Annotated in this window: 51 protein-coding genes and 3 pseudogenes (1 of these 54 only partly in view); 25 read left to right on the plus strand and 29 right to left on the minus strand. The window is 57.5% G+C overall.

The window, feature by feature from the left end:
• Nucleotides 1-360 (minus strand): RNA recognition motif domain-containing protein (locus V7Q41_RS10100; RefSeq protein WP_333845711.1); only part of this gene is annotated, 360 nt, incomplete at its 3' end.
• Between the two features lie 193 nt (nt 361-553).
• A complete protein-coding gene (locus V7Q41_RS10105) occupies nt 554-1,756 on the minus strand; it encodes an ammonium transporter (RefSeq protein WP_333845713.1) in 1,203 nt (400 codons plus the stop codon).
• A 175-nt stretch (nt 1,757-1,931) separates the two neighbouring features.
• Here V7Q41_RS10105 and V7Q41_RS10110 point away from each other — a divergent pair, with 175 nt between their 5' ends.
• Entirely contained in the window at nt 1,932-2,555 is a 624-nt protein-coding gene (locus V7Q41_RS10110) for a TMEM165/GDT1 family protein (RefSeq protein ID WP_333845714.1), read from the plus strand.
• 1 nt (nt 2,556) lies between these two features.
• Here the strand turns inward: V7Q41_RS10110 and gap (V7Q41_RS10115) are convergent, their stop codons facing one another.
• The 3 genes from gap (V7Q41_RS10115) to tkt form a co-directional block, all read right to left on the minus strand.
• A complete protein-coding gene (gene gap / locus V7Q41_RS10115; RefSeq protein ID WP_333845715.1) occupies nt 2,557-3,555 on the minus strand; it encodes a type I glyceraldehyde-3-phosphate dehydrogenase in 999 nt (332 codons plus the stop codon).
• 140 nt (nt 3,556-3,695) lie between these two features.
• Nucleotides 3,696-4,703, minus strand: a complete 1,008-nt coding sequence (gap, locus tag V7Q41_RS10120) for a type I glyceraldehyde-3-phosphate dehydrogenase (protein WP_333845716.1) — start codon at nt 4,701-4,703, stop codon at nt 3,696-3,698.
• A 39-nt stretch (nt 4,704-4,742) separates the two neighbouring features.
• Nucleotides 4,743-6,824, minus strand: coding sequence for a transketolase (gene tkt, locus V7Q41_RS10125; RefSeq protein WP_333845717.1), 2,082 nt, complete (start codon nt 6,822-6,824; stop codon nt 4,743-4,745).
• A 127-nt stretch (nt 6,825-6,951) separates the two neighbouring features.
• Between tkt and V7Q41_RS10130 the strand changes: the two genes are divergently transcribed.
• From V7Q41_RS10130 to V7Q41_RS10145, 4 genes and pseudogenes are all read left to right on the plus strand, one after another.
• On the plus strand, nt 6,952-7,800 hold the full coding sequence (locus tag V7Q41_RS10130; RefSeq protein ID WP_333845719.1) for a nucleotidyltransferase family protein: 849 nt from the start codon (nt 6,952-6,954) through the stop codon (nt 7,798-7,800).
• 1 nt (nt 7,801) lies between these two features.
• Nucleotides 7,802-9,202, plus strand: coding sequence for an aminopeptidase P N-terminal domain-containing protein (locus tag V7Q41_RS10135; protein WP_333845720.1), 1,401 nt, complete (start codon nt 7,802-7,804; stop codon nt 9,200-9,202).
• Nucleotides 9,203-9,372: 170 nt separating this feature from the next.
• Nucleotides 9,373-11,682: an NADP-dependent malic enzyme gene (locus V7Q41_RS10140; protein ID WP_333845722.1), complete on the plus strand. Its 2,310-nt coding sequence runs from the start codon at nt 9,373-9,375 to the stop codon at nt 11,680-11,682.
• Nucleotides 11,683-11,854: 172 nt separating this feature from the next.
• Nucleotides 11,855-12,250, plus strand: a pseudogene (locus V7Q41_RS10145) (barstar family protein); the annotation flags it as partial.
• 276 nt (nt 12,251-12,526) lie between these two features.
• Here the strand turns inward: V7Q41_RS10145 and rsmA are convergent.
• Genes rsmA through V7Q41_RS10160 form a run of 3 tightly spaced genes read right to left on the minus strand, consistent with a single transcriptional unit; the run spans nt 12,527 to nt 17,094 of the window.
• Nucleotides 12,527-13,285 carry a 16S rRNA (adenine(1518)-N(6)/adenine(1519)-N(6))-dimethyltransferase RsmA gene (gene rsmA, locus V7Q41_RS10150; protein ID WP_333845725.1) on the minus strand — a complete coding sequence of 253 codons (759 nt, stop codon included), beginning with the start codon at nt 13,283-13,285 and terminating at the stop codon, nt 12,527-12,529.
• A 12-nt stretch (nt 13,286-13,297) separates the two neighbouring features.
• The gene (locus V7Q41_RS10155) at nt 13,298-14,617 is read right to left on the minus strand and encodes a peptidylprolyl isomerase (protein WP_333845727.1); all 1,320 of its coding nucleotides are present in this window, start codon (nt 14,615-14,617) and stop codon (nt 13,298-13,300) included.
• Nucleotides 14,618-14,619: 2 nt separating this feature from the next.
• Nucleotides 14,620-17,094: an LPS-assembly protein LptD gene (locus tag V7Q41_RS10160; RefSeq protein WP_333845729.1), complete on the minus strand. Its 2,475-nt coding sequence runs from the start codon at nt 17,092-17,094 to the stop codon at nt 14,620-14,622.
• A gap of 98 nt (nt 17,095-17,192) precedes the next feature.
• Here V7Q41_RS10160 and V7Q41_RS10165 point away from each other — a divergent pair, with 98 nt between their 5' ends.
• Together V7Q41_RS10165 and V7Q41_RS10170 are read left to right on the plus strand one after the other, a co-directional pair.
• A complete protein-coding gene (locus V7Q41_RS10165) occupies nt 17,193-18,329 on the plus strand; it encodes an aminoglycoside phosphotransferase family protein (protein ID WP_333845730.1) in 1,137 nt (378 codons plus the stop codon).
• Between the two features lie 2 nt (nt 18,330-18,331).
• On the plus strand, nt 18,332-19,063 hold the full coding sequence (locus V7Q41_RS10170; protein ID WP_333845731.1) for a 16S rRNA (uracil(1498)-N(3))-methyltransferase: 732 nt from the start codon (nt 18,332-18,334) through the stop codon (nt 19,061-19,063).
• 26 nt (nt 19,064-19,089) lie between these two features.
• Here the strand turns inward: V7Q41_RS10170 and metW are convergent, their stop codons facing one another.
• From metW to V7Q41_RS10185, 3 genes are read right to left on the minus strand one after another with little or no spacing between them, the layout of a single operon-like run.
• The gene (gene metW, locus V7Q41_RS10175; protein WP_333845732.1) at nt 19,090-19,671 is read right to left on the minus strand and encodes a methionine biosynthesis protein MetW; all 582 of its coding nucleotides are present in this window, start codon (nt 19,669-19,671) and stop codon (nt 19,090-19,092) included.
• Complete coding sequence (metX, locus tag V7Q41_RS10180; RefSeq protein WP_333845733.1) at nt 19,668-20,900, minus strand: homoserine O-succinyltransferase MetX; 1,233 nt, start codon at nt 20,898-20,900, stop codon at nt 19,668-19,670. The genes metW and metX overlap by 4 nt, the downstream gene beginning before the upstream one ends.
• 14 nt (nt 20,901-20,914) lie before the next feature.
• The gene (locus tag V7Q41_RS10185; RefSeq protein ID WP_333845734.1) at nt 20,915-23,893 is read right to left on the minus strand and encodes a DNA topoisomerase III; all 2,979 of its coding nucleotides are present in this window, start codon (nt 23,891-23,893) and stop codon (nt 20,915-20,917) included.
• Between the two features lie 110 nt (nt 23,894-24,003).
• On the opposite strand from V7Q41_RS10185, the gene V7Q41_RS10190 reads away from it, so the two are divergent.
• Genes V7Q41_RS10190 through V7Q41_RS10200 form a run of 3 tightly spaced genes read left to right on the plus strand, consistent with a single transcriptional unit; the run spans nt 24,004 to nt 25,627 of the window.
• Nucleotides 24,004-24,564: an SET domain-containing protein gene (locus V7Q41_RS10190; RefSeq protein ID WP_333845736.1), complete on the plus strand. Its 561-nt coding sequence runs from the start codon at nt 24,004-24,006 to the stop codon at nt 24,562-24,564.
• Between the two features lie 5 nt (nt 24,565-24,569).
• Complete coding sequence (locus V7Q41_RS10195; RefSeq protein ID WP_333845738.1) at nt 24,570-25,436, plus strand: biotin--[acetyl-CoA-carboxylase] ligase; 867 nt, start codon at nt 24,570-24,572, stop codon at nt 25,434-25,436.
• Nucleotides 25,433-25,627, plus strand: coding sequence for a hypothetical protein (locus V7Q41_RS10200; protein ID WP_333845740.1), 195 nt, complete (start codon nt 25,433-25,435; stop codon nt 25,625-25,627). The genes V7Q41_RS10195 and V7Q41_RS10200 overlap by 4 nt, the downstream gene beginning before the upstream one ends.
• A gap of 40 nt (nt 25,628-25,667) precedes the next feature.
• Here V7Q41_RS10200 and katG read toward each other — a convergent pair whose 3' ends face one another.
• Complete coding sequence (gene katG / locus V7Q41_RS10205) at nt 25,668-27,887, minus strand: catalase/peroxidase HPI (protein ID WP_333845741.1); 2,220 nt, start codon at nt 27,885-27,887, stop codon at nt 25,668-25,670.
• Nucleotides 27,888-28,193: 306 nt separating this feature from the next.
• Here katG and V7Q41_RS10210 point away from each other — a divergent pair, with 306 nt between their 5' ends.
• Nucleotides 28,194-28,481: a hypothetical protein gene (locus V7Q41_RS10210; protein WP_333845742.1), complete on the plus strand. Its 288-nt coding sequence runs from the start codon at nt 28,194-28,196 to the stop codon at nt 28,479-28,481.
• Nucleotides 28,482-28,625: 144 nt separating this feature from the next.
• Nucleotides 28,626-28,700 (plus strand): annotated as a pseudogene (locus V7Q41_RS10215) (rubrerythrin); the annotation flags it as partial.
• Between the two features lie 107 nt (nt 28,701-28,807).
• Here the strand turns inward: V7Q41_RS10215 and ahpF are convergent.
• From ahpF to V7Q41_RS10235, 4 genes are all read right to left on the minus strand, one after another.
• The gene (gene ahpF, locus V7Q41_RS10220; RefSeq protein ID WP_333845744.1) at nt 28,808-30,385 is read right to left on the minus strand and encodes an alkyl hydroperoxide reductase subunit F; all 1,578 of its coding nucleotides are present in this window, start codon (nt 30,383-30,385) and stop codon (nt 28,808-28,810) included.
• A gap of 154 nt (nt 30,386-30,539) precedes the next feature.
• A complete protein-coding gene (ahpC, locus tag V7Q41_RS10225; RefSeq protein ID WP_333845745.1) occupies nt 30,540-31,103 on the minus strand; it encodes an alkyl hydroperoxide reductase subunit C in 564 nt (187 codons plus the stop codon).
• A gap of 195 nt (nt 31,104-31,298) precedes the next feature.
• On the minus strand, nt 31,299-32,354 hold the full coding sequence (locus tag V7Q41_RS10230) for an extracellular solute-binding protein (protein WP_333845746.1): 1,056 nt from the start codon (nt 32,352-32,354) through the stop codon (nt 31,299-31,301).
• A gap of 110 nt (nt 32,355-32,464) precedes the next feature.
• A complete protein-coding gene (locus V7Q41_RS10235) occupies nt 32,465-34,084 on the minus strand; it encodes an ABC transporter permease (protein ID WP_333845747.1) in 1,620 nt (539 codons plus the stop codon).
• A gap of 59 nt (nt 34,085-34,143) precedes the next feature.
• Here V7Q41_RS10235 and V7Q41_RS10240 point away from each other — a divergent pair, with 59 nt between their 5' ends.
• A complete protein-coding gene (locus tag V7Q41_RS10240; protein ID WP_333845748.1) occupies nt 34,144-35,334 on the plus strand; it encodes an ABC transporter ATP-binding protein in 1,191 nt (396 codons plus the stop codon).
• Nucleotides 35,335-35,376: 42 nt separating this feature from the next.
• Here V7Q41_RS10240 and V7Q41_RS10245 read toward each other — a convergent pair whose 3' ends face one another.
• From V7Q41_RS10245 to V7Q41_RS10255, 3 genes are read right to left on the minus strand one after another with little or no spacing between them, the layout of a single operon-like run.
• Nucleotides 35,377-36,819: a sensor histidine kinase gene (locus V7Q41_RS10245; RefSeq protein WP_333845750.1), complete on the minus strand. Its 1,443-nt coding sequence runs from the start codon at nt 36,817-36,819 to the stop codon at nt 35,377-35,379.
• A 15-nt stretch (nt 36,820-36,834) separates the two neighbouring features.
• Nucleotides 36,835-37,509, minus strand: coding sequence for a response regulator transcription factor (locus V7Q41_RS10250; protein WP_333845751.1), 675 nt, complete (start codon nt 37,507-37,509; stop codon nt 36,835-36,837).
• Between the two features lie 27 nt (nt 37,510-37,536).
• Entirely contained in the window at nt 37,537-38,055 is a 519-nt protein-coding gene (locus V7Q41_RS10255) for a MarR family winged helix-turn-helix transcriptional regulator (protein WP_333845753.1), read from the minus strand.
• Between the two features lie 140 nt (nt 38,056-38,195).
• Here V7Q41_RS10255 and recA point away from each other — a divergent pair, with 140 nt between their 5' ends.
• Nucleotides 38,196-39,335: a recombinase RecA gene (recA, locus tag V7Q41_RS10260; protein WP_333845754.1), complete on the plus strand. Its 1,140-nt coding sequence runs from the start codon at nt 38,196-38,198 to the stop codon at nt 39,333-39,335.
• A 47-nt stretch (nt 39,336-39,382) separates the two neighbouring features.
• Nucleotides 39,383-39,877, plus strand: a complete 495-nt coding sequence (gene recX / locus V7Q41_RS10265; RefSeq protein ID WP_442918849.1) for a recombination regulator RecX — start codon at nt 39,383-39,385, stop codon at nt 39,875-39,877.
• On the opposite strand, the gene V7Q41_RS10270 is transcribed toward recX, so the two are convergent.
• Nucleotides 39,869-40,171, minus strand: coding sequence for a PQ-loop domain-containing transporter (locus tag V7Q41_RS10270; protein WP_333845756.1), 303 nt, complete (start codon nt 40,169-40,171; stop codon nt 39,869-39,871). The genes recX and V7Q41_RS10270 overlap by 9 nt on opposite strands.
• Nucleotides 40,172-40,177: 6 nt before the next feature.
• Nucleotides 40,178-40,417 (minus strand): annotated as a pseudogene (locus tag V7Q41_RS10275) (aldehyde dehydrogenase family protein); the annotation flags it as partial.
• Nucleotides 40,418-40,422: 5 nt separating this feature from the next.
• On the opposite strand from V7Q41_RS10275, the gene V7Q41_RS10280 reads away from it, so the two are divergent.
• Entirely contained in the window at nt 40,423-41,673 is a 1,251-nt protein-coding gene (locus tag V7Q41_RS10280) for an aldehyde dehydrogenase family protein (protein WP_333845757.1), read from the plus strand.
• Between the two features lie 46 nt (nt 41,674-41,719).
• Here the strand turns inward: V7Q41_RS10280 and V7Q41_RS10285 are convergent, their stop codons facing one another.
• Both V7Q41_RS10285 and argC read right to left on the minus strand, forming a co-directional pair.
• Entirely contained in the window at nt 41,720-42,613 is an 894-nt protein-coding gene (locus V7Q41_RS10285) for a LysR substrate-binding domain-containing protein (RefSeq protein WP_333845758.1), read from the minus strand.
• Nucleotides 42,614-42,638: 25 nt separating this feature from the next.
• Nucleotides 42,639-43,559 carry an N-acetyl-gamma-glutamyl-phosphate reductase gene (argC, locus tag V7Q41_RS10290; protein ID WP_333845760.1) on the minus strand — a complete coding sequence of 307 codons (921 nt, stop codon included), beginning with the start codon at nt 43,557-43,559 and terminating at the stop codon, nt 42,639-42,641.
• A 170-nt stretch (nt 43,560-43,729) separates the two neighbouring features.
• Here argC and sucC point away from each other — a divergent pair, with 170 nt between their 5' ends.
• The 6 genes from sucC (at nt 43,730) to V7Q41_RS10320 (ending at nt 49,389) form a co-directional block, all read left to right on the plus strand.
• Nucleotides 43,730-44,890 carry an ADP-forming succinate--CoA ligase subunit beta gene (sucC, locus tag V7Q41_RS10295; RefSeq protein ID WP_333845761.1) on the plus strand — a complete coding sequence of 387 codons (1,161 nt, stop codon included), beginning with the start codon at nt 43,730-43,732 and terminating at the stop codon, nt 44,888-44,890.
• 9 nt (nt 44,891-44,899) lie between these two features.
• A complete protein-coding gene (sucD, locus tag V7Q41_RS10300) occupies nt 44,900-45,796 on the plus strand; it encodes a succinate--CoA ligase subunit alpha (RefSeq protein ID WP_333845762.1) in 897 nt (298 codons plus the stop codon).
• A 129-nt stretch (nt 45,797-45,925) separates the two neighbouring features.
• Entirely contained in the window at nt 45,926-46,441 is a 516-nt protein-coding gene (locus V7Q41_RS10305; RefSeq protein WP_333845763.1) for a pilin, read from the plus strand.
• A gap of 77 nt (nt 46,442-46,518) precedes the next feature.
• Nucleotides 46,519-48,231, plus strand: a complete 1,713-nt coding sequence (locus V7Q41_RS10310; RefSeq protein ID WP_333845764.1) for a PglL family O-oligosaccharyltransferase — start codon at nt 46,519-46,521, stop codon at nt 48,229-48,231.
• A 13-nt stretch (nt 48,232-48,244) separates the two neighbouring features.
• Complete coding sequence (locus V7Q41_RS10315; protein ID WP_333845765.1) at nt 48,245-49,039, plus strand: glycosyltransferase family 2 protein; 795 nt, start codon at nt 48,245-48,247, stop codon at nt 49,037-49,039.
• Nucleotides 49,040-49,257: 218 nt separating this feature from the next.
• Nucleotides 49,258-49,389 carry a hypothetical protein gene (locus V7Q41_RS10320; protein ID WP_333845767.1) on the plus strand — a complete coding sequence of 44 codons (132 nt, stop codon included), beginning with the start codon at nt 49,258-49,260 and terminating at the stop codon, nt 49,387-49,389.
• 9 nt (nt 49,390-49,398) lie between these two features.
• Here the strand turns inward: V7Q41_RS10320 and moaC are convergent, their stop codons facing one another.
• Entirely contained in the window at nt 49,399-49,875 is a 477-nt protein-coding gene (gene moaC, locus V7Q41_RS10325; protein WP_333845769.1) for a cyclic pyranopterin monophosphate synthase MoaC, read from the minus strand.
• 55 nt (nt 49,876-49,930) lie between these two features.
• Between moaC and V7Q41_RS10330 the strand changes: the two genes are divergently transcribed.
• Complete coding sequence (locus tag V7Q41_RS10330) at nt 49,931-51,526, plus strand: M48 family metalloprotease (protein ID WP_333845770.1); 1,596 nt, start codon at nt 49,931-49,933, stop codon at nt 51,524-51,526.
• Here V7Q41_RS10330 and V7Q41_RS10335 read toward each other — a convergent pair.
• Nucleotides 51,479-51,838, minus strand: a complete 360-nt coding sequence (locus tag V7Q41_RS10335; protein WP_333845771.1) for a phage holin family protein — start codon at nt 51,836-51,838, stop codon at nt 51,479-51,481. The two genes, V7Q41_RS10330 and V7Q41_RS10335, sit on opposite strands and share 48 nt — an antisense overlap.
• Before the next feature lie 79 nt (nt 51,839-51,917).
• Here V7Q41_RS10335 and V7Q41_RS10340 point away from each other — a divergent pair, with 79 nt between their 5' ends.
• Complete coding sequence (locus tag V7Q41_RS10340) at nt 51,918-52,325, plus strand: DUF3717 domain-containing protein (protein WP_333845772.1); 408 nt, start codon at nt 51,918-51,920, stop codon at nt 52,323-52,325.
• Between the two features lie 17 nt (nt 52,326-52,342).
• Here V7Q41_RS10340 and V7Q41_RS10345 read toward each other — a convergent pair whose 3' ends face one another.
• Nucleotides 52,343-52,903 (minus strand): YaeQ family protein, encoded by a 561-nt coding sequence (locus V7Q41_RS10345; protein WP_333845773.1) that lies wholly within the window; start codon nt 52,901-52,903, stop codon nt 52,343-52,345.
• Between the two features lie 4 nt (nt 52,904-52,907).
• Entirely contained in the window at nt 52,908-54,347 is a 1,440-nt protein-coding gene (purB, locus tag V7Q41_RS10350) for an adenylosuccinate lyase (RefSeq protein WP_333845774.1), read from the minus strand.
• Nucleotides 54,348-54,430: 83 nt separating this feature from the next.
• Between purB and V7Q41_RS10355 the strand changes: the two genes are divergently transcribed.
• Nucleotides 54,431-55,045, plus strand: a complete 615-nt coding sequence (locus V7Q41_RS10355; protein WP_333845775.1) for a glutathione S-transferase family protein — start codon at nt 54,431-54,433, stop codon at nt 55,043-55,045.
• Here V7Q41_RS10355 and V7Q41_RS10360 read toward each other — a convergent pair.
• Together V7Q41_RS10360 and V7Q41_RS10365 are read right to left on the minus strand one after the other, a co-directional pair.
• Nucleotides 55,042-55,491, minus strand: a complete 450-nt coding sequence (locus V7Q41_RS10360) for a nuclear transport factor 2 family protein (protein WP_333845776.1) — start codon at nt 55,489-55,491, stop codon at nt 55,042-55,044. The genes V7Q41_RS10355 and V7Q41_RS10360 overlap by 4 nt on opposite strands.
• Nucleotides 55,491-55,527, minus strand: the final stretch of a protein-coding gene (locus V7Q41_RS10365; RefSeq protein ID WP_333845777.1) for an SDR family NAD(P)-dependent oxidoreductase. The gene runs 746 nt beyond the window's last position; 37 of the gene's 783 nt are visible here — the last part of the coding sequence; its start codon lies off the right edge, out of view; its stop codon occupies nt 55,491-55,493. Before V7Q41_RS10365 ends, V7Q41_RS10360 begins: the two co-directional genes overlap by 1 nt.

The raw sequence follows: 55,527 nt of genomic DNA on the forward strand, positions 1-55,527 counted from the left end.
GCCTTCACGACCGCCGCCACCGTAGCCGCCGCCGCCGCCTTCACGACCGCCACCGCCGTAGCCGCCACCACCACCACCACCGCCAAAACCGCCAGAGCGGGGGGGGCGAGGTTCCATGGGGCGAGCCTCGTTCACCACAAGGCTGCGGCCACCCAAAGGTGCACCGTTCATGCCTTCAACGGCGGCAAGCGCTTCGGCATCGCTGCCCATCTCGACAAAGCCAAAACCTTTAGAGCGGCCCGTGTCACGCTCCATCATGACTTTCGCGCTGGTCACCGTGCCGAACTGTCCAAATGACTGCTCAAGATCGCTGTCGCGCACTGAATATGGCAAATTGCCGACGTACAGTTTGTTGCCCATGAAAGGGACTCCTTAAAACACAAAAACAAAGCGATGGAGTCCCGAACCGAAACTGACCGATCACCCAACACAACCTTTTAAATGGCTCGCATTTTTAAAGTCGCAATCATTATGGAGCACAAGAAAGGCAAACATCCAAGCGTTTACCTGTAGATGGCGTGACTTATCGCCGAAAAACCACACTTGACGAGGCTTACCAGCTTGCTTCGCGATCAGGGGATGCGGTGATTTTGTGAATGGTCAGATCGGCGCCTTCAAACTCCTCTTCTTGGCTCATGCGCAATCCCGTGGTGATCTTCAACACACCATAGACCACAAAGCCACCGACCAAAGCCCACACCACGCCCAAGGCAGTTCCAGCCAATTGCGCGCTCAGATTAATGCCGCCCAAGCCCCCAAAGGCTTGTGTGCCAAAAATACCCGCAGCAATTCCGCCCCACGTGCCGCACAGGCCATGCAAAGGCCACACGCCCAACACATCGTCAATGCGCCATTTGTTTTGGGTGAGCGTGAACATCACCACAAAAATGCCACCCGCCACAGCGCCCACCACCAAGGCGCCCATGGGATGCATCAAATCGGACCCCGCACACACGGCCACCAAGCCGGCCAAGGGGCCGTTGTGCACAAAGCCCGGATCGTTTTTGCCAGCAATCAACGCCACCAAGGTACCGCCCACCATCGCCATCAACGAGTTGACGGCCACGAGGCCCGAAATTTTGTCGAGGGTTTGCGCGCTCATCACGTTGAAGCCAAACCAGCCCACGATCAACATCCACGCGCCCAAGGCGAGGAAAGGAATGCTGGAGGGCGGGTGTGCAGAAATGGCGCCGTCTTTGCGGTAGCGGTTGCTTCGCGCACCTAGCAGCAGCACGGCAGGCAAAGCAATCCAGCCGCCCACCGCATGGACCACCACAGAGCCCGCAAAGTCATGAAACTCATCACCCGTCGCCTCTTTGAGCCAAGCCTGAAATCCGAAATGTTGGTTCCAGGCGATGCCCTCAAAGAAGGGGTACACAAAGCCAACCACCACCGCCGTGGCGATCAGCTGGGGCCAAAACTTGGCGCGCTCAGCAATGCCACCCGAAATAATGGCGGGAATGGCCGCAGCAAAGGTGAGTAAGAAAAAGAACTTCACCAGGTCATACCCGTTTTTGTCGGCCAATGACTGCGCGCCGATCATGAAGCTTGCACCATAAGCCACGCCATAACCGATCACAAAATAGGCCAGCGTCGACATACAAAAATCCACCAAAATTTTGACCAGCGCATTGACTTGGTTCTTTCGGCGAACGGTACCCAGCTCTAAAAATGCGAAGCCCGCATGCATGGCAAGCACCATGATGGCCCCTAGCAGAATGAACAAAGCATCCGCGCCCTGTTTGTGTGCATCCATTGTTTGAATCCTTGAAAATTGAACTTTTTTGGTGCGCTTTGGCGCGCTTTATGTGTGTCGCACCAGATAGAAGCAAAAAATGCACCAAACTCAACAATGCGTCATCCAGAGGTCGTCATCAAGAAAAAAGAATGGATTTTGCGGATCAGCCAGTGCTGCGCGATAAACTGAAAAAATGGAAGCTTTTCTGATCTCTACGGGTATTGTGGCCCTTGCCGAAATGGGCGACAAAACCCAGCTGTTGTCTTTGTTGCTCGCCGCGCGGTTTCGCAAGCCTTGGCCCATCGTGTGGGGTATTTTGGTGGCAACTTTGGCCAACCACGCCTTGGCGGGTGCGTTTGGCGCATGGCTCACCAGTTTCATGGGCCCAGCCGCGATGCGTTGGGTGCTGGGTATTTCGTTCTTGGCAATGGCCGCTTGGATGCTGGTGCCCGATCAGTTGGACGCCACCGATGCTGATGTGGCGCCAAAGTTGGGCGTTTTTGGTACCACGGTGCTGGCCTTCTTCTTGGCCGAGATGGGCGACAAAACACAAATCGCCACAGTGATGTTGGCGGCTGAATACACCTCGTGGATTTGGGTGGTGGCCGGCACCACGCTGGGCATGATGTTGGCCAATGCGCCGGTGGTGTGGTTTGGCGAACGCATCACGCGGCTTGTGCCGCTCACCTGGGTACACCGCATCAGCGCGGCAGTGTTTGTGGTGCTGGGTTTGTTGGTGCTGTTAGGCGGCAGTCAAACACCCACGCCGAGCGAGTCCGTGCGTGTCGAACCCGCCGCGCCAGCTGCATCGCCATGAGTTATTTGGCGATGACGCGCACCATCTCCAAGCATTTGTTGGAGTAGCCCCATTCGTTGTCATACCAACTGACGATTTTGACGAAGGTGCTGTCTAGCGCCAAGCCCGCACCTGCGTCAAATACCGAGGTACACGGCTCACCGCGAAAGTCAGTGGACACCACTTTGTCTTCGGTGTAACCCAGCACACCCTTCATTGCGCCCAGGCTTTGTGCTTTCATCTCAGCGCAAATCTCTTTGTATGTGGCTTCGCTGTTGAGCTCTACCGTCAGGTCCACCACGGAGACGTCAGACGTGGGCACGCGAAACGCCATGCCCGTGAGCTTGCCTTGGATGTCTGGAATCACCAGCCCCACCGCCTTGGCTGCGCCCGTGCTGGACGGGATGATGTTTTCTAAAATACCGCGTCCGCCGCGCCAGTCTTTGTTGCTCGGGCTGTCCACCGTTTTTTGCGTGGCGGTGGTGGCGTGCACAGTGGTCATCAGGCCGCGTTTGATGCCCCATTTGTCGTTCAAAACTTTGGCAATGGGGGCCAAGCAGTTGGTGGTGCACGACGCGTTCGACACAATGCTTTGACCCGCGTAAGTGCCATGGTTCACGCCGAACACAAACATGGGCGTGTCGTCTTTTGAGGGTGCAGACATCAGCACTTTTTTGGCGCCTGCGCTCAGGTGTTTTTCGGCCGTGGTTTTGTCAAGGAACAAGCCTGTGGCTTCCAACACCACGTCGGCGCCAATCTCGTGCCATTTCAAAGCCGCAGGGTCGCGCTCTTGGCTGAGGCGAATTTTTTTGCCGTTCACCACCAAGTGGCCGTTGTCGACAGACACCTCGCCTTGGAAGCGGCCGTGCACGCTGTCGAACTTGAGCATGTAGGCCAAGTAATCCGGCTCTAACAGGTCGTTGATGCCAACCACTTCGATGTCGTGAAAGTGTTGAATGGCGGCGCGAAACACCATGCGCCCGATGCGGCCAAAGCCGTTGATACCCAATTGGATGGTCATGACAGTCTCCTAAAGTGGCTCAATTCTATGAAACTTTGTTACATGATTTCAACAAAAAATATGTATTTTATTTACCGTTACTTGAGGCATGGCAATAAAAAAAGCGCCCAAGGGCGCTTTGTCTGAGGATATAAAGAAGATTACTTTTTCTTGGCCACCACACGAACCATCTCTAAGCACTGCTTGGCGTAGCCCCATTCGTTGTCATACCAAGCGATGATCTTGACAAAGTTTTTGTCCAAAGCGATGCCCGCTGTGGCATCAAACACGCTGGCACACGGCTCGCCGCGGAAGTCAGTGGACACCACTTTTTCGTCGGTGTAGCCCAACACGCCTTTGAGCGCACCCTCGCTTTGCGCTTTCATCTCTGCGCAAATGTCGGCGTAGCTGGCCTCATGGTTAAGCTCCACGGTCAGGTCAATCACAGACACGTCCGAGGTCGGCACGCGAAAAGCCATGCCAGTGATCTTGCCCTTGATTTCAGGAATCACCACGCCCACCGCTTTGGCCGCGCCCGTGCTGGACGGGATGATGTTTTCCAAAATACCGCGACCGCCGCGCCAGTCTTTGCGTGACGAACCGTCTACGGTCATTTGGCTGGCCGTGGCAGCATGAACCGTGGTCATCAAACCGCGCTTGATGCCCCATTTGTCGTTGAGCACTTTGACCACGGGGGCCAAACAGTTGGTGGTGCAAGATGCGTTGGACACGATGGCCTCGCCCGCGTATTTTTTGTGATTCACGCCGAACACAAACATCGGAATGGTGTCTTTTGACGGGGCAGAAATCACCACCTTTTTGGCGCCAGCGGCCAGGTGCATTTGGCTGGTGGGCTCGGTCAGGTAGTGGCCCGTGCACTCCAGCACGATGTCTACGCCCATGGCGCCCCATTGCAAGTTGTGCGCATCGCGTTCGTGGGAGAGTTTGATCTTTTTACCGTTCACGATCAGCGTATCTTCGGTGTGGTCAACCGTGCCATCAAATCGCCCGTGCACGCTGTCGTACTTGAGCATGTAGGCCAAGTAATCGGAAGGCTTGGGGTCATTGATGCCGACGATTTGGATATCGGTAAAGCCGTGCTTGAGCGCCGCGCGCAAAGCCAAACGACCGATACGGCCAAAACCGTTGATACCTAATTTGATGGTCATGGGAGAAGTCTCAGGAGGAAGTTAAAAAACCTGTGTGGTTCAAGCTTGCTTTTGCAGCACAGCTTCAACCGTGTCAGCCACGTTTTCAGGCGTGAAGCCGAAGTGCTGGAACAAAACAGCTGCCGGGGCTGATTCGCCGTAGGTGTCAATGCCAACCACAGCCGCCACGCCGTATTTCCACCAGCCGTCGGTCGCGCCCATTTCCACCGCAATGCGAGGCAGGCCTTGCGGCAGCACGGCGGCTTGGTAGGCCGCGCTTTGGCGGTCAAAGGTGGTGGTGCTGGGCACAGACACCACACGCACGGCAATCTGGCGCTCGGCTAGGAGCGCTTGGGCTTTCATGGCCAGCTGCACTTCGGAGCCGGTGGCCAAAATGACGGCTTGCGCCTTTTTCTTGAGGCCCACCTCGCTTGGCTCGGCCAACACGTAAGCGCCTTTGTTGATGGCGTCCAAGCCCGAGATGTCGCCAGCGGGCAAGGCGGCCTTGCTTTGCACGGCGTCACCTTTGGGCAAATAGGGCAGGTTTTGTCGGCTCAACAACAAGGCGGTGGGCTTGTGTTTGTTTTGCAAAGCCACCGCCCAAGCCACCGCAGTTTCGGCGGTGTCAGCAGGGCGCCAGACATCGAGGTTGGGAATCAAACGCAGCGAAGCGGCGTGTTCGATGGACTGGTGCGTGGGGCCGTCTTCGCCCAAGCCAATCGAGTCGTGGGTGAACACATGGATGATGCGTTGCTTCATCAGCGCGGCCATGCGAATGGCGTTGCGTGAGTAGTCGCTGAAGGTGAGGAATGTGCCGCCGTAGGGAATAAATCCACCGTGCAAAGCCACGCCGTTCATGATGGCGGCCATGCCGAATTCACGCACGCCGTAATTGATGTGACGACCGCCTTGGCCCACTTCGTTTTTCACCACCTGGCCCGCAGCGTCAAAGCGCAGGTTGGGTGTGGATTTTGTGTTGGTCAGGTTGGAGCCCGTCAAGTCCGCGCTACCCCCCAAAAGTTCGGGCATGGCAGCAGTGAACGCTTCTAGGGCGAGTTGGCTGGCCTTGCGGCTGGCCACCGTGTGGGCTTTGGTGTGCGCATCGATGACGGTGTCCACCACAGTCTGTGCAAAGTTTTTGGGCAACTCGCCCGCCATGCGGCGCAGCAGTTCTTTGGCCAAAGCGGGATGCGCGGCTTTGTAGGCTGCGAAAGCGGTTTTCCATTCGGTTTCTTGGGCTTTGCCTCGTGACACAGCGCTCCAATCTGCGTACACCTCTTTGGGTATGTCGAAGGGCGCGTGGTTCCAGCCAATGGCTGCGCGTGTCAATGCAATTTCTTCAGCACCCAAAGGCTCGCCGTGGGCTTTGGCGGTGTCAGCGCGGTTGGGGCTGCCTTTGCCGATGCTGGTTTTGCAAACAATCAGCGTGGGCTGGGTCAAGCTGAGCTTGGCAGATGCGATGGCTTGGCTCACCAAAGCAGCGTCGTGGCCGTTGATGGGGCCAATCACGTTCCAGCCGTAAGCTTTGAAGCGCTCTGGCGTGTTGTCGGCAAACCAAGGGGCCACTTGGCCGTCAATCGAGATGCCGTTGTCGTCATACAAGGCGATGAGTTTGTTCAACTTCCAAGCCCCTGCGAGCGAGCAAGCTTCGTGGCTGATGCCCTCCATCAAACAGCCGTCACCCATGAAGGCGAAGGTGTGGTGGTCGATGATGGGGTGGCCTTCACGGTTGAACTCGCAGGCCAACAACTTCTCAGCCAGCGCCATGCCCACCGCGTTGGTGATGCCTTGGCCCAAGGGGCCGGTGGTGGTCTCGATGCCAGGCGTCACACCCACCTCGGGGTGGCCCGCAGTTTTGCTGTGCAGCACGCGGAAATTTTTCAACTCGTCCATCGGCAAGTCATAGCCCGTGAGGTGCAACAGTGCGTAAATCAACATCGAGCCGTGGCCGTTGGACAGCACAAAGCGGTCGCGGTTCAACCAATGGGGGTTCTTGGGGTTGTGGCGCAAGTGGTCGCCCCACAAAGCCACCGCCATGTCGGCCATGCCCATGGGCGCGCCGGGGTGTCCAGAGTTGGCTTGTTGTACAGCGTCCATCGCCAAGGCGCGAATTGCGCTGGCCATTTGTTGGGTGTTTGCCATGTCAGGCGGCTCCGGTGGGTCATGAGGGAAAACCACGATTTTAACGAGCCCGCCCGCCCCTCGGTGCGTTCTTATGACAGATGTTTGACAAATAGCCATTCAGGCCGTCTCGCTACACTGACAAGCCATGACAAAGCGCACCACTTCAGCCCCTTTGGCACAGCCGTCGGCCTTGGCCACCGCCCTGGTTTTGGCTGCGGGACGCGGCGAGCGGATGCGCCCCTTGACCGACGTCACCCCCAAACCCTTGCTCGCCGTGCGCGGCCAAGCCCTCATGCAATGGGCCATGCAGGGCTTGCAGCGGGGCGGCGTCACGCAGGTGGTCATCAACACCGCGTGGCTGGGCGAACAAATTGCGCAGCACTTTGGCAACACTTTCCAAACCGCAGGCCAAGCCCCCATGCGCTTGCATTACTCGCAAGAGGGGGTGGACTTTGGCGGCGCACTAGAAACCGCAGGCGGCATCGTGCGCGCGTTGCCCCAGCTGCAGGATGTGTTTTGGGTGGTGGCGGGGGATGTGTTTGCGCCAGACTTTGTGTTCGCGCTCGAGGCGTTTGCGCGATTCAAAACCAGCCCCCAACTCGCCCATATTTGGCTGGTGCCCAACCCTGAGCACAACCTCGGCGGCGACTTTGGTTTGTCTGCAGATGGTTTGGCTTTGAACTTGCCCAAATTGGCCGTTGCCACCTCAGCCAGCGCTGGCGCTCTCAAGGTTGCCATTGCTAGTCAGGGCGCAGAGCTGCCGCGCTACACCTTCAGCACCATCGCGCTTTACAAACGCGCTTTCTTTGAAGCCGCCTGGTGCCCTATTCCAGCGGGCAACCCCGCTGGCGTGAAAGCCCCATTGGCAGCCATGTTGAGGGCCGCCATGGACAATGGCATGGTGAGTGCGTCGCTCTACTCAGGCGCGTGGACCGATGTCGGTACGCCAAATCGGTTGGCGCAACTCAACGCCACCTCAACACACAAGGTTTGACATGACACCAGCCATCGCACACCCCCCAATCTACGCGGCCAGGCGCGCCCGCTTGGCCGCCCTGCTGGGCGAGGGCGGCGTGGTCCTGATTCCTACTGCGCCCGAGCGTGCACGCAACCGCGACAGTGACTTTGCCTACCGCCACGACAGCTACTTTTATTACTTGACTGGGTTCACCGAACCCAACGCTTGGTTGGTCCTCGATGCCTCAGGCCGCAGCACGCTGTTTTGTCAGCCCAAAGACTTGGAGCGCGAGACGTGGGATGGCTATCGTTTGGGGCCAGAGGCCGCCGTGTCTGCCCTGGGCGTGAGCGCCGCCGTGTCGGTGACTGAGTTGGACAAGCAGCTGCCTCAATTGTTGGAGAACCAGCACACCGTTTGGTACCCGTTCGCCATGCACAAAGGTTTAGAAACTCGGGTGGATGGCTGGCTCAATGCCGTGCGCGCACGCGTGCGGTTTGGCGCGCAGTGCCCTACTCAGCAGCGCGATGCCTGCGGCCCACTCGATGAAATGCGACTGATCAAAGACGCACACGAACAAGGCCTCATGCGCCGCGCCGCGCAAATCAGCGCGCAAGCCCACATCCGCGCCATGCAAACCAGTGCGCGCATGTTGCGTGCGGGCCAAGACGTGCGTGAGTACCACTTAGACGCCGAGTTGCTGCACGAGTTCCGTCTGCACGGCTCGCAGTTTCCTGCTTACACCTCCATCGTGGCGGCGGGCGCCAATGCCTGCGTGCTGCACTACCGCGCGGATGCCGCGCCTGTGCGCGATGGGGAGCTGGTATTGATTGATGCGGGCTGCGAGTTGGATGGTTATGCCAGCGACATCACCCGCACCTTCCCCGCCAACGGCAAGTTCACAGGCCCGCAGCGCGACCTCTACAACTTGGTGGTCGCCAGCCAAGACGCCGCCGTGGCTGCCACCAAAGCGGGTGCGCGTTTTGTGGACCCGCATGACGCCGCCGTCAAAGTTTTGGCGCAAGGTTTGTTAGACCTCGGTTTGTTGAGCGAAGCCAAACACGGTAACGCACAAGACGTGATTGAAAAGCGTGCGTACTTTGCGTTTTATATGCACCGGACCAGCCATTGGCTGGGCATGGATGTGCACGACTGCGGCAGCTATGTGGAGCCCACCGAGCTGGGTCAAACCAGCTCGCGCAAAGACCCGTTGTCGGGCGAAACCATCGTCAACCGACCCAGCCGCATCTTGCACGAGGGCATGGTGCTGACCATCGAGCCTGGCTTGTATGTGCGCCCAGCTGACGATGTGCCAAAAGCGTTTTGGAACATCGGCATTCGCATTGAGGACGATGCCATCGTCACCTCGGGTGGTTGCGAATTGATGTCTCGTGGTGTGCCGGTTGTTGCTGACGAAATTGAAGCGTTGATGCGCTCATGATTGCACGTTGACGTGGCAGCGAGGTGTGGGTTGGGTGAGACCGCCCGACGCAAACGAGCGGCAGCAAGGCAAAAAATGGAATGCAAACCAGAGGCCTAAAATGAATCACCAAGCTGAGGTCGTGTGCTTTCGTGAAGCATGACGACCTTTTGCATAACTAGGAGATTTGAATGAGTTCCAACGCCAGCCACAACAGCCCTGAAGCGCGTGCCGAATTGCGCCGCGCCGCCCTGGAGTACCACGAGTTCCCTACCCCTGGCAAAGTGTCGATTCAAGCCACCAAGCAGCTCGTGAACCAACATGATTTGGCGCTGGCTTACTCGCCTGGTGTGGCGGCCCCTTGTGAAGAAATTGTCAAAGACCCCAACAACGCGTTCAAGTACACCAGCCGTGGCAACTTGGTCGCCGTCATCACCAACGGCACAGCCGTGCTGGGCTTGGGCGACATTGGCCCCTTGGCCTCTAAGCCCGTGATGGAGGGCAAAGGCGTTTTGTTCAAGAAGTTTGCTGGCATTGATGTGTTTGACTTGGAAATTGACGAGAAGAATCTTGACAAGTTGGTCGACATCATTGCTTCGCTTGAGCCCACGTTTGGCGGCATCAACCTCGAAGACATCAAGGCGCCCGACTGCTTCTACGTGGAGCGCAAACTGCGTGAGCGCATGAAGATTCCCGTCTTCCACGATGACCAACACGGCACGGCGATCACGGTTGGCGCTGCGATCATCAACGGACTCAAAGTGGCGGGCAAAGACATCAAAACCGTCAAGCTCGTCACCTCAGGCGCGGGCGCGGCGGCGTTGGCCTGCTTGGGCCTGTTGCTCAAAATGGGCATGCCCCGCAGCCATATTTTTGTCACCGACTTGGCGGGCGTCGTGTATGAGGGCCGCACGGAGCTGATGGACGAAGACAAGATCCAATTTGCTCAAAAAACCGATGCGCGTACGTTGAGCGACGTCATCGCAGGCGCGGATGTGTTCTTGGGCTTGTCCGCTGGTGGCGTGCTCAAGCCAGAGATGGTCACAAAAATGGCGGCAAACCCCATCATCATGGCGTTGGCCAACCCCAATCCTGAAATCACGCCCGAAGAAGTCAAGGCCGTGCGCGACGACGCCATCATTGCCACGGGTCGCAGCGACTATCCCAACCAAGTCAACAACGTCCTGTGCTTTCCCTACATCTTTCGCGGCGCCTTGGATGCGGGCGCGTCCACCATCACCGACGAAATGGAAATTGCTGCGGTGTATGCCATTGCCGAGTTGGCGCAAGCGGAACAAAGTGAAGTGGTGGCCGCTGCGTATTCGGGCGAGAGCTTGGCTTTTGGCCCTGAGTACCTCATCCCCAAGCCGTTTGACCCGCGCTTGATGATGAAGATCGCCCCTGCTGTGGCCAAGGCCGCGGCTGACAGTGGCGTGGCGACGCGACCGATTCAAGACATGGGCGCCTACATCGAAAAATTACAAAGCTTTGTGTATGCCTCTGGGTCCATCATGAAACCCATCTACGCGGCAGCCAAGCAGGCCAGCAAAAAACGCGTGTGCTTTGCAGAGGGCGAAGAAGAGCGCGTGCTGCGTGCCGTGCAAATCGTGGTGGACGAAGGTTTGGCCCAGCCCACCTTGATTGGCAGACCTGCGGTGATTGTTCAACGCATTGAAAAATTTGGCTTACGCTTGAAAGAAGGCATCGATTACCAAGTGGTCAACGTGGAGCAAGACCACCGTTACCGTGACTTCTGGCAAACCTATTTCAAGATGACCGCACGCCATGGCGTGACCGAGCAGTTGGCCAAAATCGACATGCGTCGCCGCTTGTCGCTCATCGGCACGATGATGCTGCACAAAGGCGAGGTGGACGGCCTGATTTGTGGCACCTGGAGCACGCCGCTCACCCATTTGAAATATGTGGATGAGGTCATTGGTCACCGCAAAGGCGTTAGCACGTATGCGGCCATGAATGGTCTGATATTGCCGGATCGCCAAGTGTTTTTGGTCGACACGCACATCAACTACGACCCGACAGCGGCGCAATTGGCCGAAATCACAGTCATGGCTGCCGAAGAAATGCGTCGTTTTGGCATCCAACCCAAAGCCGCCTTGCTCTCGCACTCCAACTTTGGCAGCAGCGACATGCCTTCGGCGATCAAGATGCGCGAAACCTTGGCCTTGGTGAAGCAAAAAGCACCTTGGTTGGAGGTTGACGGCGAAATGCACGGCGATGTGGCACTCGATGGCCATGCCCGTGAATCGCAAATGCCAGACACGACCTTGATTGGCGATGCGAATTTGCTGGTGTTGCCGAATCTGGACTCAGCCAACATTGCCTACAACCTGCTCAAAACGGCAGCAGGCGGCAACATTGCCATTGGCCCGGTCTTGCTGGGCGCTGCCAAACCGGTGCATATTTTGACCGCGAGCACCACGGTGCGCCGCATCGTCAACATGACCGCATTGACTGTCGCAGATGCCAGTGCTGTGCGTTAAATAGGCACTTTTTACAGAAAATTAGCCAATTTCGCCGACATAACCCTTCAAGGCGCCCCAAAAAAAGGGGCGGCCCCTTGCTTTTTTGTTTCATTTCGAAGACACTTGTTCTTCCAAATTTTCGGGTTAACCCGAAGATTCATTGATTCATTAGAAGCTTTAAGAACGGCTTATGTCCATGCCTTTGCGTACCATCAAAACCAATATCGTTCAGTCTATCCGCGCCTTTCGCGTGCCAGATTTGCAAGAGGCTGCCCAAAGCCTTGGCCACCACTTTTTGTATGTCAACTTGGCCCAAGCCCAAAGCAAGCAAGACATCTTGGACATCATCTCCAAGGAATTCAACCTGGCGGGCACAGCCAGCAAGAACTTTGACTCCTTGTATGACGGCATGACCGACCCCTTGCACAAGTCGGGCCCTCAGCCTGGTTTTATTTTGGTGTTGGAGCACATTCCTGCTCACGCCAAGTTTGACAAAGAAGCACGTGAGCAGTTGTTGGACATTTTCCGCGAAGCGGCTGATTACTGGTCTGACCGCAAAGTGGCTTTCCGCTGCTTCTACTCATTCTCGGTCGCCCGCGCGCCTTCGGTTGAAAAAGCAGGCTTGGGCGCTGAAAGCATTGAGTTGTTAGAAGAAGGCGAAAAAATGCCGACCGACAAATTGGTGGATGTGTCGCCCATGGCATTGCGAATGAGCAGCCCTTTCAACGCCGGCTACTGGCAAACCGCAGCTTAATTGGGTGCAGCGCTGCGTCAGCGCAGCGCCCCAAAGCAAAATCCCGTCGCAGGCAACTGTTGACGGGTTTTTTGTTTGCCAAATGACGACAAATGACGCTAAATGACACTAAAGGCTTTGCACCAGCGCCACGTATTCGGACACGGGCACCTCTTCGGCACGGCGCTGTACATTGAACGTGCCAGCAAAGCCGCGGTCCTCCAGCCATTTGCCTAGGGTGTGGCGCAGCAATTTGCGGCGTTGGCTGAAGGCCACCTTGACCATCTCTTCCATGAGCTTGACATGGATTTGCGGGGGTTCGCCAAGCGGCACCATGCGCACCACCGCGCTGTCCACCCGGGGTGGCGGATCAAATGACGCTGGTGGCACAAACAACACGTCTTGCATGTCGTAACGCCATTGCAGCATCACGCTCAAGCGGCCGTAGTCGCTGGTGCTGGGCTTGGCCACCATGCGGTCAATCACTTCTTTTTGTAGCATGAAGTGCTGGTCTTGCACCACAGCAACGTGCGCGAGCAAATGAAAGAGGATGGGCGAGGAGATGTTGTAGGGCAGATTGCCCACCACGCGCAGCTTAGGCACGTTCAAGTCGGCGGCCAATTGGGTGAAGTCCACGCGCAACACGTCGGACTCGATCACGTTCAAGTGTGGATGCTCGCGCAAGCGCTGGGCCAAGTCGCGGTCGAGTTCGATGACGTTGAGTTTGCCCAGCCGCTCCACCAAGGGCTGTGTGAGGGCGGCCAAGCCCGGACCGATCTCGACCATGGGGTCATGGGGTTGCGGGTCGATGGCATCCACAATGCTTTCAATGATGGCGCCGTCGGTCAAGAAGTGCTGGCCGAAGCGCTTTCTGGCAATGTGTTTCAAAGTCGGCTTTGCTTATTGCGGCGGGTCACGGTATTCCACATAGGCGCGACCGCGCACTTCTTGGGCCCACAGTTGGTAGGTCTCGTCAAACTTTTTGTCGCGCAAGCCGCTGCGCGCCAGATCGCGCAACTCACGCTCGCTGATGGGCGCTTCGCGACGCTCCAAGACCTGAATCAGATGCACACCAAAGCGCGACACCAAAGGATCTGCCATTTCGCCAATTTGTAGCTTGTTCATGACCTCTTCAAACTCGGGTACAAACATGCCGCTGGAGACCCAGCCCAAATCGCCGCCATCGGCACCGCTGGCGTCTTGCGAGTGCTCGCGTGCGAGCTTGGCAAAGTCTGACCTGCCCGACTCGATTTGGCGTTTGTATTGCGCCAGTTGCGCGCGCGCAGCGGTTTGGCTCAATTGGCCACCTGGGCGCAACAAAATGTGGCGAGGGCGGGTTTGCGTCATGGTCAACACGCTGCTGGCGCGTTTGGTGATGAGCTTGAGCACATGAAATCCTGCGCCAGAACGAACCAAGGTCGTGTCACCCTCGCTGAGGCTTTTGGTGGCGTCTACAAACAAGCTGGGGTATCGGCTGGCAGGACGCAAGCCCATCAGACCGCCTGTGTCGCGCTCGGCTGCGTTGGAGAATTCTTTGGCCACACGGGCCAAATCGTCGCCGCGTTTGAGTTGGGCCAAAGCAGTTTGCGCTTTGATTTGCAGGGCTGCAACTTCCGATGGGCTGGCTTTTTCAGGAACGGCCACCAAGATGTGGCCCAGTTCCATGTCGGGGTTGGTGTCGATGCTGGCGTTTTGCCGCTGGCGCACGGCTTGGTCAATCTCGACTTCGCTGATCCTGATGCGTCCCGGCACGTTGCGCTCGGTCAGCCGTTGCAAGACCAATTGTTCACGTAGGTTTTGGCGCAAGCGCTCGGGGCTTGTGCCTTGCGCTTTCAGTCGCTTGTGCAGCTCAGCCAGGCTGATTTGGCTTTGAGCTGCCAAGCGCTGCTCGGCTTGGTCGATGGCATCCTCTTCCACCACAATGCCGTTTTCTTTGGCATGTTGCAGCAGTGCTTTTTCAACAATCAAGCGCTCCAGCGCGGCTTTAAGCAAGGACTCCCCCTGCGGCACAAGGCGGCCCTGCTGCTTGAGTTGTTCTTGCAACTGCGGTGCACGTGACATCACCTCATGGTTGGTGATGGGCACAGCGTCGACCACCGCGACGATGAAATCGCGGCTGCCCGTTTTGTTGTTGCTTGAGGTTTGCGCGGCTGCGTCCAGCGTGAACCCCATGAGGGCCCACACAACGAAAAACCAAGGTTTGAAAAATACCATGTTCATCTTCAATCGTAATTGCCAAAACGGCTAGGCGTGGTTGTCGGCTGGCGCAGAGGTTGATAGCGCGGAACGTTGTTGCGCAACGAACCCATGGCATTGGTACCTAGGCGTGACAGTCCTACAAACTCGAGTTGAAACAAAATGCGTTGACGTGCCAAACCGTCAGCAATTTGCTGACGTTCGATCACTGTTCGACTCAACCAGCAGCCTGCATCGTATTCGAAGCCAATGATCGACTCGACGGGCTTCTTGGTCATCATGTCGACGTTCATGCGGGCCACGCTGTACCAACGCCCCTCGCCTAAGCCGCGCCCGAGTTCGTCACGGCCGTCAACACCGCCCCATAGGTCATGCAGCGGCCATTGCCATCCGAGGTCCAATTGTTTGGACACGGCGTTGCCAGTGGCATCGTTTTGAGAGCGCCAAGCAGCATTGATCACGCGGTAAGAGCCCGGGCTGTAGCGGCCCCCCACCACGCGTCGGCGAAAATTGTCGTTTTTTGGATCGAATTGAATCGTGGAGTCCACCGCCCAAGAACGCGACAAATGCAGGGTTGCGCCTGTCAAGATATCGCTCAACCCTGACTGCGCCATTGGGTCGTCAGGCAATGCCACGCGCTGATCTTTCATGCGCAGACGTTGCGCAACGCCGAAACGGGCGCTTTCTGCACCGGTCTCGGGGTCAAGGAAGCGCGAGGTGGCGCCCAACGTGAGCAATTTGCTGTCCGAAATGCGGTCGTGACCGCCAAAGGCATTTTCTGTGAAGATGCTGGCGAAGTTGAAGGAGTTGCCACCAGAGTCGTAGTTGGGCAGGTAGCTTTGATCGCGGAAAGGGGTGTTGACGTAAAACAGCCGGGGTTCAAGGGTTTGGGTCCAAGTCCGATCAAACAAGCGACTGCTTCGCTCAAAAGCCATGCCCGCATCCAAGCTGAAGGTGGGCACGGAGACGCCCGCGCTGGTTTGACCCTGACGGCCGTTGTAGAAAAGCGTGTTGGGCAAGCCGCCCTCAAATTGGTAGCTGCGCGCATGCAATTGCATTTTGGGTGTCACGTAGCCATAGGGCGTGATGAACGGGCGGCTCAATTGCGCCCAGGTCACCGCACGGTCGGCGTTGGGTGCGCAGTTATAAAACAGTTTGCTGGTGTTGTTCGTGGTGGCATTTGCACAGTCCACATCGCGGGCGGAACTGAACCGCGTGAAGTCCCCATCGAGGCTGAAGTCTAAGCCGCCAGCCAGGTTGAAGCGTTGGATGCGCGCGGTGATTTGCGGCAGTCGGTCAAAGGGGGGTGTGATGCGGTTGTTGACATTGGCCAAGTCTTGCAAGGTTTGCCATTTCTGAACACGCATGGCTGTGGTGATAAGCCCATCAGTCCAAGACACGCCGACATCGCTGGACAACAGCCGTTGAATGCCTGTGAGGCTGCCCAGCGAAAAGTCTTTCCAATAGTTGTCATCACTGGCGCGGTTGACGTTCACCGTCAAGCCAAACCCACCACCTGCATAACTTGGGTTGAGCAGGCCGCTGTGGGTGTAGTTCACGCCCCACCGCGCTCGGTCTTCACGCAGTTTGTCGTTTTGCATGTAATCAAAGCGCATCAAACCTTGAAAGGCAGGCTGAGGCGCCAAGCCTTCTAAATAACGAAATTCCGTATTGAGCTTGATGCCGCGCTGACTCCAGTACGTGGGCGTGAAGGTGATGTCGCGGTTGGGCGCCAAGTTCCAGTAGTAAGGCTGGGAGTATTCCAAGCCGCCAATGTTGTCAACGCCAAAACTAGGGGGCAGCAAGCCGGATTTACGCTCATCGTCGAGCGGAAAATCAATCGCCGGAATGGGCAACACGGGCAGGCCCTTGAAGCGCACCGACCCCCCCTCAACCAAGCCAATGTGGCGGTCAGAATCGGTGGAGATTTTGTCAGCACTGAAGAACCAATCCGGCATCCAGCTGGGCCCCGGCTTGCGTTGGCAGGTGGTGAAGCTCGCGTTGTGCATCACCGAGCGCGAAGGGCTGACAAAATCGATGCGCGAGGCGTCGCCGTAGGCATTGTTTTTCAACAGGCGGTAGCTGGGTTGCGTGAAAAACCCCTCGAACGCGTCCATTTGCAAATCAAGCGCGGGCCCTTGGTAGACATTGCCTGCTCGGTTGATATACACATTGCCTCGGGCCTTGGCCATGTCATTGACCGCATCGTATTCGAGCTGGTCTGCCTTGAGAAAAATTTCGCCACGGCGCAGCACCACTTGACCTTGCAGCGTGGTGACTTGGTTGGCGTTTTCAATCAGCGAGTTGCTTTCTAGGAACGTAGGCAGTTGTTTGCGTGCGTCGGGAGAGATGACCTCTTGCAGCAAACTGCTGGAGCGCAAAATCAAAGACGGGCTGCTCTCGCTTGGCGCTTGAATTTGCGCATGAGCCAGGGCATGGACGCCCAGCATGCCCATCACCAGCCATAACAGGGCGCGAGTTTGGCGGTGAAAATGGGGCATCAGCATGAAAACGGGAAGACCTTGCATTGACCAGCCCCATCAAGCGAAGGCCCGAAAAGTCGGGGCGCTGGAGGCTGTTTGTAGAATTTAGATTATCCATGAGCACACCCTTCATTTCCCAGCCTTTGGGCGCCTTGCCCCAAGCGTCCACCTATGCCCCACTTGAGTGGGGGCAAGCCGAGCGTCAATCCGCATTTCATCAGTGGCTAGACGCGCAAGCTGGCGCACACGGCGTGCAGCCAGCCACGGTGCGCATGGCCTCGGCGGATGCCAGCTTTAGGCGCTACTTCCGTGTTGACAGCGCACAAGGCGCGTGCATCATCATGGATGCACCACCCGACAAAGAAAACTGCGAGCCCTTTGTTCGCATCGCTCGGCTGATGGTGGACGCGGGCCTCTATGCGCCGCGCATTTTGGCGTGGGATGAGCCGCAGGGCTTCATGTTGCTCGAAGACATTGGCTCCCAAACCATGATGGAGGTGATGGACCGTGACAACCCACAGGCCAACCACGGCCTGTACATGCGTGCGCTAGACGCCTTGCTGGCGCTTCAGCAAAGCAGCCGCCCAGGTGTGCTGCCCGCCTACGACGGGCCGCTGCTTGCGCGCGAACTGTCGCTGTTTCCTGATTGGTACCTCACCCAACACCGCCAGCTGCACATCGACACCACCCAGCGCGCGATGCTGGACAAAACGTTTCAAACCATCGTGCAGCGCAACTTGGCTGCGCCGGGTGTGTTTGTGCACCGAGACTTCATGCCGCGCAACTTGATGATGCCGCATGACCTCGCTGAAAAGCGCTTAGGCGTGTTGGACTTCCAAGACGCCGTCTATGGCCCCATCACCTACGACATCGCCAGCCTCATGCGCGACGCGTTTTTGACCTGGGAGGAAGACTTTGTGCTTGACGTCACCATCCGCTACTGGGAGCGTGCCCGCAAACTCGGCCTGATGGATTTTGAAGACTGGCACAGCGATTTTGGTGCGTTTTATCGCGCTGTGGAGTGGATGGGCTTGCAACGCCACCTCAAAGTGGCGGGCATCTTTGCAAGGCTGACCCTGCGCGACGGCAAGCCCAAGTACTTGGCAGATGCGCCACGCTTCATCCAATACATCCGCACCACGGCCAGCCGCTACAGCGAATTCACGCCCTTGCTGCGATTGATCGACAAAGTTGAAGGCACCGAGCCGGCCATCAGCCTTGCCTTTCCTCGGCTGACCCCAGGCGCACGATAAGCATGGCGCGCTTTTACTGCCCCCTGCCCTTGCTGCCAGGCCAAGTGCTTGACTTGCCACCCACTGCGGCCCGACATGTGCAAGTGCTGCGCATGCAGCCGGGCCACACACTCACCTTGTTCAACGGCCAAGGCGGCCAGTTCAGTGCCCAAGTGCAGCACATGGGCCGCAGTGAGGTGCGCGTGGTGGTGGGTGAGCACAGCGACGTGGAATGCGAAGCGGCTGTGCAGGTTCACCTCGCCGTGGGCATGCCCGCCAATGAGCGCATGGACTGGCTGGTGGAAAAAGCCACCGAGCTGGGCGTGCACCGCATCACCCCCTTGATGACCGAGCGCAGCGTGATTCGCTTGACGGGTGATCGCGCCGACAAGAAGCAAGCGCATTGGCAAGCTGTGGCGGCCAGTGCGAGTGAGCAATGCGGCCGCAACCGCGTGCCGCTGATGGATGCGCCCGAGCGCTTAGACGCATGGCTGGCGCGTCAAGCAGTGCAAGCCGATGTGGTGCATGGCGTGCTGTCGCTGCATGCCAGCACGCAGCCTTTGACGGCCTTGCGTGAGGGTGCAGCCGCTTTGTCTAAATCGTGGGTGCTGCTGAGCGGCCCAGAGGGCGGCTTGACGGATGCAGAAGACGCAGCGGCGCGGACCAAAGGTTTTGTGGCCTTGCGTTTGGGTGAGCGCGTGTTGCGTTCTGAGACAGCAGCGCTAGCCGCTTTGAGCTTGCTTTCCTTGGCATAAGCGCCAAGCTGGGCCAGGACTTTGAGTCAGGTCCGCTCAAACTTAAACACCGCTGTGCCCGCCATCAGGTTGGGCCACACATCCACACGCTGACCGTCTTGCACACCAAAAGCTTCGGTCACTTGCAGGCGGTTCTTCTCGGCAAGCACCTCAAAGTCTTTGAAGGTGCCCACGCGAATGTTGGGCGTGTCATACCACTGGTAAGGCAAGCGTTTGGTCACGGGCATGCGCCCTTGCAAAATACTCAAGCGGTTGGGCCAGTGGCCAAAGTTAGGGAAGGCCACGATGCCAGTTTTGCCCACACGTGCGGTTTCGCGCAGCATGGTCTCAGCGTTGCGCAAGTGTTGCAAGGTGTCGATTTGTAGCACCACGTCAAATGATTGGTCGGCAAACACGCTGAGCCCCAAATCGAGGTTGAGTTGCAGCACATTCACACCGCGTTGGACGCAGGCGTGCACATTGGTGTCGTCGAGCTCGACGCCGTAACCGGTGCAGGCTTTGTGTTGTTGCAGGTGGGCCAGCAGTGCGCCATCGCCGCAGCCAAGGTCCAGCACGCGGCTGCCTTGGGGCACGAGGGCGGCAAAGGCCAGCAAGTTGTCAGGTGTCATGCGCCACCTCCCGTGTGTGTCGCGAGTTCGTCGTGAATGCGCGTGAAGTAAGAGCGCATGACATTCACATAGCGCGCATCGTCCAACAAGAAGGCATCGTGGCCATGTGGGGCGTCGATTTCGGCATAGCTCACATCGCGTTGGTTGTCGAGCAAGGCTTGCACCATCTCACGGCTACGAGCGGGCGAGAAGCGCCAATCGGTGGTGAAGCTGACCAGCAAAAACTTCGCTGCTGTGCGCGCAAACGCCGCCGACAAATCGCCGCCATAGGTGCGGGCAGGGTCAAAGTAGTCGAGCGCGCGGGTGATCAGCAAGTAGGTGTTGGCATCAAAGTACTCGCTGAACTTGTCGCCTTGGTAGCGCAGGTAGCTTTCGATTTGAAACTCCACGTCTTGCGTGGTGTACAAATAGTCGCGTGTCTCGCCGTCGGTTGCAGCCATATCAAGCACTTTGCCAGCGCCATCGGCCACAGCGGTGGGGCGCAATTTTCGACCAAACTTCTCGTTCATCACATCGTCGCTCAGATAGGTGATGTGGCCCACCATGCGCGCGATGCGCAATCCGCGCTGAGGCACAACGCCGTGTTCGTAAAAGTGCCCGTCATGAAAGTCGGGGTCGGTCACGATCGCGCGACGCGCCACTTCGTTGAAGGCAATGTTCTCGGCGGTGAGGTTGGGTGCACTGGCCACCACCACGGCATGGCGCACGCGCTCAGGGTATTGCAGCGTCCAGCTCAATGCTTGCATGCCGCCCAAGCTGCCGCCCAAAACGGCTGCAAGCTGTTCTATCCCTAAGCGGTCGAGTAACAAGGCTTGGGCGTTCACCCAATCTTCTACTGTGACCACGGGGAAGTCCGCGCCATATACCTTGCCCGTGTCGGGGTGGGTGTGCATGGGACCCGTGGAGCCAAAGCAAGAGCCGAGGTTGTTCACGCCAATCACAAAGAAGCGCTGGGTGTCCACAGGCTTGCCGGGGCCGATCATGGTGTCCCACCAACCCTCGCTTTTGTTTTGGCCTGCATACACGCCCGCCACGTGATGCGAGGCATTGAGGGCGTGGCACACCAGTACCGCGTTGGAGCGCTCGGCGTTCAAAGTGCCATAGGTCTCAAAGGCGAGGGTGTAGTCGCGCAGGCTGGCACCACTTTGCAAGGCGAGGGGCTCTGCAAAGTGCATGGCCTGCGGCGTGGCGATCATCGGCGCGTGCTTGGGGGCTGCATTCAAAGACATGAGATTGCTCTTATTTATTCACCGGCTGACTCGCCAATCGGGCGCAGGTGTTTGCCTGCAATGCCTGCCAGCTCAAACATCGTCACTTGGTCTTTGCCAAACACGGGCTTGAGCTTGGCGTCCGCATTGATGGCGCGTTTGTTGGTGGCGTCTTGCAAGCCATTGGCCTTGATGTAGTCCCACAGCTTCTTGATGACTTCGGTGCGGGCCACGGCTTCAGCGCCAATCACGTTGGCCAAATCAGCGCTGGGCAAATAGCCTGCGCTGACTTTGCGTGGCGCTTTGGGCTTGGCTATTTTTTCGGCCTTGGCCTGGGTGGCTTTCGTGGCCTTGCTTGTTTTGGCGGGCACTTTTTTGCCAGCCGCTTTGATGAGCGCGTTGGTGGTGGGCGTCTTGCCGCCTTTGGGTGGGTATTTGCTCACGCGGGGCTCAAACGCAAAGTTCACCTTGCCTGCCTCGGCATCCCACTGCAAAAAGGCTTTGAACGCGCGACGTGTGCGCATGGACACAAACTTGTCGAGCAAATCGGTTTTGCCTTCGCTGAGCAGCTTGGTCATTTGTTCGCGTTCGACAGGCTGTTGCAAGATGATTTTGCCGCTTTTGAAGTCGCAGCTAGGCGTCGCTTGCGCATGTGTGGGCACGGCTTTGCTGCACAAATAATTGCTGCCGTGGTCAAACACCGGGCTGCCGCACTTGGGGCAGTTCCCCAAAGCGGGGGCGTCGCCGAACTCAACAATCTCACCAGAGTCCGCGCCGTCGTCGCCAAAGTCGAATTCGAGCTTCCAGTTTTGGTCTTCTTCGCTGTACTTGAGCGCAATTTCGGCGGTGAACGGCCAACCCGCTTTAGAGCGAAAACCGTCGAGTGGGCCAATCTTTTTGTGGGTCAGGAACTGCTCTACCTCGGCCGCTTCAAACGTGCGTCCGCCTGGAATTTTGCTGATCGAGAAGCCACAACCTGCGCCGTTTTCGCCCGAGTCAGATGCCGTGGCGTCTTTGCCTACGCAGGCGTAGCGGCGGTAGTTTTCTTTCACCACGCCGCCGCACTTGGGGCAGGGGGTCTGGAGTGTGGCGTAGTCGCCGGGAATGGTGTCACGGTCAAACTCTTTGGCTTTTTTGACGATGTGCTCGGTCATCTCGGCGATTTCGCGCATGAACTCGGCGCGACTCAACTCGCCTTGTTCCATCAAGGCGAGCTTGTGCTCCCAGCCGCCGGTGAGTTCAGGTTTGGACAGCTCTTCCACGCCCAAGCCGCGCAACAGGGTGAACAGTTGAAAGGCTTTGGCGGTAGGCACCAATTCGCGCAGGTCACGAATCATGTATTTTTCGTTGAGCAAGCCTTCGATGGTGGCCGCGCGCGTGGCGGGTGTGCCCAAGCCTTTTTCTTGCATGGCTTCGCGAAACTCGTCGTCTTCCACCAGCTTGCCCGCGCCTTCCATCGCGCCCAGCAGCGTGGCTTCGCTGTAGCGTGCGGGTGGGCGGGTTTTCAGGCCTTTGGCGTCGACGGACTCGTTGTGGGCGGCTTCGCCCGCTGTCAAGGCGACGAGCGTCTTGCCGTCTTCTTCGTTGTCCGATGCTTCTTGGGCCGCGTCTTTGCCGTACACGGCCATCCATCCGGCGTTGACCAACACTTTGCCTTCGGTGCGAAAGTGGTGGTCTTTGCCTGCGGCTTTGACCGTGCTGATGCGCGTGGTCACCATGTATTCGGCGCTGGGAAAGAACACGGCCATGAAGCGGCGCACCACCATGTCGTACAGCTTTTGTTCAGCCTCAGACAAGCCGCTGGGCGCTTGTAAGGTGGGGATGATCGCAAAGTGATCGCTGACCTTTTTGTTGTCAAACACGCGTGGCAGTTTTCGCACGTAGTGGTTGTTCAGCGCCACGGTCGCGTGTTGCTCTAAGTGCTTCATGCCACTGTCGGCCAGCATCTCAAAGGTTTGCTTGACCACTGGCACGTAGTCCTCTGGCAAGTGGCGTGAATCGGTACGTGGGTAGGTCAATGCCTTGTGGCGTTCGTACAAACTTTGTGCCAAAGCCAGGGTGGTTTTGGCCGAGAAGCCAAAGCGGCCGTTGGCTTCGCGCTGCAGCGAGGTCAGGTCAAACAAACCAGGGCTGGCCTTGGTGGTGGGCTTGCTTTCTTCGGTCACATGCGCTGCTTGGTTTCGCACAGCATTGGCAATGGTCAGGGCCTCGGCTTCGCTCCAGACGCGGTCATGTTTTTTCTCCCCGTCTTGCGCGTCTTTTTTGTGTTCTGGGTTGAACCACTTGGCGGGGTAGGCGCCTGCTTGCACCTTGAAGGATGCGTGAATTTCCCAATAGTCGCGGCTGATGAACTTGCGGATTTGCTCTTCACGTTCCACCACCACCGACAAGGTGGGTGTTTGCACACGGCCCACGGTGGTCAAGAAAAAGCCGCCTTCGCGGGAGTTGAAGGCGGTCAAGGCGCGGGTGCCGTTGATGCCCACCAGCCAGTCGGCCTCAGAGCGGCTGCGCGCTGCATCGGCCAGGCCTTGCATTTGTTTTTCGCTGCGCAACGAATCGAAGCCATCGCGAATCGCTTGCGGCGTCATGGACTGCAACCACAGGCGCTTGACGGGTTTGTCGAGCGGCTTTTTGCCACCTGCGTATTGCTCGATCAAGCGAAAGATCAGTTCGCCTTCGCGGCCCGCGTCACAGGCGTTGATGAGGGCGGTCACGTCTTTGCGCTTGGCCAGCTTCACCACGGCGTTCAATCGCGTTTTGGTTTTTTCTACCGGCTTCAAGTCGAAGAAGGGGGGAATCACGGGCAAGTTGGCAAAGCTCCACTTGCCGCGCTTGACGTCAAATTCTTCGGGCGCTTGGATTTCCACCAAATGACCGACGGCGCTGGAGACCACATAGGTGTCGCTCTCAAAGTGATCGTCGTGTTTTTCGAACTTCCCCGCCACAGGCGTGAGTGCGCGCACGATGTCTTGCGCGACCGAAGGTTTTTCGGCAATCACGAGGGTTTTGCTCATTTCAAAGTTCCTTAAAAACTGACCACTACAATTCGTTGTCTCGCGTGCGCACGCGCGCCCACGTGCGCGCACGCACATGCGTACGTAACAAAGTTAACAGAAAAAACACCTTGCCCAAAAAATCCACCGCCCCAACCTCCGCCCCCATCAAAGGACGTCGCATTCAAACCCGTCGCTCAGGCGTGCATGGCAAGGGCGTTTTTGCGTTGACGGATTTTGCCAAGGGCGAAACCATCATTGAGTACGTGGGCGAGCGCATCAGCTGGAAAGAGGCGCTGCGTCGCCACCCGCACGACCCGAGCGACCCCAACCACACGTTTTACTTTCACATCGATGACAAGCATGTGATTGACGCCAAGTACGGCGGCAACTCCTCACGCTGGATCAACCACTCGTGCAAGCCCAGCTGCCAGCCCGATGAGGAAGATGGCCGCGTGTTCATCAAAGCCATTCGCGACATCAAGGCTGGCGAAGAGCTGAACTACGACTACGGCCTGGTCATTGATGCGCCGATGACCAAAGAGCTCAAGCTCGAATATCCGTGCTGGTGTGGTGCAAAGAAGTGCCGAGGCACCTTGTTGTCTTCCACCTCTGAATTCCCCAAAGGCAAAGACGCCAAAGCCAATCAATCATCTAAAAAACCTAAAAAGGTCAAGGCCAAAAAAGGCTGAGCCGCATGATCTGGCCCGCTGAAGATCTCTGGCTTGCGTTGGTGGCCCAGCAGCCAGGCTTGACGGTCGAGGTGCTGCCAGAAATTGACTCCACCAACACCGAGCTCATGCGCCGCGCCCGTGCGGGCCAAACCGAGCCCACACTCTTGGTGGCTGAATCCCAAACCGCTGGCCGCGGTCGCCTAGGACGCCCCTGGCACGGCGAAGCGGGCCAAGCGCTCACCTTCTCACTGGGGCTCATGCTCAAGCCTGCCGATTGGTCTGGCCTGTCATTGGCGGTGGGCTTGTCGCTGGCGCGTAGCTTGGATTCGCAAGGCGAACTGGGTGTGCGTTTGAAGTGGCCCAATGATTTGTGGGTGAAGCGTCCGCCTATGGCCACAAGCGAGCCCACCTGCTGGGGTAAATTGGCTGGCATCTTGATTGAGACAGCCTTGCCCACGGGCATCAGCCACAGCGGTGACGATGGCCCAAGCCATGGCCGAGAACAAGGCAGATATTGCGTGGTGGGTGTGGGCATCAACATCGCTCAACCAGTTGCCGAGGGGCTGTCCACAGCGCCCTTGGGCCTGCAAGACCTGCAAAGCGGCATCACCGCACCCCAAGCCTTGATGCATGTGGCCGAGCCCTTGCTGGCGACGTTGTTGGCGTTCGAGCGCACTGGCTTTGCGCCACTGCAAAATGCGTTCAACGCCCGCGATGCTTTGTACAACCTCAAGGTCACGCTCAGCGATGGTCGCCACGGCTTAGCCAAGGGCGTCGACGCCACAGGCGCCATGCGGGTAGAGACAGATCAAGGCATACAGGTCATCAGCAGCGCAGAGCTCAGCGTGCGGCCGGTTGAGCCCATTCAACAGACGAAGGTGGATTTATGAACTCGAAATTGATATTGCGCAACGTGGTCTATATCTTGGCGGCGACCAACCTGGTGTATTGGTTGTGGAACGACGGGGGCTTGCGCTTTTTGGGCCTAGGCCCCAAGCCCGTGCAAGAACCACAGCGCATAGAAAACCAAGTGGACCCAGCGCTGCTGACAGTTCGGCCAGCAGCGTCTGAGTCCAAATAAAAGCACGCCCTTCGTTTTGCGTCACGAAGGGGTGGGGTGCTTACTGCAAGTCGAAGCGGTCGAGGTTCATCACCTTGGTCCATGCCGCGACGAAGTCGTGCACGAACTTGCCCGCGTTGTCATCTTGGGCATACAACTCGGAGATGGCGCGCAGCTGTGAATTCGAGCCAAACACCAAGTCCACGCGTGTGCCTGTCCACTTCACAGCGCCGGTTTTGCGGTCATGCCCCGCAAAAGCTTCTTCGCTGGCATCGGTGGGATGCCAAGCAACGCCCATGTCGGTCAGGTTGACAAAGAAGTCATTGGTCAGCTGGCCCACGCGATCGGTGAACACGCCGTGCTTGCTGCCCCCGGTGTTGGCACCCAACACACGCAAACCACCGACGAGCACCGTCATTTCGGGCGCGCTCAAGTTCAGCAACTGCGCCTTGTCGACCAACATCTCTTCGGCGTGCATGCGGTAGGCTTTCTTTTGGTAGTTGCGAAAGCCATCGGCGACGGGTTCCAACACAGCAAAAGACTCGGCATCTGTGTGCTCAGCCGTTGCGTCTGTGCGACCTGGGGCAAAAGGCACTACCACGCTGTGGCCTGCTGCTTTTGCCGCTGCCTCAACCGCCGCGCTGCCACCCAACACAATCAGATCAGCCAAGGAGACTTGCTTGCCGCCTGAGGCGCTGGCGTTGAAGTCTTTCTGGATTTTCTCCAGCGCAGACAAGACCTTGGCCAGATGTGCTGGGTCGTTGGCTTCCCAGTCTTTTTGTGGGGCCAAGCGCACGCGTGCGCCGTTGGCGCCGCCGCGCTTGTCTGAGCCGCGGAAGGTGCTGGCCGAGCTCCAAGCGGCCGCCACCAATTCCGACACGCTGACGCCGCTGGCCAAAATTTTGGCTTTGAGGCTGGCAATGTCGCTGGCGTCCACCACAGCGTGGGTGAGTGCGGGGATGGGGTCTTGCCAAATCAGGTCTTCGGCGGGCACTTCTGGGCCGAGGTAGAGGCTCTTTGGACCCATGTCGCGGTGGGTCAGCTTGAACCAAGCGCGGGCATAGGCATCGGCAAACTCTTCGGGGTGGGCATAGAAGTGGCGAGAGACTTTTTCGTAAGCGGGATCAAAGCGCAGCGACAGGTCAGCCGTGGTCATCATGGGTGCGTGCTTCTTGCTGGGGTCGTGCGCATCAGGAATCATGTCCTCAGGCGCGCAGTTCTTGGCCGTCCACTGGATGGCACCCGCTGGGCTGTTGACCTTTTCCCATTCATACTTGAACAACACTTTGAAATAACCCATGTCCCAAGTGGTTGGGTTGGGCTTCCAAGCGCCTTCAAAGCCGCTGGTGGTGGTGTCACCACCTTTGCCAGTGCCATGGCTGTTGATCCAGCCAAAGCCCATCTCGTGCATGGGCGCGCCTTCTGGCTCGGGCCCGACTTTGGCGGGGTCGCCAGCACCGTGCATCTTGCCAAAGGTGTGGCCGCCAGCCACCAAGGCCACGGTTTCGTAGTCGTTCATGGCCATGCGGGCGAAGGTTTCGCGCACATCTTTGCCTGACAACAAGGGGTCAGGGTTGCCATCTGGGCCTTGTGGGTTCACATAGATCAGGCCCATTTGCACAGCAGCCAGTGGGCTTGCGAGTTCGCGGTCGCCGCTGTAGCGGCTGTTGGGCTTGTCGCTGGTGGCCAGCCATTCTTTTTCGGCGCCCCAGTACACATCCTCCTCGGGGGCCCAAATGTCAGCGCGGCCGCCGCCAAAACCGAAAGTCTTGAAGCCCATGGTCTCCATGGCCACGTTGCCGCACAACACAAACAGGTCAGCCCATGAGATTTTGTTGCCGTACTTTTTCTTGATGGGCCACAACAGGCGCCGACCCTTGTCCAAGTTGCCGTTGTCGGGCCAGCTGTTGATAGGTGCAAAACGTTGGTTGCCGGTGTTTGCACCTCCGCGGCCGTCCGCGGTGCGGTAGGTGCCCGCCGCGTGCCATGAGAGGCGAATGAACAAACCACCGTAATGGCCCCAGTCGGCTGGCCACCAGTCTTGTGACTGCGTCATCAAGGCGGCCAAATCTTTTTTGAGTGCAGCGTAATCTAGCTTTTTGAACTCGGTGTGGTAATCAAAATCGACCCCCATCGGGTTGGACACGGGTTGGTGCTGGTGCAAGATGGCGAGGTTGATTTGGTTGGGCCACCAATGGGCATTGGACTGGGCGCCGTTGGTGCTGCGTGCCCCTGGACCTGCTTGGAACGGGCATTTTCCGGCCGTTGAACTTTGACTCATGAACTAACTCCTGGTTGTGAAATGGATGAAAACAAACCTTGGTGCTTGAAAGCCAACGCCCTCTTGGCGCGCATTTCATCTGGGAGCGCGAAAGCGAATGTGTTTTTATTTGGCTGCTCAAGCGCTCCTTGGCAAATCAAGGTGCTCCGATTGTTGATGGACAAGCCATCGACACCACATGATTCTTTCTATTCTTGTAATAGTCAATGTCAATCTACTTGAGTCTTTCTATTAGGGTTATCCATCGTGCCAAGCCTAACCGCTTTTTTTAGCATGGGGCGTCTCTTTTATGAAGGAGCGAATGCGATGGACAACATTGATCACCTGCCTGCAGTCCGGCAAGGTCTTTGGTTTTATGGCGGCTTGACGGCGTGCCCCGTGCGCATCGTGCAGCACGACATGCTGTGTGGCACACATGACCCAGAAGATCCGTCTGAGCTGGCCGCCGATCGCGTGGCGGATTGCTTTTATGTTCGCTACCAGCCCCCGGGGCTGACGCCACATTGGCACGATGGGGGCGTGGCGTTGAGCCTGCGTGAAGCCTTGTTTTTGGCACAGCGTAAATTAGGGCCGGTGGTGCAGTGGGCTGATTGAAGTCAGCTCAGTGAAGCTGAGCGGCCCATTTGTCACAAATACCTGACACGATGCGGGTGAATTTGACAAATCTGTCTAGATAATTCAACGATCCACTGGGAGCACACCATGGCAGCATTGAAAGGCTCGCGCACGGAGTAATGCCTGCAAGACGCCTTTGCGAGCGAGGCTCAAGCCAACCGTCGATATTTGTATGTTGCAAACAAGGCTGACTTTGAAAGCGCCGCTGTCCACTTTGTGCGCTTTGAGCTGACACCCGCCATGCGTGGGTCGCTTCCGATGCCTTGGCAAGCTTGGCGGGTGACTTGATTCGCCAGCCGGTGGCTTTAGGCCATCACAGGCTGGCGAATCAAGTAATCAAAGGCGGACAACGCCGCTTTTGACCCCTCACCCGCTGCGATGATGATTTGCTTGAAAGGCACGGTGGTGCAGTCGCCCGCTGCAAACACGCCGGGTAGGCTGGTGTGGCCTTTGTCATCCACCTCGATTTCACCGAACTTGCTCAAGTCCAAGGTGCCTTTCAAGAACTCGGTGTTGGGTATCAAGCCGATTTGCACAAACACGCCAGCGAGCGCGACGTGATGCACATCATTTGTCGCGCGGTCTTTGTAGCTCAAGCCATTGACCTTGCCGCCTTCGCCCGTGATTTCGGTGGTTTGGGCATTGGCGTGGATGGTTACATTGGGCAAGCTTTTGAGCTTGTTGACCAACACGGCATCGGCCTTGAGCTGTTCGGCAAACTCAATCAAGGTCACGTGCTCGACCAAGCCTGCCAAGTCAATGGCGGCTTCCACCCCTGAGTTGCCGCCACCAATCACGGCCACCCGCTTGCCTTTGAACAAGGGGCCATCGCAATGGGGGCAATAGGCCACGCCTTTGTTTTTGTACTCGGCCTCGCCGGGCACATTCACATTGCGCCAACGTGCGCCCGTGGACAAGATCACGCTCTTGGCTTTGAGCACGCCGCCGTTTTCTAAGTGCACCTCGGTCAAGCCACCTTCTTCGGACGCGGCCACAATTTGGCTGGCGCGTTGCATGTTCATCACGTCCACGCCGTAGTGGTGCACTTGCGCTTGCAAGTCGGCGGCCAGTTTCGGGCCGTTGGTCTCGAGCACCGAAATGTAGTTTTCGATCGACATGGTGTCGTTCAACTGACCGCCAAAACGCTCAGCTGCAATCCCCACGCGAATGCCTTTGCGGGCCGCGTACACCGCAGCTGCCGCGCCAGCGGGGCCGCCGCCGACAACCAACATGTCGTAGGGGGCTTTGTCGCTCATCTTGGCCGCATCGCGGGAGGCCGCATGGGTGTCGAGTTGGGCCACGATTTCTTCCACACTCATGCGGCCCGAGCCAAATACTTGGCCGTTCAAAAACACCATGGGCACGGCCATGATTTGGCGCTCTTCCACTTCCTTTTGGAACGCGCCGCCTTCAATCACCACGGTCTTGATCTTGGGGTTGACGATGGCCATGAGCGCGAGCGCTTGCACCACGTCGGGGCAGTTATGGCAGCTCAGGGACATGTAGACCTCAAAGTTGAGGTCGCCACCAGCAACAGGATTGAGCCCCTTGATGCTGTCGATCACCTCTTGCGCCACCTTGGGTGGGTGGCCGCCGGTCCACAACAGCGCCAACACCAGCGAGGTGAACTCGTGGCCGAGTGGCAGGCCCGCGAAACGCACGCCTTGGGTTTCGTTCTCACGCACCACGGCAAATGACGGCTTGCGTGCATCGGTGCCCGACGTGTCGAGGGTGACTTTGTCAGACAGGCCCACGATGGTGCTCAGCAATTCGCCCATGTCTTTGCCGGTGTCGCTGTCGTCGAGTGAGGCGATCAAGCGGATGGGCTGACGCAGCAAGGCGAGGTACTGTTGAAGTTGTGTTTTGAGCGCGTCGTCGAGCATGGGGTTCTCCGGTTTCAGGGTGCAAAGGCCTCAGGCCATGCGCTTGTGGCGCTGGCCTCAGTGGTTCTATTGGGGTGGGGTTCGTTCAGGACAACGCACGTTGGGTCTCCGCTGTGCGCTGCACTCAACGACCTGCGCTAGCAGGTCTTTGAAATTAGATCTTGCCGACCAAGTCGATGGAAGGAGCCAAAGTCTTGGCGCCTTCTTTCCATTTCGCTGGGCACACTTGGCCGGGGTTGGCGGCGGTGTACTGAGCGGCGGTCAGCTTGCGCAATGTCTCAGACACGTCACGTGCGATTTCGTTGGAGTGCACTTCCATGGTTTTGATCATGCCTTCTGGGTTGATCACGAAGGTGCCGCGCAAGGCCAGGCCGTCTTCTTCGATGTGCACGCCAAAAGCGCGTGTCAGCTTGTGGGTGGGGTCGCCGATCAATGGAAACTTGGCTTTGCCCACAGCAGGCGATGTCTCGTGCCACACTTTGTGTGAGAAGTGCGTGTCGGTGGTGACGATGTACACCTCAGCGCCGACCTTTTGAAAAGCTGCGTAGTTGTCAGCCGCGTCTTCGATTTCTGTGGGGCAGTTGAAGGTGAACGCGGCTGGCATGAAGATGAACACGTTCCATTTGCCTTTGAGGCTGGCTTCGGTGACTTCGATGAACTTGCCGTTGTGGAAAGCTTGGTTTTTGAATGCAGGTACTTGCGTGTTGATCAGTGACATGGGAGCTCCGAGGCAGGGTTGATAAAAACTATTGAATGAGCCGAACTCATTAAATCTATGGTAAACCCTAAAAGTAAAAACCCTGATTGCTTGTCTCAATGAGCCCGATTGAAAAAAGCATTGCACCGTTCGGTCTGAATGTCACGATTGGGTCAAATTCAGCCCCTCACTGAGGCCAGGCCAACAATGGGTGAATTACTTAAATCCCACGCGGTCCAACATCTGTTGCACCTTGATTTGGTTCATGCCCACGGCGCTGATGGGCACCAGCTCGCTCTTGAAGCTGCCGCCGGTCATGGCTTGGAGGGCGGGGTTGTCCAGCTTCATGCCTTTGACCACGGGCCACTCGTTGTTGCCGTTGGCAAAGTGGTTTTGCGCGTCGGGGCTGACGAGGTATTCCAAAAACTTGACCGCGTTGGCTTGGTTCTTGGCGTGACGCGCCACCGCACCACCCGCCACGTTCACATGCGTGCCCCAGCTTTGTTGGTTGGGAAACACCACGCCCACGCGCTCAGTCACGGCCTTGTCCGCGGGGGTGGTTGAGCGCATCAGACGTGCCAAGTAGTAAGTGTTGGTCACCGCTATGCCGCACTCGCCGCTGGCCACCGCTTTGATTTGGTCGGTGTCCCCGCCCTTGGGTGCGCGCGCCATGTTGTCGACCATGCCTTTGAGCCAGACTTCCGTGGCAGCAGGTCCAAGGTGTTCGATCATGGCACCAAACCAGCTCAGGTTGTAGGGATGCGAGCCCGAACGGATGCACAACTTGCCTTTGTTCTTGGTGTCAGCCAACTCTTGGTAGGTGTCCACATCGGCCTTGTTGACTTTGAGCTTGTCGTACACCACCACGCGAGCGCGGGTGGACAAGCCAAACCAAGCGGTGCCGTCGTCGGTGGGCTTGGCGCGCAGCTGAGAGGGAATGGCTGTTTCCAAAGCTTTGGACTTGATGGGCAAGAACAAGCCATCCACCTCGCCACGCCACAAGCGAGCGGCGTCTACCAACAAGATCACGTCAGCGGGTGAGGCACTGCCTTCGGCTTTGAGGCGCGCGATGATGCCTGCGTCGTCCGAATCAACGCGGTTGATTTTGATGCCCGTGGCCTTGGTGAAGTCGCTGTACAGCGCCTCATCGGTGGGGTAGTGGCGCGCTGAGTACAGGTTGATGACTTGATCGTTGGCCAAGACGGGTGCGCTGAACAAGCCAGCAGAGACAGCAGAAATAGCCAAGGACAAAACGGTGAGGGTGCGGCGCATGAAGCGGTTCCAAGTAAAAAATCTTGGACCCAGTGTACATCAAATGCGAATCATTATCATTTGACTTGGATCAAATGCCCTGTGAAAAGCGCAGGTTGAATGCCCTTGGCTTAGCTGCGACGCAGCGTGCGGCTGAGCAAAATCACGGGCAGCAAGCCCACCAACACCAAAGCCAGCGAGGGGAGTGCGGCTTCGCCCAAGCGTTCATCGCGGGCGAGTTGGTAGGCCATGACGGCCAAGGTGTCGGTGTTGAAAGGGCGCAGCACCAAGGTGGCGGGCAGCTCTTTCATCACATCGACCAGCACCAGCAACGCGGCCGCTGCGAGTGGTTTTTTAAGCAAAGGCCAATGCACGCGGTGGACCAACGAAAAACCTGAAATACCCAACATGCGCGCACTGTCATCGAGCGATGGGGGCACGCGTGCATAGCCGCTTTGGACCGACTGCAAGGCCACCGCCACAAATCGCACCAAATAAGCCCACACCAAGCCCAACACTGTGGCCGTCAACCAAAAGCCTACGCCCGATTGGGGCCAGGTGGCTTGCACCCAGCCCACAGGCAACAGCAAGCCCACCACAATCACAGCTCCTGGCACGGCATAGCCCAGGCTCACCACGCCCAGCACTTGGCGCGTCAGCCAGTTGGGGTGCAAGCGGGCCAGGGCCGCCAACAGCAAGGCAGCGCCCACGGCCAGCAGGGCGGTCATGCCTCCCAGCGACAAGCTGGTGATCGACCATTGCACAAAGCGGGCCCAAGGCAAGTCCATCACGCCCTCACCTTGCATCAAAGCGCGCAACATGAAGAGCACGGGCAACACAAAACCGCACAACACAGGCAGCACGCACAAAGTCCACGCCAAAGCGGCAGAGGCGCCATGCAGCTTCAAAGGCTGCGACTCGTTGCCAACGCGATCCACACGGCCGCTGGAAAACCGCAAGCGTGATTGCGCGCGCTGCTCTGCCGCCAACAAGACCACCACCACCAACAGCAGCAAAGTGGCCAGTTGTGCAGCGGCGATGCGGTTGTCCATGACCAACCAAGCTTTGTAAATGCCAGCAGTGAAGGTCTGGATACCAAAGTAGCTCGACACGCCAAAGTCGGCCAGCGTTTCCATCAAGGCCAAAGCCGTGCCCGCTGCAATCGCGGGGCGCGCCAGTGGCAAGGCCACGCGAAGAATGCGGCGCGACAACGGAGCACCCAGCAAGCGGGCTGCTTCCATCAAATGGTTGGCACGCTCTGAGAGCGCGGTACGGGCCAACAAATACACATAGGGGTACAAGGCGAGGGTGAACACACAGGCCGCGCCCCAGACATTGCGTACTTCCGGAAACACGCGGCCCTCAAGGCCAAACGCAGCGCGAATGCCAGTTTGCAGTGGCCCGCTGAATTGAAGATAGTCGGTGTAGGCATAGGCCACGACGTAGGCGGGCATGGCCAAGGGCAAGAGCAGCGCCCACTCCAAGTTGCGGCGCATCGGAAAGTCAAACAAGGTCACCACCGCCGCAGAAACGGTGCCCATGCTGATGACGCCCACGCTCACCAGCAGGCATAGCAGCAGCGAGGTGCCCACATAGTCGGGCAGCACGGTGCCTGCCATCTCGGCCAAGATGCTGGCCGATGCATCGTTCCACTGTGCCCATGAAAACAGCACAGTCAACACTGGCAATGCCAACAACAAGGTCAGCATGACCAGCACACAGCGTAAAAACAAGCGAAAGCTAAAAACCATGCGGCATTGTAGGTAGCCGCACAAGCTGTGGCATTCAAGGCCGTCTCTACAATGACGCCATGTTTTTAGATATTGCCCAACTATCTGTCAGCTACCCTGAACGTAGCCGCCCATCGGTGGACCGCGTCAGCTTGGGTCTGCGCGCGGGTGAAATGGGCGTGCTGATTGGTCCGTCGGGTTGTGGCAAAACCACGCTGTTGCGTGCTGTAGCCGGTCTTGAGCGGGTCAGTGCAGGAGAGCTTCGTTTAGCCCAATCGGTGGTCAGCAGCGCCAGTGTGCATGCGGCTCCCGAGTCGCGTCGCATTGGCATGGTGTTTCAAGACTACGCCCTGTTCCCCCACCTGAGCGTGCAAGACAACGTGAGTTTTGGCTTGCACCAGCAGCCACGTTTAGAGCGTGAAGCGCGTGTGCGCGAGGTGCTGGCGCTGGTCGGTCTGAGCACCAGTGCAAAGCGCTATCCGCACGAGCTGTCGGGAGGGCAGCAACAGCGCGTGGCCTTGGCCCGTGCGTTGGCGCCTAAGCCGCAGTTGTTGTTGCTCGACGAGCCGTTCTCCAACCTGGATGTTGAGTTGCGTGAACGTTTGGCTTTGGAGGTGCGCGGCATATTGAAAGAGGCGCAAACCACCGCTTTGTTTGTCACGCACGACCAAATGGAGGCCTTTGCCATTGGTGACGTGATTGGCGTGATGTCAGAAGGCCGGCTACACCAGTGGGACGATGCCTACACGCTCTACCACCGCCCCGCCACCCGATTTGTGGCCGAGTTCATTGGCCACGGTGTGTTCACACCGGCCACACTGCGCGAAGAAAACAACCAAATTGTGGTGCACACCCCCATGGGCGATTTGGTGGACGTGGCCGAGTGTCCGCTGCCTTGCACATTTGCCTCGGGCGAGTGCGATGTGCTGCTGCGAGCGGACGACATCGTGCATGACGACGATGCGCCTGTGAAGGCCGAGATCATTCGCAAATCATTTCGTGGCTCAGAGTTTTTGTACACGCTGCGTTTGAAATCAGGCGAGTCAGTGATGGCGCATGTGCCCAGTCACCACGACCACAAGTTGGGCGAGTGGATTGGCATTCGCGCCGAGGTGGACCATGTGGTCACCTTCAACCGAGCTTGTCCTGTGAATGGCCATGACTTGTGCAACATGCCGTGTGCCGAGCATGTTGCGCCTCACCAACGCGCACCCGTGCAACCACCCAACCCCGCGCTTGGCCAATCGATTCACTTTCATCAAAAGCCATAGGACCCAGGCGGCGGCGTGGCTCGCCCAAGCAGCGTCATGGGCTTAGAGCTGAGCATTTGAAAAACGCACTGTGAACCTTGTGCCTGGCATAGGCTTGCCAGGACTGGCTTCTTCTAGCGTCACCACAGCCGCGTGTTGTTCTGCAATTTCCATCACGATGGGCAAGCCCAAGCCCGAACCGTCGGCTTCGGTTCCCAATGCACGGTAAAAAGGCAAAAACACCAAATCGCGCTCGGCTTCGGGAATGCCGGGCCCGGAGTCCTCCACCTGCAACACCACGACTTTGCCAAATTTGTCGGCCAGCAGCCGCACGGTGATCACACCTGGGTGATCCTCGGTGGAGGGGGTGTAATTGATGGCGTTGTCAACCAAATTGCGCACCATCTCTTTGAGCAATGTGGGGTTGCCCATCACGCGCACGCCGGAGCTGCCCGGCTCGGCACCCTCGTAGCCAAGGTCGATGAACTTGTCCATGGCGCGGGGCAGGGAGTCTTGAATCACATCGCTGACCAAACTCACCAAATCGCAGGGGCTGCGTGCAATATGGGTGTTGCCACTTTCGGCACGGGCCAGTGACAACAACTGGTTGACGGTGTGCGTGGCCCGAATGCTTGCGCGGCCAATGAGTTTGAGGGACTGTTTGAGTTCATCTGCGCTCGAGTCTGCGCGTTGGGCCAAATCGGCTTGCATGCGCAAGCCCGCGAGGGGCGTTTTGAGCTGGTGAGCGGCATCAGCCAGAAAACGTTTTTGGGTGGCGATGGACTCTTTGAGTCGGGTGAGCAAATCGTTGATGGAGGCCACCAGAGGCGCCACTTCTTGGGGCACCGCGAATTCGTCCAAGGGGCTCAAATCATCCGGCCTGCGCAAGCGGATGCGCTCTTCGAGTTTGTTGAGTGGGCGTATGCCTCGCGCCAACGCCAACCACACCAACAGCACAGCCAGGGGCAAGATGACAAACTGCGGCAGCATGACGCCTTTGATAATTTCAGTGGCAAGCACCGAGCGCTTTTCAAGCGTCTCGCCCACTTGCACCAGCACAGGCTTGGCGCCTGGCACGTCTGTGCGCACCCAGGTGTAGGCCACACGCACCTCGGCGCCGCGCATTTCGTCGTCGCGAATGCGCACCTCATTGAGTTGGCCTTCGTCCTCGTCGTGGGGCAAGGGAAAGTCCCGCTCTCCACTCACAAACTCGCCACGTGTGCCCAGCACCTGGTAGTAAATCAAGTCCGCATCGTCGGCGCGCAAAATCTCCCGGGCAGGCAGCGGTAAATTGAAATACATGCGTGTTTGATCGCTTTTGACCAGCTGCGCAAGGGCTTGCACGTTGTACTCCAAGCCACGGTCAAATGGTCGGCCTGCAATGTTTTGTGCCACCAGCCAAGTGAGCGCCAAGCTGACGGGCCACAGCAGCAGCAGCGGCGTGAGCATCCAATCCAGAATTTCACCAAACAGCGAGTGTTGTTCGCGCCGAAAAAGCTTTGCCATGCACGTGCGGTGTGTTTAGCCCGGAATTTTTTCGAGGCAATAGCCCAAACCACGAACAGTGGCAATGCGGATGGGGCCTTTTTCAATCTTCTTGCGCAAGCGGTGGATGTACACCTCAATCGCGTTGTTGCTCACCTCTTCGCCCCACTCGCACAAGCGCTCGACCAATTGGTCTTTGCTGACCAAGCGACCGCTGCGTTGTAACAGCACCTCGAGTAAGCCGAGTTCACGCGCCGACAATTCCACCATCTTGCCGTCGATGGTGGCGACACGACCCGTTTGGTCGTAGACCAGCGGGCCGTGCTTGATAGACGACGAAGTGCCCCCCATGCCGCGGCGCGTGAGGGCGCGAACCCGTGCTTCGAGTTCTTGCAAACTGAAGGGCTTGGCCATGTAATCGTCAGCACCGTAGTCCAAACCTTTGACGCGTTCTTCCACGCCATCAGCCGCCGTGAGGATGAGCACGGGCATGGAGGAGCCGCGCGAGCGCAGCCGTTTGAGCACCTCCAGGCCGTGCATTTTGGGTAGACCCAAATCCAAGATGAGCAAGTCAAACTCGTCGGTGGTCATCAAGGCGGCGTCGGCTTCTGTGCCGCTGGCCACATGGTCAGCGGCTGCACCAGAGGCACGCAAGGTGCGCAACAGTCCATCGGCCAAGACCAAGTCGTCTTCTGCAATCAGGATGCGCATGTGTTGTCTCCAGCTTTGTTCGTTTTTTTAGAGGGACCAAGTAGGTGATTCTAGGCGCCTGTCCTCGCCTGCATAGGCCTCTAACCCTAGGCTGATCACGGTGGCTACATCAGCGCCAACTTCTTGTTTGAATTCTGCCTCGGTTTGCGCGACCGCTTGCTCAAAGGCCTGCAGCCAAGCAAGCCCGGTGTCGGTGAACACAATGTGCCGTGCGCGGGCGTCCTGCGGGTCGGGCGTGCGTTGCACCAAGCCCCAGGCTTCGCATTGGGTGACGAGGTCGCCCATGGCTTGTTTGGTCATGCCTGCACTGGCTGCTAAGTCCATCAGGCGCGAGCCGCCTAGGCTGAGGTGGCGGGTGATGTGGATGTGTGCCGCACTGACCTGTGCGCGCGCGGCTAGGTTCGATAAGGCCAACGGCACATCCACGTTGTGCGCCATCAAGTGCAGCACGCGCGCATCAAAGCGACGCATGGCATGCCCAAGCAAACGGCCTAAATGCGCTTGTCGCCAGTCTTGCTGAGTGGAAAATTGGGGTGAAGAAGCCATGGCTATATAGTAAGGCAAACTGACCAAAAAAACTGTTTACAAGTTTTAACTTTCAGATAAAGTACTGGTCAAGCATCCAGTTGTTGTTAAACACAGTGACTCGATGTTCTCAGTCAACCAGTGTTTTAACGGAGATTTTTATGAACAGCAAACCGATCGTCGCAGACAGCGAAAAAGCCAAAGCCTTGCAAGCCGCTTTGGCGCAAATCGAAAAACAATTCGGCAAGGGCACCATCATGCGCTTGGGCGAAGGTGAAGTCATTGACGACATCCAAGTGGTCTCGACCGGCTCGCTGGGCTTGGACATCGCCTTGGGCGTGGGCGGTTTGCCCCGTGGCCGCGTGATTGAAATCTACGGTCCCGAGTCATCGGGCAAAACCACCCTCACTTTGCAAGTCATCGCCGAGATGCAAAAACAAGGCGGTACTTGCGCGTTTGTGGATGCCGAACACGCGCTAGATTCGCAATACGCCCAAAAGCTCGGCGTGAACTTGCAAGACTTGCTGATCAGCCAACCCGACACCGGCGAACAAGCGCTCGAGGTGGTCGACAGCTTGGTGCGCTCAGGCGCGGTGGATTTGGTGGTCATTGACTCAGTGGCCGCACTCACACCCAAAGCTGAACTCGAAGGCGACATGGGTGACTCATTGCCTGGTCTGCAAGCCCGTTTGATGAGCCAGGCGCTGCGCAAGTTGACAGCATCCATCAAGAAGACCAACTGCACGGTGATCTTCATCAACCAAATCCGCATGAAGATTGGCGTGATGTTTGGTTCACCCGAAACCACCACGGGCGGTAACGCGCTCAAGTTCTACGCCTCGGTGCGTTTGGACATTCGCCGCACCGGCACCATCAAGCGTGGCGACGAAGCGGTGGGCAATGAAACCAAAGTGAAGGTGGTGAAAAACAAAGTCGCGCCTCCGTTCAAGACGGCCGAGTTCGACATCTTGTTTGGCGAAGGCATCAGCCGCCAAGGCGAGATCATTGACATGGGCGTGAACGCCAAAGTGATTGAAAAGTCTGGCGCTTGGTACGCCTACAACGGCGAAAAAATCGGCCAAGGCCGCGACAACGCACGCGAGTTCTTGCGTGAGAACGAGGCCTTGGCTTTCGAGATCGAAAACAAAGTGCGTGAATCCTTGGGCATTCCCTTGTTGGCCGGTGGCGTGGAAGCGCCTGCGGTGAAAGAAGAAAAAGCCCCCAAGGCAGCGAAGGCCGCGAAGGAGCCCAAAGACATCAAGGGCGCTGCTGACGCAGATGCCGATGGCGTGGTGGCATAACGTTGGATGTTTAACGCCAGTTAAAAGCCAGCCTCGTGACACACAGCGTGGACTCAAACGAAGACGAGAAACCTCCGGCGAAAAGGGCCAGTGGGTTTCAAATCTCGCTCAAAGGCCGAGCCTTGCGCTTGCTGTCGCAGCGCGAACATTCGCGCTTGGAGTTAGAGCGCAAGCTCAAGCCGTTTGAAGAGACGCCAGGCGAGCTGGCCGAGGCCTTGGATTTTTTGCAGGCCAAAGACTTCATCAATGAGCAGCGCGTGGTGGAGTCGGTCGTGAACCGTCGCGCCGCCAAGCTCGGTGCATCCCGGGTGCGTCAAGAATTGCAAGCCAAGGGGTTGCCTGTAGAGGCCATCACCCAAGCCGTGCAAGAGATGCGCAGCACCGAGCTAGAGCGGGCCCGCGAAGTGTGGAGAAAGAAATTTGGCGCCCCGCCCGCCGATCAAGCCGCATTTGTCAAGCAAGTTCAGTTTTTGAACAGACGGGGTTTTGCCAGTGAAGTTGTGCGCCAAGTGGTGGACAACGCGGCGAGGCTGTCAGAATGAAAAGCGGGTGTGCGAATAGCGCCAACGTTTATAGCCAGCCAGCCCAAAGATGATGACGGTGCCCAACAAACTGCTTGCCACGGACAGCAGAAAATTTGGATCTTTATTGACCAAAGCTGCATAGGCCGTGTTGATGCTGAGCGCCAATACCCACATGAACCACGTCAACAAAGATGTGCTTTGTGCGCCATCTTTGTTTTGTATCAATGTGAAAATTTGAGGCAAGTACGCCAAAAAAATGACAGGCGCAGACAAGACATACAGTCGCTCAATCACAGTTTCTAAGGGCATCATCACGCGTCAAACGGATTTGCGCAAGCCGCCCATCAAAACGTATTTGACTTCCATGTAGTCGTCAAGGCCGTAATGAGAACCTTCGCGGCCAAGGCCCGATTCTTTGACGCCGCCAAAAGGGGCTATTTCTGTGGAGATGATGCCCTCATTGACGCCGACAATACCCACTTCCAGTTGCTCCGCAACACGCCAAACTCTTGCAAGGTCCTTGCTATAAAAGTAAGCGGACAGACCAAAAGGTGTGTCGACGCATGGACGTGATGTTTCACTGGGCCAACTTGATTGAACAAAACGCCTCAGAGTTGGCCTTGTTGGAATGTTTGGACATGGGCAAGCCGATCACCGATGTGCTCAACATAGACCTGCCGGAAGTGTTGCGCACCATCCGCTTCTACGCTGAGTGCATTGACAAATTAGAAGGGGCTGTGACCCACACAGCGTCCAACGTGCTGCACACCATCGTGCATGAACCTTTAGGTGTGGTGGGCGCCATCACCCCTTGGAACTACCCCTTGTTGATGGCTGTTTGGAAGCTTGCACCGATCCTCGCCGCGGGCAATTGCGTGGTGCTCAAGCCCGCCGAGCAGGCGCCTTTGTCGTGCACACGCTTGGCGCAGCTATTTGTTCAAGCAGGGGGACCTGCTGGGGTGTTCAATTTGATCAATGGGACAGGACAAGAAGCGGGTCGCGCATTGGCCATGCATCGCGATGTGGCCAAAATCACCTTCACGGGTTCAACAGCAGTTGGCAAACTCTTGATGACTTACTCTGGTCAGTCCAACATGAAGCGGGTGGCCTTAGAGACAGGCGGTAAAAGCCCCCAAATATTCATGCCCGATCTTTATGATTTGGACGCAGCGGTGGACCGCGCTGTCGGTGGCATCTATGACAATGCCGGTCAGGTGTGCAACGCAGGCTCTCGCTTGCTGGTGCACCGATCATTGCATGACAAATTTGTCAGTCGATTCATGGCCCGCACCCTGGAGATGTACCAACCCGGTGATCCGCTGGACCCAGCCACCACCATGGGGCCATTGGCCAGTCACACCCATTTGAGCCAGGTGTTGACGCGCATGAAACAAGCTCAAAACGATGGCGCCACTCAGGTCTTGCCGACAAAACCACTCACCGGTCCGGGCGCTTATCTTGCCCCAGCCTTGTATGTGGGCGTGCAAAACCGCATGGCGATTGTTCAAGAGGAGGTGTTTGGGCCCGTCGCCACGGTACAAGCGTTTGACACGGAGCAAGAAGCCCTCATGTTGGCCAATGATTCCGAGTTTGGTTTGGCCGCTGCGGTTTGGACGGCTGATTTGAATACCGCGCACCGCATGGTCAGTGCTTTGGAGGCTGGGGTGACCTGGGTGAACTGCTTTGGAGACGGCGACATGTCGCAGCCCTTTGGTGGCTATAAGCTCAGCGGCAACTCGCGGGACAAACACCAAGGGAGCTTGACTTCTTACATGCAAGTCAAATCCAGTTGGTTCAGTTTGCAACGGGAATGAGTTGGAGGCGAGCCCAAGCCACCGCCTTGGCGCCCGCCAGAAAAAATCAGCTGCTTGCGCTGGCAAATTCTTGTCGCAACCAATCACGAATCAGGCGAATAACGGCCTTGTGCTCGCCGTCTTTGGCGACATCGACAAACCAATAGCCGTAAGGTCCGTCCATGTGTAAATCATTGAACAGACGCAAAGCCCCAGAGCTCAATTCAGGTCGAATCATGTGCTCATCCACAATCGCCACGCCTGCGCCACTGAGCGCCGCATTGATGGCTTGATCCAAGGTGCTGAAGCTCAAGCCTGGCTTGGGATCAATGTGCTCCAAATTGTGCCGCTCGATCCAACGCTCCCAGACGGGCAGACGATCGGGCCCATTGAGGATGTGCAGCAGGGTTTGCTGGCTCAGCGTGGGGGGCAAGTCGTGACGCCACAATTTGGGATCGCTCACCATCACGTGCTTTTCATACATCAAGAGTTCGCACTCCACTTTGGGCCAAGGGGCGGTATCAAAGACCACCAAACAATCGTGCGATTCGCTGTCGCGAAGTGACTGCACCCAGTTGGTGGTGATGTGAAGGTCAACAAACGGATAGATGCTGCAAAACTTGGAAAGTCGAGGCGCTAACCAGCGCGTTGCAAAGGTGGGCGGGATATTGATGGAGATTTGCTGACGGCGTTGGTCTTGCGTGATGTGTTCAATCAATTGCTCCAGCCCACTGAAGGTGGATTGCAAGCCCTCGGCCAGTAGCTTGCCAGTTTCTGTGAGCTTGATGCCTTGGTGAACCCGAAAGAACAAGGGGCGCCCCAGCGCGTCTTCAAGCAACTTGACTTGGCGACTCACAGCCCCTTGCGTCACATGCAAAGCCGTCCCTGCTTTCGTCAGGCTACCGAGTTGTGCTGTGACGTGAAAGGCCCGTAAGGCGTTCAGGGGGGGCAGGCGCTTCATGCGTCGTTACTGCTCAGGCAGGCAATCAAACCATACCCAGCATCAGTTGCAAGTTTTGAACCGCAGCGCCGCTCGCACCTTTGCCCAAATTGTCCAGCCGCGCCATCAGTACCGCATGGCGATGGGTTTCGTTGGCGAACACGCGGATGTCAAGTTGGTTGGTATCGTTGAGCGCGGTCGCGTCAAGCTTGCCGTTGTCGGTGGCCGGATGCACGCTGACCCAGCTGTTGTCGCGCTGGCCATAGTGTTTGGCGAGCGCCTCATGCAGGTCGCTTGCCTTGGGCTGACCGGGCAACATGTCCAAATGGATGGGCAGCTGCACCAGCATGCCCTGTCTGAAGTTGCCCACCGAGGGCACAAACAAGGGGCGACGGGTCAGGCCGCTGTAGGCCATGATTTCTGGAATGTGCTTGTGCTCTAGGCCCAAGGCATAGGCTTCAAAGAGGGGCGCTTTGCCCGCCTCAAAATCTTCAATCATGGCGCGGCCCCCGCCCGAGTAGCCGCTGACTGAAGGCAAAGCAATCGCAAAGTCGGCCGGCACCAAGCCTGCATCGATCAAGGGGCGCAACAAAGCGATGGCGCCTGTGGCATAGCAGCCAGGGTTGGCGACGCGTTGGGCGTTGACCACGGCGTCGCGCTGGCCAGCCGCCAGTTCTGGAAAACCGTACACCCAGCCCGGCGCCACGCGGTGGGCGGTAGAGGCATCGATGATTTTGGGTTTGTGGCCAGTCAAGCTGTCAATCATGGCAACCGACGCCATCGCGTGATCGTCGTGGAGGCACAAAATAACCACATCCACACCAGCCATCAACTCGCGTTTGGCTTCGGGGTCTTTGCGCTTGGCGGGGTCTATGCTGACAACATCGATGGCTGGCATGGCGCCTAAGCGTTCGCGAATTTGTAGACCTGTGGTGCCGGCTTCGCCGTCAATGAAGACTTTAGACATGGTTGTCGCCAAAAAGTTCAAAAAGTGAGGCGTCGCTAGGCGCTTGTAAGCCAATTTAAAGTTTGACGCAATTCACCATGATACAGTCTTAAGGCTTTGTGCAATGAGGCTGATCGGCGTCACACAAACTGCGAAACATTACAAATCCACCGATTACTAAGAGAGATCTCATGAAGATTCACGAGTACCAAGGCAAGGAAATCTTGCGTCAATTTGGTGTACCAGTGCCACGCGGGATCCCTGCGTTCACGGTGCAAGAAGCGTTGGAAGCCGCGCAAAAGTTGGGCGGCCCTGTGTGGGTTGTGAAAGCTCAAATTCACGCGGGTGGCCGTGGCAAAGGCGGCGGCGTCAAAGTGGCCAAAACCATAGAAGACGTCAAGCGTTTGTCTGAAGAGATTTTGGGCATGCAGCTCAAGACCCACCAGACTGGCCCCGAGGGTCAAAAAGTGCGACGCCTCTACATCGAAGACGGTGCCGACATCAACAAAGAATATTACGTGTCTGTGGTCACCGACCGCGCCACCCAAAAAGTCGCATTCATCGCGTCCAGCGAAGGCGGCATGGACATTGAAGAAGTGGCACATAGCACGCCCGAGAAAATCATCACCGATTTCATCGACCCGTTGACGGGTCTGGGCGACGAGCAAGCCAAAAAGATTGCAGACGCCATCGGCATGCCCGCTGACTCCACCGCGCAAGCCGTGGACATCTTCAAGAAGCTCTACCAGTGCTACATGGAAACTGACGCCTCTTTGGTGGAAATCAACCCACTGAACCGCGACAGCAAAGGCAACGTGATGGCTTTGGATGCGAAGTTCAACTTCGATGCCAACGCTTTGTTCCGTCACCCCGAAATCGTGGCTTACCGCGATTTAGACGAAGAGGATCCTGCTGAAGTGGAGGCTTCCAAGTTTGACTTGGCCTACATTTCTTTGGACGGCAACATCGGTTGCTTGGTCAACGGTGCTGGCTTGGCCATGGCCACCATGGACACCATCAAGTTGTTCGGCGGCGAGCCAGCCAACTTTCTAGACGTGGGCGGCGGCGCAACAGCCGAAAAAGTCACTGAAGCGTTCAAGATCATGCTGGCCAACAAAAATGTCAAGGGCATTTTGGTCAACATCTTCGGCGGCATCATGAAGTGCGACACCATCGCCACTGGCGTGATCACCGCTTGCCACGCTGTCAACCTGTCCGTGCCGCTGGTGGTGCGCATGAAGGGCACCAACGACGAGTTGGGCAAGAAAATGTTGGCCGATTCGGGCCTGCCCATCATTTCTGCCGACACCATGGCTGAAGCTGCAACCGCTATCGTTGCCGCTGTAAAGTAAGGACACCCAATGTCAATCTTCATCAATAAAAACACCAAGGTCATCACCCAAGGTATCACCGGTAAAACCGGTCAGTTCCATACTGAAAAGTGCATCGAATACGCGAATGGCAAAAACTGTTTCGTTGCGGGTGTGAACCCCAAGAAAGCCGGCGAAAAGATTTTTGACGTGCCGATCTTTGCCTCCGTCAAAGAAGCGGCGCACAACACAGGTGCAACCGTCTCTGTGATCTACGTGCCCCCCGCAGGCGCAGCTGCTGCCATCTGGGAAGCGGTCGAAGCCGACCTCGATTTGGCTATCTGTATCACCGAAGGCATTCCCGTGCGCGACATGCTGGAAGTGCGTAACAAGATGAAAGCCAAAGAAGCGGCTGGCGGCAAACGCACTTTGTTGCTCGGCCCCAACTGCCCTGGCTTGATCACACCTGACGAAATCAAGATCGGCATCATGCCAGGTCACATCCACCGCAAAGGCCGCATCGGCGTGGTCTCCCGTTCGGGCACGTTGACCTATGAAGCGGTGGCGATGTTGACCGAAGTGGGCTTGGGCCAGTCCAGCGCCGTCGGTATTGGTGGCGACCCGATCAACGGTTTGAAGCACATCGAAGTGATGCAAGCGTTCAACGACGATCCAGACACCGACGCCGTCATCATGATTGGCGAGATCGGTGGTCCTGACGAAGCCGAAGCCGCGATGTGGTGCAAGGCCAACATGAAAAAGCCAATTGTCGGTTTTATCGCGGGTGTGACGGCCCCTCCTGGCAAGCGCATGGGTCATGCCGGCGCCTTGATTTCTGGTGGCGCGGACACCGCAGACGCCAAGCTGGCGATCATGGAAGCGTGCGGTTTCATCGTCACACGCAACCCATCTGAACTGGGTAAATTGCTCAAGGCGCAACTCAAGTAATCGCCCTCGGGCAATGCCACGACATAAGCGAGCGGTGTTTCCACCGCTCGCTTTTTTTTGAACTCGCGCATCTTCAATGCAACGACAAGTGCTGCCTAGAATTCCGGTCCAACTCGCAAAGGACAAGTGATGAAACACACTCTGCAACGCGGCTTTACCTTGATCGAGCTGATGATCGTGGTCGCCATCATTGGCGTGCTGGCCTCGGTGGCCTTGCCCGCTTACCAAGACTACATGATTCGTGCGCGCGTGAGCGAGGGCTTGGGGCTGGCTTCTGCCGCCAAAACCCATGTGCTGGACGTGCTCAACAGCGGAAACATCGCAACCATTGGCGCGGATGGGTATAAGACTGGCTACACATTTGGCGGGTCGACCAAGAACATCAGCAAAATCGAGATTGCCAGCACCACAGGCGTTATCACCATCACCACGACGGCCGCTGCTGGGTCTGGCAGCTTGCTGCTGGTGCCCTACACCAAAAGTGGCAAAACAGACGCTGCATTGCCAGCCCCCACCGCCAACAATGCGAGCATCGAGGGCGTGGTGCAGTGGAAGTGCCTGGCCAAAGGCGCAGATGCATTTGTCGGTGTGACTGTGCCAGATGAGGCGCTGGATAAAAAGTACGTGCCCAGCGACTGCAAATAAGTTCTATCGTAGCTTCAACGAGGCGCTCTCAGGCGCCTTTGTTTTTTTGGGGTGTTGGCGTGATGGAAAATCAGGCCATGAACCCGTCAACCCCAGCCAACACCTTGCTGCGCCATGTCATCTTGCTGCTGTGTGTGGCCATGCCTTGGCTCAACCCGTTTGCCAGCAGCCCGTCCACCGCCGTCATCCCTTTGTTGGTGAGCTGGATGCTGGCTGCGTGTGCGTTGTTGGCGGTGGTTGAGCTGCCGCTTGCCAAGCGGCGATACACGGTGGCATCGCGCCTCATCGCTGCTGTCATGTTGGTTTGGTTGGCTGCATCGTTGCTGTGGATGCCGCAGGTGGTGGATCGGGCGTTGACGGCGGGCCTCTTGGCGGCATTGGTGTGTGTGTGGCTCATGGTTGGCGTGGGCCGACGCGCGGCAGGCGATGCAAGCGTGTTGCGCTGTTTGGTGGTGGGTTGGGTGGCTGCGGCCGTCATCAGCGCGGTGCTGGGCGTGCTGCAGTATTTGGACTTGGCGCGTGAGTTGTCGCCTTGGGTGAATCAACCCATCAAGGGCGATGCGTTTGCGAACTTGCGACAGCGCAACCAGTTTGCATCACTCACCAGCATTGGGCTGGTGGCATTGTTGGCTTGGGTGGCAGACCTCGCCCACAGGCGCACGATGTCGCGCGGCGACTGGGCGCTGGCACTGCTTTGCCTCAATGTATTGGCTGCAGGCGTGGCGTGCTCGGTGTCGCGCACTGGCGCGATGCAATGGGTGTTGGTCGGCATGGTGATGGCGGCGTGGGCCTGGCGCCGCAGCCAACGTGAAGCTGCCCGTGGGGATGACGTTGCCAGCGGCAAAAGCTTGGTGTGGTTCGCGCTGGCGGCACCCGTGCTGGTTGGGGTGTGGTCCGTGGTGATGCCTTGGCTGGCTTTGCAAACCACAGGTGAGTGGGGCGCTAGCATGATCTTGCGCGTCACAGGTCAAGCCCAAGGCTACGGGACTTGCGGTGGCCGCCGAGTGTTGTGGGCCAATGTGCTGGCGATGATTGGGCAGCAACCTTGGCTAGGCTGGGGTTGGGGCGAGACGGACTATGCGCATTTCATGACGCGTTACAGCAGCTTGCGTTTTTGCGATTTGCTCGACAACGCCCATGACCTTCCCTTGCACTTGGCCCTTGAGTTTGGCGTGCCCTTTGCACTGGCCGTGATGGCGGTGGCCTGTGTGTGGGTGCTGCGCCGCAAGCCTTGGCGCGAGCAGCAGACTTGGCGCGTCATGGCTTGGTGCCTTTTGTTGGTGCTAGGTCTTCACAGCTTGCTGGAGTATCCGCTTTGGTACGGCCCCTTTCAAATGACCTTGGGTTTGGCCATCGGCTTGTTGTGGGCCATGCCCAACGAAGCATTCGCAACGGACACCCACCCAACCCAAAATGCCCCGATGTCTATGTGGATGGCGGCGATGCTTTTCATCGCTTGCTTGTTCGCCGCATGGGACTTCAACCGCGTCAGCCAAATTTACCGCCAAGCCGCGTCGCGGGATGCGCCTTACCGAGACAACCCATTGCACCATGCCCAGCAATCGTGGCTATTTAAAAACCAAGCAGACTTTGCCGAGCTGACCACCCAAGCCGTCACCGCAGACAATGCGGCCCAGTTGTATGCCCAAGGTCTGCGTTTGATGCATTACTCGCCCGAAGCACGGGTGGTGCAACGCGTCATTGACAGCGCCAAATTGCTAGGACACGACCAAGTGGCACACACCTTGACCGAACGTTTGCAAGACGTCAAGCCAAGCGCGCCGCGCTAAACTCAATGGCCCTATGAACCCTACACGCCCAACCCTCAGTGCCATCGTCATCACCCGCAACGAAGCGCACAACTTACATGACTGCTTGCAGTCCATGGCTGGCTTGGTCGATGAAATTGTGGTGGTGGACAGCCAAAGTACAGACGCCACGGTGGCCATCGCGCAGCTGCATGGCGCCAAAGTTGCACAGCCTGCAGATTGGCCAGGATTTGGCCCACAAAAAAACCGAGCGCTTGATTTAGCGACCAGCGATTGGGTGCTCTCGATTGACGCCGACGAACGCGTCACCTCGGCGCTGGCGGCTGAAATCCGGCGGGTATTGCAGCTCAACAACACACAGGTGGCCTACAAGGTGCCGCGCTTGTCCTTTTACTGCGGCGAGTTTATTCACCACGCAGGCTGGCAGCCCGACTACGTGTTGCGCTTGTTCAAGCGAGGCACTGCTCAGTTTTCTGATGATTTGGTGCACGAGCGGGTCGTGAGCGATCAAAAAGTAGTGGCCCTTGACAACCATTTGCTGCACTACAGCTACCTCAATTTCTCGCAAGTGCTGTCCAAGGTCGACGCTTATTCCAGTGCATCGGCCAAACAAGCCTATGCGCGTGGCAAACGCTCGTCAGTGGCGGGCGCTTTGGGCCATGGCGCTTGGGCATTTTTTCGTACCTATGTGATTCGCCGAGGTTTCTTAGACGGCGCCCATGGCTTGGCTTTGTCCATCTCAAATGCCGAAACCAGCTACTACAAATATTTGAAGCTTTGGCATATGGAACTGGAACAAACCAACCAAGCACACCACAAGAGTACTTAATAAACCACATTTTCATCTGATATTACATACAAATAGCCAGTCGGAAATTAAGCCCATCTGGTGTGTGCTACATTTTTGTCAAAGACATAAAGGTAGCCGCGATGAAGTATTTCCTCAAATTAGCAGCGATTCTGTGTGCTGCATTTTTAGCCGCATGTGGGGCCACGCCTTCAAAGCAAGACGTCTATCGTCCCGCAATCTTGGAAAATGCGGTTGATATGCAAAAGTTCGAAAAGGACCGCAGCGATTGCGAGCAAAGCGTCAAAAATGCGCCCAGCAACATGGAGAGCACCAACAGCATTCGCTTCAAAGAATGCTTGGTGAAAAAGGGTTACAAATTAATGAGCTGAGTGCAGCGCTTAACCCGCCACATAGCTCCCCGACTTACCGCCGTGCTTTTCTAGCAAACGCACATCGGTCATCGTCATGCCTCTATCCACCGCTTTGCACATGTCGTAGATCGTCAGCAGGGCGACTTGTACGGCAGTCAGTGCTTCCATCTCCACACCTGTTTGCCCGACGGTTTCAACGGTCGCAGTGCAGTGCACACTGTGGGTTGCCGCGTCAATGGCAAATTCCACGGCCACGCGGGTGAGCGCCAGAGGGTGACACAAAGGAATTAAATCGCTGGTTTTTTTGGCAGCTTGAATGCCCGCAATCCGAGCAATGCCCAACACGTCGCCTTTCTTGGCTGTGCCAGTTTGAATCAAGTCGAGTGTGGCGGGCAGCATGACGATGCGGCCCGTGGCCACGCCCACGCGTTTGGTGTGGGCTTTGTCAGACACATCCACCATGTGGGCTTGGCCTTGTGCATCAAAGTGTGTGAGTGTGGACATGCAGAAATGGACATGGGGTTAACATCATTCACGCATCATACGGCCCATGGCAATCATGTTTTCTTCACTGCACTTATCTCATCTGTCACGTCGCCTCGGCGTGCTGGGGGTGTGCGCGGCTTTGTTGCTGCCTGTGGCGCCAGCACAAGCGCAGCTCAACAGCAACCGCTTGCCCAATTTGGGCGACGGGGCCGATGTGCCCTTGGGCGTGGAGCGCCGTTTGGGTGAGAGCATTGCCCGCGAAATTTACCGAGACCCTGACTATTTAGATGACCCCGTGCTGGGCGACTACGTGCAGTCGATTTGGCAAATCTTGCTGGCCTCAGCTCGCCAGCGCGGCGAACTAACGCCCGAGCTCGAGCAACAGTTCGCCTGGGAGGTGTCACTGATTCGTGACCGCAGCATCAATGCGTTTGCCCTGCCCGGCGGTTATTTGGGCGTGCATTTGGGTTTGATTTCGGCGGTCAGCAGCGCAGACGAATTGGCCTCGGTGTTGGCGCATGAGCTCAGCCATGTCACGCAGCGGCACATTGCCCGCATGATTGCGCAGCAAGGCAAGCAAGGCCCGATGGTGATGGCTGCCATGATTTTGGGCATGTTGGCGGCCAGCCGCACCATGAACGCCAGCAGCATGAGCGCGGCCAACGCGGTGATGGTGGGCGGCCAAGCCGCGGCCATTCAAAGTCAGCTCAACTTCTCGCGCGACATGGAACGCGAAGCCGACCGCGTGGGCTATGGCGTGATGACCGAAGCTGGTTACGAACCGCAAGGCTTTGTCACCATGTTTGAAAAACTGCAGCAGGCAGCGCGCCTGAACGACAACGGCTCATTTCCCTATCTGCGCAGCCACCCCATGACAACCGAGCGTATTTCGGATGCGCAAGCCCGTCAGCAGTTGCTGCCCACCCGCGCCGCCGTGGTCACCACAGCCACCCACGCCATGATGTCGACGCGTGCGCAGGTGTTGGCCAAGCCGGGCGTGGATGTGTTGCGCAGCATCGCCTCATCGGCCCATGCAACAAACTTGGCCCAACAGAGCAAGCCCAAGCAAGCGGGCATTTTGTATGGCGCGACATTGGCCGAAATGCAGCAGCGCAATTTTGTGGGGGCACGACAGCACTTGGCGCGCTTACACAACTTGGGTGGTTTGGACCTGACGGCCATTCGAGCAGTCCGATTGTTGACAGCCGAGTTGGCCTTGATGGCTGGGGAGGCATCGCAAGCGGTGGCCATGCTGGAGCCCAAAGCCACGGTCATCGCGAGCCATGACCGTGCCACACACATGCTGTTGGCGCGCAGCCGCGTGGGCACTCAAAAGCCTGAGCAAGGCAAAACCGCAGCCAGCGAGTTGTCGTGGTGGCTCAACCAGCACCCCCGTGATGCCTCGGCTTGGTTGTTGCAGGCCTCAGCCTATGAGTTGCAGGGCGACGCTTTGCGAGCCATCCGCGCTCAAGCAGAAGCGCGTGCAATGGAGTTGGACTACGGTGCCGCCGTGGACCGTTTCAAGGCCGCACAAACATTGGCTCACCAAATGGCGAGTGAGGGCAAATTGGATCGTGTGGGGCACATGGAGGCTTCCATCATCGATGCCCGTTTGCGCGAGTTAGAGCGGCTGCGGCGGGAACAAGCGCTGGAGCGCGGCATCAATTAACACACCAAACCCTGAGTAAATCAGCGAGCCCAAGAGCGCAGAGCCAAACCCGCTCACCCAAAAGCCATCGAGCAAACTTGCAGCTGCCCAAAACATCAGGGCATTGATGACAAACAAAAACAGCCCCAGTGTGAAAAACGTCACGGGCAGTGTGAGCACCACCAAGGCGGGTCGTACGACCAGGTTGAAAATACCCATCACCAAAGCGGCGGCCATGGCCGCACCAAAGCCAGTGACTTCCACACCGCTGTAGAGATGCGCCAAAGCCATCAAGGCGGTGGCGTGGAGTAACCAAGTTAAAAGTAGTTTCATGGCTGGGTCAGCATAGCATTGCCGCTATCATGCAAAGCCCGATCGATACGGGTATTTTTAGGTCAAACACACGCACGCGATGGCAGGCATTCACATCACCGACATTGAGTCAGCCATTAACTATTGGCGCGAACAAAAACCCTCGCCCGATGGCGTCACATTGGCGCCTGAGATTCGGGCTTTGGCCGAGGTGTATGCGTTGATGATTTATTACCGCCATGACGAAGCGGCAGAAAAAGGCTTCCCCCAAAAAGCCTACGAGGCGTGGCTGGGCTGGTACAACACCACCGCCGATGCACCGTGCATTGCGATTTGCTCAACCAGCCAAGGCGACGAAGAGTGCAAGGGCTGTGGCCGCACGTTTGAAGAAGTGCAATATTGGCCTGAAATGTCGCCAGGTGAGAAACGCAGCACATGGCGACGCATCACCATGATCGGTACCTCTTGGCGCTTCAACAAATACGCCGAACGGGCGCGGGGCGAATAAGCGTGATGGCTGCGGCTTTATTTCCAGCGCTCGCATTCGATGTCCACCGTGGTTTTGCCGTTGCTCATCATCACCACACCTTCTTGAACCGTGGCTTGCAGTTGCATGCTGCGTTCTGCCAATTTAGCTAAGTCTTGCGACGCGGTGCTGGGGATGCGCCACACCTGCAAAGTGGTGGGCTTGATGAGTTTATTTTGCATGTTCTTCCACCACACATCGCCTGAGCTGGAGAACACATACAACATCACTTGATCGGCCTTGCTGCAGGCTTTGAGCAAGGGCTTTTCTTCGGGCTGGCCCACTTCGATCCACAGGCGTTTGCGGCCGGTGAAATCGGTCAGCATCACATCGGGCTCATCGGGGTCAGACAGCCCAGAACCAAAGGCCAGCACGCCGTCGCCGTTGCACACGTCTTGCAGCAAATGCGCTTGTAAGGACAGCGCCACCAAACGCACCATCATGCGTTCGTCTGTCTCGCTGGGGTGGCGCGCAAGGGTGAGCGCGTGGTCGGCGTAGTAGCTGTGGTCAATGTCAGCGATTTGGACGTTCGCTTTGAAGATGGTGGATTTGATCGCCATGGCTTTAAACGCGACGCGCCAGTTCGGCGGCTTTGCCCACATAGCTGCCAGGCGTCATGGCCAGCAATCGGTCAATGTCGGCTTGCGGTATGGGCAGCGAGGCAATCAAGCCGTGCAGCGCTTGCGCAGTGACAGTTTTGCCGCGAGTGACTTCTTTGAGCTGCTCGTAAGCGCCTTGCACGCCGTAGCGGCGCATGACGGTTTGGATGGGCTCTGCCAACACTTCCCAAGCGGCCTCAAGGTCTGCAGCCAAAGCTTCTTCGTTGAGCTCGAGCTTGTTCAAACCGACGCTGAGGGACTGATAGGCCAAAGTGGTGTAGCCCAAGGCCACACCCATGTTGCGCAACACGGTGGAGTCGCTCAGGTCACGCTGCCAACGACTGATGGGCAGCTTCTCGCTCATGTGCTTGAGCAGTGCATTGGCCAAACCCAAGTTGCCTTCGGCGTTTTCAAAGTCAATCGGGTTGACTTTGTGCGGCATGGTGGATGAGCCAATCTCGCCAACTTTGAGGCGTTGTTTGAAGTAGCCCAAAGAGACATAGCCCCACACATCGCGTGACCAGTCCATCAAAATGGTGTTGCCACGGGCCACGGCGTCAAACAACTCGGCCATGTAGTCGTGGTGTTCGATTTGAATGCTGTAGGGCTGGAAAGTTAGACCAAGCCCCACGGGGCCTGCAAGTTGCGCGGGACTTGCATGGGTGGGTATCGCGGGTGTCTCCACCACTTTGCGACTGAAGGCTTCCCAGTCAAATTCTGGCCAAGCGCTCAGGTGGGCGTTGTAGTTGCCCACGGCGCCGTTCATTTTGGCCATCATGGGCACGCGCGCAATGCGCTCGCGTGCATGCTGTAAGCGCACCACCACGTTGGCCACTTCTTTGCCGACCGTGGTGGGGCTAGCGGTTTGACCGTGGGTGCGGCTGAGCATGGGCACATCGGCATAGGCATGGGCCATCTCGCGCAGCTTGGCAATCAGACCGTCAAGGCCAGGCAAGATCACTTGGTCTCGGCCCGCTTGCAGCTGCAGCGCGTGGCTGGTGTTGTTGATGTCTTCGCTGGTGCAGGCAAAGTGCACAAATTCAGATGCGGCTTCTAGCTCCGCGTGGCCTTTGAATTTTTTCTTGATCCAGTACTCCACGGCTTTCACATCGTGGTTGGTGACCCTCTCCTCGTCCTTGATGGCCAGCGCGTCTTCCGTGCTGAATTGGGTCACCAAGCTGATCAGATAGTTGCGCGAGGCAGCGCTCAGTGGTTTGAATTCGGCAAAGCCCGCCTCACTCAAGGCGATGAACCACGCAATCTCTACTTGCACGCGGCGGTGCATATAGCCCTGCTCGCTCATCAAGGGGCGCAGCTGGGCGACTTTGCCAGCGTAGCGGCCATCGAGTGGCGACAAAGCCATGATTTGTAAGGTGCTCTGGAAGGTTGGGAGGGTATTGCTCATTGCATAATTTTAGGTGCTGGGCTCAAGCGCCATGTATACGCAAGCCAGATAAACTACACATCTAACAAAACTGTGAAAAGCTTATGAAACTGATTGGTTCTATCACCAGCCCCTATGTGCGCAAAGTACGCATCGTCATGGCCGAGAAAAAACTGGACTATCAGTTTGTGACCGAAGACGTGTGGGCAGCAGACACCAGCATCTCAGCCTCTAACCCATTGGGCAAAGTGCCTTGTCTCATCATGGAGGGCGGTGAAGCTTTGTTTGATTCGCGCGTCATCGTTGAATATGTGGACACGCTCTCGCCTGTGGGCAAGCTCATCCCCGGCAGTGGCCGCGAACGCGCAGAAGTCAAAACATGGGAGGCGCTGGCCGATGGCTTGGTTGACGCCGCCATTTTGGCGCGCCTCGAGGCCTCATGGCCCGGCCGCAAAAAAGGCGAACGCAGCCAGGCATGGATTGACCGTCAAATGAAAAAAATTGACGACAGCTTGATCGCCTTGGACCACGCCTTAGCCGAGCGCAGCCACTGCGTGGGTATTCAAGTCAGCTTGGCTGACATTGCGGTGGGCGTGGCGGTGAGCTATTTGGATTTCCGCTTCCCCACCATCGATTGGCGTGGCCAGCACCCCAATCTGGGTGGTTTGTACGAGCGCCTGTCTCAGCGTCCAAGCTTCAAAGACACCTTGCCCAATTAACTGTTGGCGCGTTTTTTCAGCCAGCGCATCAGGCCGCCGACCACAGGCAGCTTTTCGTACAACTCTTCGGCGGCATCCCAATAATCACGGTGAATGGCCACGCGCCACATGCCTGCTTCTTCGCGCAGCACAAAGTGCGTGGCACCCCGAATGGTTTGTGTGTGGCCGTTCTGGATGCGCGGCATGGCAAATAAGAAATCCCACGTCACAAAACACTGTGCACCTTGCAGCACTTGGGTGGTGATCACAAAGCGTGGCGCTTGCAGTGCTTCAAACATGTGGGCAAAGATCTGTTCAATCGCGGGCAAGCCCTGCACCTCGTTGAACGGGTCTTTGAATTGCGCGTCGCGGGTGTAGAGCTCGACCATGCGCGATACATCCGCTGGCTGCAGGTGTTCATAGAAATGCACCACACGCTGCAGGGCGGCTTCTGGTGTGTCTGTCATCACAAGCCGGTCCCACCCCGCACCAAGGCAAAGTAC

Source organism: Limnohabitans sp. (assembly GCF_036804465.1).
GTDB lineage: Bacteria > Pseudomonadota > Gammaproteobacteria > Burkholderiales > Burkholderiaceae_C > Limnohabitans.

What these genes read in the sequence shown, in the direction of transcription:
- V7Q41_RS10105 (WP_333845713.1), bottom strand. Translation starts at nt 1,756, where the DNA reads ATGGATGCACACAAACAGGGCGCGGATGCTTTGTTCATTCTGCTAGGG.
- V7Q41_RS10110 (WP_333845714.1), top strand. Translation starts at nt 1,932, where the DNA reads ATGGAAGCTTTTCTGATCTCTACGGGTATTGTGGCCCTTGCCGAAATG.
- gap (WP_333845715.1), bottom strand. Translation starts at nt 3,555, where the DNA reads ATGACCATCCAATTGGGTATCAACGGCTTTGGCCGCATCGGGCGCATG.
- gap (WP_333845716.1), bottom strand. Translation starts at nt 4,703, where the DNA reads ATGACCATCAAATTAGGTATCAACGGTTTTGGCCGTATCGGTCGTTTG.
- tkt (WP_333845717.1), bottom strand. Translation starts at nt 6,824, where the DNA reads ATGGCAAACACCCAACAAATGGCCAGCGCAATTCGCGCCTTGGCGATG.
- V7Q41_RS10130 (WP_333845719.1), top strand. Translation starts at nt 6,952, where the DNA reads ATGACAAAGCGCACCACTTCAGCCCCTTTGGCACAGCCGTCGGCCTTG.
- V7Q41_RS10135 (WP_333845720.1), top strand. Translation starts at nt 7,802, where the DNA reads ATGACACCAGCCATCGCACACCCCCCAATCTACGCGGCCAGGCGCGCC.
- V7Q41_RS10140 (WP_333845722.1), top strand. Translation starts at nt 9,373, where the DNA reads ATGAGTTCCAACGCCAGCCACAACAGCCCTGAAGCGCGTGCCGAATTG.
- V7Q41_RS10155 (WP_333845727.1), bottom strand. Translation starts at nt 14,617, where the DNA reads ATGAACATGGTATTTTTCAAACCTTGGTTTTTCGTTGTGTGGGCCCTC.
- V7Q41_RS10160 (WP_333845729.1), bottom strand. Translation starts at nt 17,094, where the DNA reads ATGCCCCATTTTCACCGCCAAACTCGCGCCCTGTTATGGCTGGTGATG.
- V7Q41_RS10165 (WP_333845730.1), top strand. Translation starts at nt 17,193, where the DNA reads ATGAGCACACCCTTCATTTCCCAGCCTTTGGGCGCCTTGCCCCAAGCG.
- V7Q41_RS10170 (WP_333845731.1), top strand. Translation starts at nt 18,332, where the DNA reads ATGGCGCGCTTTTACTGCCCCCTGCCCTTGCTGCCAGGCCAAGTGCTT.
- metW (WP_333845732.1), bottom strand. Translation starts at nt 19,671, where the DNA reads ATGACACCTGACAACTTGCTGGCCTTTGCCGCCCTCGTGCCCCAAGGC.
- metX (WP_333845733.1), bottom strand. Translation starts at nt 20,900, where the DNA reads ATGTCTTTGAATGCAGCCCCCAAGCACGCGCCGATGATCGCCACGCCG.
- V7Q41_RS10185 (WP_333845734.1), bottom strand. Translation starts at nt 23,893, where the DNA reads ATGAGCAAAACCCTCGTGATTGCCGAAAAACCTTCGGTCGCGCAAGAC.
- V7Q41_RS10195 (WP_333845738.1), top strand. Translation starts at nt 24,570, where the DNA reads ATGATCTGGCCCGCTGAAGATCTCTGGCTTGCGTTGGTGGCCCAGCAG.
- V7Q41_RS10200 (WP_333845740.1), top strand. Translation starts at nt 25,433, where the DNA reads ATGAACTCGAAATTGATATTGCGCAACGTGGTCTATATCTTGGCGGCG.
- katG (WP_333845741.1), bottom strand. Translation starts at nt 27,887, where the DNA reads ATGAGTCAAAGTTCAACGGCCGGAAAATGCCCGTTCCAAGCAGGTCCA.
- V7Q41_RS10210 (WP_333845742.1), top strand. Translation starts at nt 28,194, where the DNA reads ATGGACAACATTGATCACCTGCCTGCAGTCCGGCAAGGTCTTTGGTTT.
- ahpF (WP_333845744.1), bottom strand. Translation starts at nt 30,385, where the DNA reads ATGCTCGACGACGCGCTCAAAACACAACTTCAACAGTACCTCGCCTTG.
- ahpC (WP_333845745.1), bottom strand. Translation starts at nt 31,103, where the DNA reads ATGTCACTGATCAACACGCAAGTACCTGCATTCAAAAACCAAGCTTTC.
- V7Q41_RS10230 (WP_333845746.1), bottom strand. Translation starts at nt 32,354, where the DNA reads ATGCGCCGCACCCTCACCGTTTTGTCCTTGGCTATTTCTGCTGTCTCT.
- V7Q41_RS10235 (WP_333845747.1), bottom strand. Translation starts at nt 34,084, where the DNA reads ATGGTTTTTAGCTTTCGCTTGTTTTTACGCTGTGTGCTGGTCATGCTG.
- V7Q41_RS10240 (WP_333845748.1), top strand. Translation starts at nt 34,144, where the DNA reads ATGTTTTTAGATATTGCCCAACTATCTGTCAGCTACCCTGAACGTAGC.
- V7Q41_RS10245 (WP_333845750.1), bottom strand. Translation starts at nt 36,819, where the DNA reads ATGGCAAAGCTTTTTCGGCGCGAACAACACTCGCTGTTTGGTGAAATT.
- V7Q41_RS10250 (WP_333845751.1), bottom strand. Translation starts at nt 37,509, where the DNA reads ATGCGCATCCTGATTGCAGAAGACGACTTGGTCTTGGCCGATGGACTG.
- V7Q41_RS10255 (WP_333845753.1), bottom strand. Translation starts at nt 38,055, where the DNA reads ATGGCTTCTTCACCCCAATTTTCCACTCAGCAAGACTGGCGACAAGCG.
- recA (WP_333845754.1), top strand. Translation starts at nt 38,196, where the DNA reads ATGAACAGCAAACCGATCGTCGCAGACAGCGAAAAAGCCAAAGCCTTG.
- V7Q41_RS10270 (WP_333845756.1), bottom strand. Translation starts at nt 40,171, where the DNA reads ATGATGCCCTTAGAAACTGTGATTGAGCGACTGTATGTCTTGTCTGCG.
- V7Q41_RS10280 (WP_333845757.1), top strand. Translation starts at nt 40,423, where the DNA reads ATGGACGTGATGTTTCACTGGGCCAACTTGATTGAACAAAACGCCTCA.
- V7Q41_RS10285 (WP_333845758.1), bottom strand. Translation starts at nt 42,613, where the DNA reads ATGAAGCGCCTGCCCCCCCTGAACGCCTTACGGGCCTTTCACGTCACA.
- argC (WP_333845760.1), bottom strand. Translation starts at nt 43,559, where the DNA reads ATGTCTAAAGTCTTCATTGACGGCGAAGCCGGCACCACAGGTCTACAA.
- sucC (WP_333845761.1), top strand. Translation starts at nt 43,730, where the DNA reads ATGAAGATTCACGAGTACCAAGGCAAGGAAATCTTGCGTCAATTTGGT.
- sucD (WP_333845762.1), top strand. Translation starts at nt 44,900, where the DNA reads ATGTCAATCTTCATCAATAAAAACACCAAGGTCATCACCCAAGGTATC.
- V7Q41_RS10305 (WP_333845763.1), top strand. Translation starts at nt 45,926, where the DNA reads ATGAAACACACTCTGCAACGCGGCTTTACCTTGATCGAGCTGATGATC.
- V7Q41_RS10310 (WP_333845764.1), top strand. Translation starts at nt 46,519, where the DNA reads ATGAACCCGTCAACCCCAGCCAACACCTTGCTGCGCCATGTCATCTTG.
- V7Q41_RS10315 (WP_333845765.1), top strand. Translation starts at nt 48,245, where the DNA reads ATGAACCCTACACGCCCAACCCTCAGTGCCATCGTCATCACCCGCAAC.
- V7Q41_RS10320 (WP_333845767.1), top strand. Translation starts at nt 49,258, where the DNA reads ATGCAAAAGTTCGAAAAGGACCGCAGCGATTGCGAGCAAAGCGTCAAA.
- moaC (WP_333845769.1), bottom strand. Translation starts at nt 49,875, where the DNA reads ATGTCCACACTCACACACTTTGATGCACAAGGCCAAGCCCACATGGTG.
- V7Q41_RS10330 (WP_333845770.1), top strand. Translation starts at nt 49,931, where the DNA reads ATGTTTTCTTCACTGCACTTATCTCATCTGTCACGTCGCCTCGGCGTG.
- V7Q41_RS10335 (WP_333845771.1), bottom strand. Translation starts at nt 51,838, where the DNA reads ATGAAACTACTTTTAACTTGGTTACTCCACGCCACCGCCTTGATGGCT.
- V7Q41_RS10340 (WP_333845772.1), top strand. Translation starts at nt 51,918, where the DNA reads ATGGCAGGCATTCACATCACCGACATTGAGTCAGCCATTAACTATTGG.
- V7Q41_RS10345 (WP_333845773.1), bottom strand. Translation starts at nt 52,903, where the DNA reads ATGGCGATCAAATCCACCATCTTCAAAGCGAACGTCCAAATCGCTGAC.
- purB (WP_333845774.1), bottom strand. Translation starts at nt 54,347, where the DNA reads ATGAGCAATACCCTCCCAACCTTCCAGAGCACCTTACAAATCATGGCT.
- V7Q41_RS10355 (WP_333845775.1), top strand. Translation starts at nt 54,431, where the DNA reads ATGAAACTGATTGGTTCTATCACCAGCCCCTATGTGCGCAAAGTACGC.
- V7Q41_RS10360 (WP_333845776.1), bottom strand. Translation starts at nt 55,491, where the DNA reads ATGACAGACACACCAGAAGCCGCCCTGCAGCGTGTGGTGCATTTCTAT.